This window comes from Halochromatium glycolicum, from assembly GCF_016584085.1.
In the GTDB taxonomy this organism is placed as follows: domain Bacteria; phylum Pseudomonadota; class Gammaproteobacteria; order Chromatiales; family Chromatiaceae; genus Lamprobacter; species Lamprobacter glycolicus.
Map to the genome: position 1 here is coordinate 1 of NZ_NRSJ01000020.1, position 56,777 is coordinate 56,777.

At 65.2% G+C, this 56,777-nt stretch carries 54 protein-coding genes and 1 pseudogene (1 of these 55 running past the window's edge); 36 read left to right on the plus strand and 19 right to left on the minus strand.

The window, feature by feature from the left end:
• Positions 1-226, minus strand: a 226-nt coding sequence (locus tag CKO40_RS23960) for a hypothetical protein (RefSeq protein ID WP_207173593.1), incomplete at its 3' end; no start/stop codon positions are given.
• 108 nt (positions 227-334) lie between these two features.
• On the opposite strand from CKO40_RS23960, the gene CKO40_RS11870 reads away from it, so the two are divergent.
• Positions 335-796, plus strand: coding sequence for a host attachment protein (locus CKO40_RS11870; protein WP_200346430.1), 462 nt, complete (start codon positions 335-337; stop codon positions 794-796).
• Positions 797-848: 52 nt separating this feature from the next.
• Here CKO40_RS11870 and CKO40_RS11875 read toward each other — a convergent pair whose 3' ends face one another.
• Both CKO40_RS11875 and CKO40_RS11880 read right to left on the minus strand, forming a co-directional pair.
• Positions 849-1,010 carry an entericidin A/B family lipoprotein gene (locus CKO40_RS11875; protein ID WP_200346431.1) on the minus strand — a complete coding sequence of 54 codons (162 nt, stop codon included), beginning with the start codon at positions 1,008-1,010 and terminating at the stop codon, positions 849-851.
• Positions 1,011-1,062: 52 nt separating this feature from the next.
• Positions 1,063-1,593: a DUF4112 domain-containing protein gene (locus tag CKO40_RS11880; protein WP_242476999.1), complete on the minus strand. Its 531-nt coding sequence runs from the start codon at positions 1,591-1,593 to the stop codon at positions 1,063-1,065.
• 506 nt (positions 1,594-2,099) lie between these two features.
• Here CKO40_RS11880 and CKO40_RS11885 point away from each other — a divergent pair.
• The 4 genes from CKO40_RS11885 (at position 2,100) to CKO40_RS11900 (ending at position 4,592) form a co-directional block, all read left to right on the plus strand.
• Entirely contained in the window at positions 2,100-2,594 is a 495-nt protein-coding gene (locus tag CKO40_RS11885) for a hypothetical protein (RefSeq protein ID WP_200346432.1), read from the plus strand.
• A gap of 852 nt (positions 2,595-3,446) precedes the next feature.
• Positions 3,447-3,728 (plus strand): type II toxin-antitoxin system RelE/ParE family toxin, encoded by a 282-nt coding sequence (locus CKO40_RS11890; protein WP_200346433.1) that lies wholly within the window; start codon positions 3,447-3,449, stop codon positions 3,726-3,728.
• Between the two features lie 106 nt (positions 3,729-3,834).
• On the plus strand, positions 3,835-4,119 hold the full coding sequence (locus CKO40_RS11895; protein ID WP_420827378.1) for a HigA family addiction module antitoxin: 285 nt from the start codon (positions 3,835-3,837) through the stop codon (positions 4,117-4,119).
• Positions 4,120-4,211: 92 nt separating this feature from the next.
• Positions 4,212-4,592 (plus strand): hypothetical protein, encoded by a 381-nt coding sequence (locus CKO40_RS11900; protein ID WP_200346435.1) that lies wholly within the window; start codon positions 4,212-4,214, stop codon positions 4,590-4,592.
• Positions 4,593-4,818: 226 nt separating this feature from the next.
• On the opposite strand, the gene CKO40_RS11905 is transcribed toward CKO40_RS11900, so the two are convergent.
• From CKO40_RS11905 to CKO40_RS11915, 3 genes are read right to left on the minus strand one after another with little or no spacing between them, the layout of a single operon-like run.
• Complete coding sequence (locus CKO40_RS11905; protein WP_200346436.1) at positions 4,819-6,084, minus strand: glycosyltransferase; 1,266 nt, start codon at positions 6,082-6,084, stop codon at positions 4,819-4,821.
• Positions 6,066-7,766 carry an amylo-alpha-1,6-glucosidase gene (locus CKO40_RS11910; protein WP_200346437.1) on the minus strand — a complete coding sequence of 567 codons (1,701 nt, stop codon included), beginning with the start codon at positions 7,764-7,766 and terminating at the stop codon, positions 6,066-6,068. Before CKO40_RS11910 ends, CKO40_RS11905 begins: the two co-directional genes overlap by 19 nt.
• A gap of 57 nt (positions 7,767-7,823) precedes the next feature.
• Complete coding sequence (locus CKO40_RS11915) at positions 7,824-8,132, minus strand: EF-hand domain-containing protein (RefSeq protein WP_200346438.1); 309 nt, start codon at positions 8,130-8,132, stop codon at positions 7,824-7,826.
• Between the two features lie 501 nt (positions 8,133-8,633).
• Here CKO40_RS11915 and CKO40_RS11920 point away from each other — a divergent pair.
• Together CKO40_RS11920 and CKO40_RS11925 are read left to right on the plus strand one after the other, a co-directional pair.
• Positions 8,634-9,260: a BON domain-containing protein gene (locus CKO40_RS11920; RefSeq protein WP_200346439.1), complete on the plus strand. Its 627-nt coding sequence runs from the start codon at positions 8,634-8,636 to the stop codon at positions 9,258-9,260.
• 180 nt (positions 9,261-9,440) lie between these two features.
• Positions 9,441-10,472: a sodium:calcium antiporter gene (locus tag CKO40_RS11925; protein ID WP_338074167.1), complete on the plus strand. Its 1,032-nt coding sequence runs from the start codon at positions 9,441-9,443 to the stop codon at positions 10,470-10,472.
• A gap of 327 nt (positions 10,473-10,799) precedes the next feature.
• Here CKO40_RS11925 and CKO40_RS11930 read toward each other — a convergent pair whose 3' ends face one another.
• The 8 genes from CKO40_RS11930 to CKO40_RS11965 form a co-directional block, all read right to left on the minus strand.
• Positions 10,800-11,093: a hypothetical protein gene (locus CKO40_RS11930; RefSeq protein WP_200346441.1), complete on the minus strand. Its 294-nt coding sequence runs from the start codon at positions 11,091-11,093 to the stop codon at positions 10,800-10,802.
• Positions 11,094-11,265: 172 nt separating this feature from the next.
• Positions 11,266-11,964: a hypothetical protein gene (locus tag CKO40_RS11935; protein WP_200346442.1), complete on the minus strand. Its 699-nt coding sequence runs from the start codon at positions 11,962-11,964 to the stop codon at positions 11,266-11,268.
• Between the two features lie 193 nt (positions 11,965-12,157).
• Positions 12,158-13,510 carry a vWA domain-containing protein gene (locus CKO40_RS11940; RefSeq protein WP_200346443.1) on the minus strand — a complete coding sequence of 451 codons (1,353 nt, stop codon included), beginning with the start codon at positions 13,508-13,510 and terminating at the stop codon, positions 12,158-12,160.
• 492 nt (positions 13,511-14,002) lie between these two features.
• The gene (locus CKO40_RS11945; protein ID WP_200346444.1) at positions 14,003-15,364 is read right to left on the minus strand and encodes an MgtC/SapB family protein; all 1,362 of its coding nucleotides are present in this window, start codon (positions 15,362-15,364) and stop codon (positions 14,003-14,005) included.
• Positions 15,365-15,368: 4 nt separating this feature from the next.
• On the minus strand, positions 15,369-16,238 hold the full coding sequence (locus tag CKO40_RS11950) for a DUF2189 domain-containing protein (RefSeq protein ID WP_200346445.1): 870 nt from the start codon (positions 16,236-16,238) through the stop codon (positions 15,369-15,371).
• Between the two features lie 89 nt (positions 16,239-16,327).
• The gene (locus CKO40_RS11955) at positions 16,328-16,774 is read right to left on the minus strand and encodes an EF-hand domain-containing protein (protein ID WP_200346446.1); all 447 of its coding nucleotides are present in this window, start codon (positions 16,772-16,774) and stop codon (positions 16,328-16,330) included.
• Positions 16,775-16,934: 160 nt separating this feature from the next.
• Positions 16,935-18,440 (minus strand): BCCT family transporter, encoded by a 1,506-nt coding sequence (locus CKO40_RS11960; protein WP_200346499.1) that lies wholly within the window; start codon positions 18,438-18,440, stop codon positions 16,935-16,937.
• A 156-nt stretch (positions 18,441-18,596) separates the two neighbouring features.
• Positions 18,597-19,208 (minus strand): fasciclin domain-containing protein, encoded by a 612-nt coding sequence (locus CKO40_RS11965; protein ID WP_200346447.1) that lies wholly within the window; start codon positions 19,206-19,208, stop codon positions 18,597-18,599.
• Between the two features lie 906 nt (positions 19,209-20,114).
• Here CKO40_RS11965 and CKO40_RS11970 point away from each other — a divergent pair.
• From CKO40_RS11970 to brxL, 26 genes and pseudogenes are all read left to right on the plus strand, one after another.
• A complete protein-coding gene (locus CKO40_RS11970) occupies positions 20,115-21,506 on the plus strand; it encodes an MBL fold metallo-hydrolase (RefSeq protein ID WP_200346448.1) in 1,392 nt (463 codons plus the stop codon).
• A 237-nt stretch (positions 21,507-21,743) separates the two neighbouring features.
• Positions 21,744-21,962, plus strand: a complete 219-nt coding sequence (locus CKO40_RS11975; protein ID WP_200346449.1) for a hypothetical protein — start codon at positions 21,744-21,746, stop codon at positions 21,960-21,962.
• 12 nt (positions 21,963-21,974) lie between these two features.
• Positions 21,975-22,754, plus strand: a complete 780-nt coding sequence (locus tag CKO40_RS11980) for a hypothetical protein (RefSeq protein WP_200346450.1) — start codon at positions 21,975-21,977, stop codon at positions 22,752-22,754.
• Positions 22,755-22,974: 220 nt separating this feature from the next.
• Positions 22,975-23,331: a TusE/DsrC/DsvC family sulfur relay protein gene (locus tag CKO40_RS11985; RefSeq protein ID WP_200346451.1), complete on the plus strand. Its 357-nt coding sequence runs from the start codon at positions 22,975-22,977 to the stop codon at positions 23,329-23,331.
• 30 nt (positions 23,332-23,361) lie between these two features.
• Positions 23,362-23,679, plus strand: coding sequence for a hypothetical protein (locus CKO40_RS11990; RefSeq protein ID WP_200346452.1), 318 nt, complete (start codon positions 23,362-23,364; stop codon positions 23,677-23,679).
• 388 nt (positions 23,680-24,067) lie between these two features.
• Positions 24,068-24,217: a hypothetical protein gene (locus CKO40_RS11995; RefSeq protein WP_200346453.1), complete on the plus strand. Its 150-nt coding sequence runs from the start codon at positions 24,068-24,070 to the stop codon at positions 24,215-24,217.
• Positions 24,218-24,262: 45 nt separating this feature from the next.
• The gene (locus CKO40_RS12000) at positions 24,263-25,444 is read left to right on the plus strand and encodes an ATP-binding protein (RefSeq protein ID WP_200346454.1); all 1,182 of its coding nucleotides are present in this window, start codon (positions 24,263-24,265) and stop codon (positions 25,442-25,444) included.
• 71 nt (positions 25,445-25,515) lie between these two features.
• Positions 25,516-25,740, plus strand: a complete 225-nt coding sequence (locus CKO40_RS12005) for an antitoxin MazE family protein (protein WP_200346455.1) — start codon at positions 25,516-25,518, stop codon at positions 25,738-25,740.
• Positions 25,737-26,063: a type II toxin-antitoxin system PemK/MazF family toxin gene (locus CKO40_RS12010; protein ID WP_200346456.1), complete on the plus strand. Its 327-nt coding sequence runs from the start codon at positions 25,737-25,739 to the stop codon at positions 26,061-26,063. The genes CKO40_RS12005 and CKO40_RS12010 overlap by 4 nt, the downstream gene beginning before the upstream one ends.
• 5 nt (positions 26,064-26,068) lie before the next feature.
• Positions 26,069-26,338 (plus strand): type II toxin-antitoxin system VapB family antitoxin, encoded by a 270-nt coding sequence (locus tag CKO40_RS12015; protein ID WP_200346457.1) that lies wholly within the window; start codon positions 26,069-26,071, stop codon positions 26,336-26,338.
• Positions 26,339-26,586: 248 nt separating this feature from the next.
• Entirely contained in the window at positions 26,587-27,381 is a 795-nt protein-coding gene (locus tag CKO40_RS12020) for a hypothetical protein (protein ID WP_200346458.1), read from the plus strand.
• The gene (locus CKO40_RS12025; protein ID WP_200346459.1) at positions 27,368-27,916 is read left to right on the plus strand and encodes a BREX protein BrxB domain-containing protein; all 549 of its coding nucleotides are present in this window, start codon (positions 27,368-27,370) and stop codon (positions 27,914-27,916) included. Before CKO40_RS12020 ends, CKO40_RS12025 begins: the two co-directional genes overlap by 14 nt.
• Before the next feature lie 14 nt (positions 27,917-27,930).
• Positions 27,931-31,389, plus strand: a complete 3,459-nt coding sequence (gene brxC / locus CKO40_RS12030) for a BREX system P-loop protein BrxC (RefSeq protein WP_200346460.1) — start codon at positions 27,931-27,933, stop codon at positions 31,387-31,389.
• 72 nt (positions 31,390-31,461) lie between these two features.
• Positions 31,462-31,758: a FitA-like ribbon-helix-helix domain-containing protein gene (locus CKO40_RS12035; RefSeq protein ID WP_200346461.1), complete on the plus strand. Its 297-nt coding sequence runs from the start codon at positions 31,462-31,464 to the stop codon at positions 31,756-31,758.
• An 80-nt stretch (positions 31,759-31,838) separates the two neighbouring features.
• Complete coding sequence (locus CKO40_RS12040; protein WP_200346462.1) at positions 31,839-35,195, plus strand: N-6 DNA methylase; 3,357 nt, start codon at positions 31,839-31,841, stop codon at positions 35,193-35,195.
• Complete coding sequence (locus tag CKO40_RS12045; protein WP_200346463.1) at positions 35,195-36,931, plus strand: ATP-dependent nuclease; 1,737 nt, start codon at positions 35,195-35,197, stop codon at positions 36,929-36,931. Before CKO40_RS12040 ends, CKO40_RS12045 begins: the two co-directional genes overlap by 1 nt.
• Positions 36,928-38,835: an ATP-dependent helicase gene (locus CKO40_RS12050; RefSeq protein ID WP_200346464.1), complete on the plus strand. Its 1,908-nt coding sequence runs from the start codon at positions 36,928-36,930 to the stop codon at positions 38,833-38,835. Before CKO40_RS12045 ends, CKO40_RS12050 begins: the two co-directional genes overlap by 4 nt.
• Positions 38,832-40,139 (plus strand): ATP-binding protein, encoded by a 1,308-nt coding sequence (locus CKO40_RS12055; RefSeq protein ID WP_200346465.1) that lies wholly within the window; start codon positions 38,832-38,834, stop codon positions 40,137-40,139. Before CKO40_RS12050 ends, CKO40_RS12055 begins: the two co-directional genes overlap by 4 nt.
• 80 nt (positions 40,140-40,219) lie before the next feature.
• Positions 40,220-40,843, plus strand: coding sequence for an IS607 family transposase (locus CKO40_RS12060; RefSeq protein ID WP_200346466.1), 624 nt, complete (start codon positions 40,220-40,222; stop codon positions 40,841-40,843).
• Positions 40,840-42,027 carry an RNA-guided endonuclease InsQ/TnpB family protein gene (locus CKO40_RS12065; RefSeq protein ID WP_200346467.1) on the plus strand — a complete coding sequence of 396 codons (1,188 nt, stop codon included), beginning with the start codon at positions 40,840-40,842 and terminating at the stop codon, positions 42,025-42,027. Before CKO40_RS12060 ends, CKO40_RS12065 begins: the two co-directional genes overlap by 4 nt.
• A 46-nt stretch (positions 42,028-42,073) precedes the next feature.
• Positions 42,074-42,181: pseudogene (locus CKO40_RS12070) on the plus strand (type II toxin-antitoxin system RelE/ParE family toxin); the annotation flags it as partial.
• Between the two features lie 12 nt (positions 42,182-42,193).
• Positions 42,194-42,502 carry a HigA family addiction module antitoxin gene (locus tag CKO40_RS12075; RefSeq protein WP_200346468.1) on the plus strand — a complete coding sequence of 103 codons (309 nt, stop codon included), beginning with the start codon at positions 42,194-42,196 and terminating at the stop codon, positions 42,500-42,502.
• Between the two features lie 162 nt (positions 42,503-42,664).
• The gene (locus CKO40_RS12080; protein WP_200346469.1) at positions 42,665-42,919 is read left to right on the plus strand and encodes a type II toxin-antitoxin system Phd/YefM family antitoxin; all 255 of its coding nucleotides are present in this window, start codon (positions 42,665-42,667) and stop codon (positions 42,917-42,919) included.
• Positions 42,912-43,172, plus strand: coding sequence for a Txe/YoeB family addiction module toxin (locus tag CKO40_RS12085; RefSeq protein ID WP_200346470.1), 261 nt, complete (start codon positions 42,912-42,914; stop codon positions 43,170-43,172). The genes CKO40_RS12080 and CKO40_RS12085 overlap by 8 nt, the downstream gene beginning before the upstream one ends.
• A gap of 20 nt (positions 43,173-43,192) precedes the next feature.
• Entirely contained in the window at positions 43,193-45,529 is a 2,337-nt protein-coding gene (pglZ, locus tag CKO40_RS12090) for a BREX-1 system phosphatase PglZ type B (protein WP_200346471.1), read from the plus strand.
• 3 nt (positions 45,530-45,532) lie between these two features.
• Positions 45,533-47,620, plus strand: coding sequence for a protease Lon-related BREX system protein BrxL (brxL, locus tag CKO40_RS12095; RefSeq protein WP_200346472.1), 2,088 nt, complete (start codon positions 45,533-45,535; stop codon positions 47,618-47,620).
• A 53-nt stretch (positions 47,621-47,673) separates the two neighbouring features.
• Here the strand turns inward: brxL and CKO40_RS12100 are convergent, their stop codons facing one another.
• Genes CKO40_RS12100 through CKO40_RS12110 form a run of 3 tightly spaced genes read right to left on the minus strand, consistent with a single transcriptional unit; the run spans position 47,674 to position 51,027 of the window.
• Positions 47,674-49,746: a copper-translocating P-type ATPase gene (locus tag CKO40_RS12100; protein ID WP_200346473.1), complete on the minus strand. Its 2,073-nt coding sequence runs from the start codon at positions 49,744-49,746 to the stop codon at positions 47,674-47,676.
• A gap of 49 nt (positions 49,747-49,795) precedes the next feature.
• Positions 49,796-50,602 (minus strand): family 1 encapsulin nanocompartment shell protein, encoded by an 807-nt coding sequence (locus CKO40_RS12105; protein WP_200346474.1) that lies wholly within the window; start codon positions 50,600-50,602, stop codon positions 49,796-49,798.
• On the minus strand, positions 50,602-51,027 hold the full coding sequence (locus CKO40_RS12110) for an encapsulin-associated ferritin-like protein (protein WP_200346475.1): 426 nt from the start codon (positions 51,025-51,027) through the stop codon (positions 50,602-50,604). The genes CKO40_RS12105 and CKO40_RS12110 overlap by 1 nt, the downstream gene beginning before the upstream one ends.
• A 589-nt stretch (positions 51,028-51,616) precedes the next feature.
• On the opposite strand from CKO40_RS12110, the gene CKO40_RS12115 reads away from it, so the two are divergent.
• The gene (locus CKO40_RS12115) at positions 51,617-52,186 is read left to right on the plus strand and encodes a hypothetical protein (RefSeq protein ID WP_242477000.1); all 570 of its coding nucleotides are present in this window, start codon (positions 51,617-51,619) and stop codon (positions 52,184-52,186) included.
• Between the two features lie 178 nt (positions 52,187-52,364).
• Here the strand turns inward: CKO40_RS12115 and CKO40_RS12120 are convergent, their stop codons facing one another.
• Positions 52,365-52,859, minus strand: coding sequence for a DUF308 domain-containing protein (locus tag CKO40_RS12120; protein WP_200346477.1), 495 nt, complete (start codon positions 52,857-52,859; stop codon positions 52,365-52,367).
• 255 nt (positions 52,860-53,114) lie between these two features.
• The gene (gene ftsH / locus CKO40_RS12125) at positions 53,115-55,214 is read right to left on the minus strand and encodes an ATP-dependent zinc metalloprotease FtsH (RefSeq protein WP_200346478.1); all 2,100 of its coding nucleotides are present in this window, start codon (positions 55,212-55,214) and stop codon (positions 53,115-53,117) included.
• 444 nt (positions 55,215-55,658) lie between these two features.
• Between ftsH and CKO40_RS12130 the strand changes: the two genes are divergently transcribed.
• Both CKO40_RS12130 and CKO40_RS12135 read left to right on the plus strand, forming a co-directional pair.
• Positions 55,659-56,465, plus strand: coding sequence for a PRC-barrel domain-containing protein (locus CKO40_RS12130; protein ID WP_200346479.1), 807 nt, complete (start codon positions 55,659-55,661; stop codon positions 56,463-56,465).
• 74 nt (positions 56,466-56,539) lie between these two features.
• Positions 56,540-56,777, plus strand: partial view of a cytochrome c3 family protein gene (locus CKO40_RS12135; protein ID WP_200346480.1) — the beginning only. 437 nt of this gene lie beyond the right edge of the window; 238 of the gene's 675 nt are visible here — the first part of the coding sequence; it begins with the start codon at positions 56,540-56,542; its stop codon lies beyond the right edge, outside the window.

A 56,777-nucleotide genomic window follows, 5' to 3' on the forward strand; every position in this document is an offset into this window, starting at 1 on the left:
TGAGGGGAGAACAAGCCAGCTTCATCAAAGCGTTGCTCTGCAGCGAGGCGTCCATGCGTCCAGAGATCTTCAATGCCGGTCTCCGTGTCTTGTCAGCTGCCATCTCCGAGGATGGCGGGAATTGCTGGATGTGATCCTGATTCCGCAGACGCACGCGCAGCGCCGAGAGCAGCGGGTCACCCTGCTCCTCGCTCAGGCGCTCCTGTGGTCCCAGTCGTGAAGGCATGTCTGAGCACGGTCGATCATCTACGAGCCTCGACGGCTACGTCGCTTGGTGTTGGCCTGCTTTCTGCTTCAGGTACGGACTCATGCTTGACGTGACAGGAGGCTCCTGATGCCGCATTCAAAACTCTGGTTGGTCGTTGCCGATGAGGCGCGTGCAGCGCTCTATACCGCGGACAGCCCAGCCGGGCCGCTGACCGAGCAACGCGACTTCATCGATGCTGAGAACCGGCTGCTGGAGCAGGATCTGGTCACCGATGCGCCGGGACGCGCGTTCGACTCAGGCGGGGAGGGGCGCCACGCGCTCGAGCCGAGCACCGATCCGGGCGAGGTCGAGGCCCAGCGCTTCGCAAAATGGCTGGCCGAGACCCTGGATCAAGCGAGGAAGGAGAACCGCTTCGAGATGCTTGGACTGGTAGCGCCGCCGGCCTTCCTCGGCCTGCTGCGCAAGAGCCTGCCGGACGAGACCGCCCGTAGCGTCGTGCTCGAGGTGGACAAGGACCTGACCCGCTACGACGCCGAGGGCGTGCGGGGGCATTTGCCCCAGCGACTGTTCGAAATGCCCCTGCGCTGAGGCATCTGATAAGGCTCGTCACGGCGAGCCTTACCGGCTCAGCAGAACCGCATCAGTAGGATTTCTCTTCTTCAGCAGTCTCTTCCAGGCTGTCGCCTGCGGTCTCGAGGTCCTCGCCGAAGCCGGCGACGGTATTGCAGCCGCTGAGTGCCAGCGCGATAGCCAGCCAGACCAAGAGCGTTGCGATGGCAAGGACGGGGGTCGGTCGATTCATTCTGCGTCTCCATTGTCGATAGCGGTGGGTGGGGAAGGATTTGAGCCGGCCGTTACAGCACCGAAGCCAAGAGGCCCAACAGCCAAAGTGCCAGCGCGATCAGTGCGGCGATGACGAGCCCCATCAGGGCGATCATCACAGCGACGACCAGACTGCTCCGCCCTCGAGCTCGCCCCGGATCATCGAGATGGCTCTCCAGCAGCTGAACGTTGCGACGGTTCGCCTTCCAGATGAAATCAAATAGGTCGCCGACCACCGGGATCACGCCAACGGCGGTCTCGATCAGCACGTTGATGCTCATGTGCAGCAGGACGACCAGGGGAACGCCGAGCCGGCGGGCCTCGAGGACGATATAGGACGAAAGCGCAGCGCCCACGAGATCGCCTATGCCGGGGATCAGTCCGATCGCGCCGTCCCAGCCCACGCGATAACCGCCGGGCAGCGCGATGGCTGAATCCAGGCTGTGCGAGAGGCGGCGAAGCCTTCGCCGCGCCGCGGCCTTTTCGACCGGGGCGACCGACCCGTGGCGGGCGTCGTCGTTGAGAGGCATCGCATCGGACGCGTCATTGGTGCGCTGTTGCATCGGTGGCCTTCGTGATCCGGGGCTGTGATCGGATACCCGCACAATCGTGACGGTGCTGGAGCAGCGCCTGTCTAGAGCAAGAGCTGGAGCAAGAGCCTCTCTGAGAAGCTGATCTGCGGGCGATACGTTGCTGGTGATACGAGCAGATCACGTGCCAACACGAGCATCTCTGCTCCGGCTGCGCCGCAGGAGCCGACGAAACCGCCTGTCGGCGGACGATCGCTGCAAATCAGCCAGTCTCGGCTCAAAAGCCCCAAGGCCACTGAGGTCAGTGCATGCCGCAGTCGGGTCAGGCCAGGGAATCCGCCCCTAAAAAGCGCGTTGCGCCGTGCCAAGGCATGGTTGTTGCTATCCCCTCACTCGAGACGCTGGCCACCGTTGGAGCCAGAGCCCGTTTGCGATTCGGGGCGGTCTCAGGCTCGCAGGCGGCCATCGGGTCGCGAGTCCGGTCAGCGATATCCGACATCCTTTTCGAGCAGCCACTTCATCAACAGAGGAGCTAGAGCATGACCAAACGAAGCATGACCAAACAATTCCGACGCATTGCAGTACTCGCCATCGTCATGTCCTTCGGCGGTGCCGGCCTCGCGCAGGCTGCGGAGGCTACGATGACCGAGAAAGAGGACCCGAGCGACCAAGGGACCTATCTCGGCACACCTTGGGTGAGCGGTGGCGTCGGCGAGTCGGCTCGCGAGGAGCTGATGGAGGAATACGATGACTACAACCTGAAGCTCGAGTTCGCCGTCGCCGACGGCAATTACCTCGCCGATGTCGCGGTGAACATCACCACGCCTGATGGGACGCCGGTTCTGCGGGCCTTCTCGACTGGCCCTTGGCTGATGACCAAGCTGCCGGCGGGGCGCTACGAGGTCTCAGTGAATGGTTTCGAGAAGACCTTTGTCCAGCAGGTCGACGTACCCTCCGCGGGAATGGAGACCGTGATCTTCAACGGCTGGACGAAGGCCGGGGTAGCGGAGGCGACGCCTGGACCGAGCTACTGACAGCATCTGGACCGAGGTACTGACAGTGCCTGGTCCGAGGTACTGACAGTGCCTGGTCCGAGCGACCGAGAGGGGCTTCTACAGCTCTCCGTCAGCCGCCGAGCAGCCTGACTAGGCGAGCCTGACTAGTGCAAGACAGCGGAAATCCCGAGACCGATGGTCGCTGCCGCCAATGGTCGTGGGGTAGGAGCCCGCTTGCGGGCGATTTTCGCAGCCGTGAGCGCGGCCTGGTGTTGTCGGTCACCTTATTCCACGAGAATTCCTCAGAGTAATCTGCGCTGACCCTACCGGATTCGTGCACCGCTTTTGCGGCTGCCTGCCGTCCAGCTGGTCTTGGGTCGGTTCAGGCGACCCTAACGGCAGCAACCGGCCTGAACAGACATTGGCAGGTGAACTCGCCCGTGGTTGTTGTTGCGCCAAGGCGACAGACATTGAAGTCGCCATTACTTGCCTGGCTCTATCCCCTCCGATCCCCGAGTTCCGATCTGCAATGACGGGAGGACGCTGATTGCTGCCGGTGGTGGCCGGACCCATGAGAGGCCGGTCTTGTCGCTATGCGGTCACTGGCTGCGGTGGCAAGGATCCGGCAAAGAGTCCGGAAAGCGGACACCGTCCTGCGCTGCAACCCAGACGCCTTCGGGCTGCTTGCCAACATCGATCGCCAACGCATGCCGAGGGGATGATGCCACGTCGGTTTCTGACGCTATCCTGGCAAGAGCTTCCGCAGGCGGACGTTAACCGGACTCCGAACAGCGTTTCTGACCCGGCAGCCTCCGGAAACGCCGATGGCATAGGCGCAAGCAGTGTTGCAAACTCCTTTACGCCACACGTAACACGTACTATCCTCCGCTCGTGATCAAGAGCTTCGCCGACAAGGCCACCGCAGCCGTTTTCTCGGGTCGCCGCGTGCGGAGTCTTCCGCCGGACATCCATCGCCGCGCCTACGCCAAGCTCCAAGCCTTGGATGCGGCGGACAACCTCGATTTCCTGCGCGTGCCGCCCTCCAACCGCCTGGAACAGCTTCGCGGCGACCGCGAGGGCCAGTGGAGCATTCGCATCAACGACCAATGGCGCATCTGTTTCCGCTGGGAAGATCGCGATGCATACGACGTTGAGGTAACCGACTACCACTGAGGTCGTTGTACCCCTAAACATGAAGCGCAATGAAAGACCCATGACTATCCAACGACAGCACCTCGACCAGATCGACTTCTCCGACGTAGCCGAGGGCGCCGACCTGATGCCACCGGTCACCCCCGGCGAGATCCTGCGCACGGACTTCATGGAGCCCCTCGGCCTGTCGGCGAATGCCCTGGCCAAGGCGTTGCACGTTCCACCGAACCGGATCACCGCCATCCTGAATGGTACTCGCTCAATCACCGCCGACACCGCGCTGCGGCTAGCTAGGTACTTCAAGACCACCCCCCAGTCCTGGCTGAACCTGCAGAAGAACTACGAGCTAGAGGTCGCGAAGCGAACGGTGGGCCGAGCCATCGAGACCGAGGTTGAGCCCTATGCAGCCTAGACGCACGGAATCGGCGGATAGCGGCACCGCGCTTTGTCCTCGTCTGCCACGGCAGACTTGTCCCGCTCCTCTCGATAGTTGCTTCTGACTCTATGCCACTCCCAGGCGGCGACGCGGACAAGGCCGGCAACCGCTACGAGCTGCGGTGGACCGTCCGTCAGTTCATCCGGCTGCTGACCGACGATGCCGTTTGGATAGAACTGGAGCCAGTTGGAGAAGAGGGCGAGCGAATCGAGTTTCGCCTGTGTCGTTCCGACGGTGAAATCGAGGCGCACCAAGTCAAGCGCCAGCAGGCCGGCAAGGCGCACTGGACGATCGCCGATCCGCGGCGAGAGGCCGAATGGCAGGAAAAGGGTCTCGGCATTTCTGACGCGATGCACTCAACCGCGTCCAGAGACAGAAACGTCATTTTTCCGCAGCAGGCGCGGTCAAAATTGCACATCTCAAACTGGACGCAGTGTAGACGCGCCTGACTGGCCGCCGTCGTTGCCTTGCCAGCGGCGGCGGCCGTTTGCGTTGACTCGGCCTTGACTCGATCGGCCCGCGGCAAGGGCGTTGCGCTGCAGCCGCGTCCACCGCGCTGCAGCCGGACCGTATCAGGCCCTTTGCGCTCCGTCCCGGAGCAGGGATCAGTGCGGCGCCACTCCCCTCGCACTCACTCGTCATTGCTATCACCCGCGCTCGGTTCCGGAGCAGGGATCAGTGCTGCGCCAGGCCGGATGGGTGCGCCGATCCGGCCTCTTGTTGGCTGATAGCCTGATCCATCGCGCGTTGATAGAGCCTGAACAGGCGCTGGAAGGTGGCGTCCCAGCCATAGCCCGCCTCGAGCACGTGCTGCCGTGCGGCCGCGCCGAGCGTTTCGCGCTCTGAGGTGACGGCGACGATATTGGCGGCCATCGCCTCGGCATCGCCGACCGGCCCGAGCCGACCGCGATCCGGCGCCACCCGCTCGCGCAGTGCGCCGGAATCGACACCGACTACCGGCAGCCCCGAGGCCTGGGCCTCGACCACTGCCAGGCCAAAGGTCTCGTAAGGGCCGGCCGTCACATAGACATCGGCCGAGGCCATGACCCGAGCATAGGCCGCGCGGTCACGCTCGTAGTGCAGCACACGCAGCCGCGGCAGCCGCTTGGCCCGCGCTTCGAGCTGTTCGCGCAATGGCCCGTCGCCCATCAGGATCAGGTGAAAGACCGGCTGATCCGGCAGTCGCTCGAAGGCGTCGACGAGCAAGCTGACCGCCTTCTCGCTATCGAGCCGTCCGCAAAAGAGAAGCAAGACGTCCTCATCGCCAATCCCCTGCTGCCGCCGCCAATCGATGCTGCGCCGCTCGGGCGAGAACTGGGACAGGTCGACGCCGAGCGGGACGACCTCGGTGCCGCTGACCCCGTATTCGGCGATGCGCGCGGCCTGCGCCGCCGTCGCCGCGAGCGTCAGGTCGCAGCGGCGGAAGATCTGCCCGAAGGTCGCCTCGGCGCCGTCCTCGACGACCTCGCTGACGCGGTGCCCCCAGCCAGCGAGGGTCTCGCTGATCTCCTCGACCCCGTCGACGAGAAAACGCCGCAAGGGTGCGCCGACATAGGCGTGGGCGATATCGGTGTGGAAATAGGCCGAGACCAGGCAGCGTGCGGCATGCTGTCGGCAGTCGTCGCGGTAGCGGAAGGCAGCCCAGGGCTCGACGAAGAAGCTCCCGAGCTCGACGACGTCCGGGGCGCTGTGCTCGAGCGCGTGGCGGACCTTCGCCGGCCGCCAGAAGAACCGATACGGCTCGCAGCCGGGGATCATCGGGCTGTGCAGCTCGATCGTGTGTAGCCTTCCGGTTTGCGACGCGCGGTCCTGCTCGCCGGGGATGATCAGCACATGCTCGTCGTCGCTGTGCTCGCTGATCCAGCGGCGCTTCTGGTCGATGTAGGTGCGGATGCCGCCGCTGGTCTCGGTATAGGCGAGGGTTAGGTCGCAGTAGCGCATGGCTGGGCCTTCTCGAGTGATGGGTCGATCAGGACGCGCTCGGCGAATCCCGTGTGGAAATGGGCGCTCTTTCCCTGCTGCCTGAGCGAGCCCTCGAAGCGATCGTCATCCAGCATTCGCAGCTGGATGTGCAGCCGGTCCGTGGGCAGGCGGCCGGTCGAGTCTCCGGTGGCGGGAGTGCAAGCCACTGGCAGGTCGAGGTCGAGCTGCATCCCGAGGCCGGCCGGAGGCAGCCGCGGACAGAGACGCCATTGCGCCGGTTTCGGTCCCGGCTCGAGCCCGATGAGCACCTCGAGCAACAGATTGTTGACCAGTCCGGTCCAGCCGACGAAATCGCGCTGCGGTCCACGGCCGAGGGTCAGCGCTTTCCACCAGTTGCCGTTCTTGCGGCGCAGCGCTTGGGTATCCAGGCTATCGGGGTCATAGAACTCGTAGATGCGCTGCTCGCGCTCGAACACGCCATAGACCGCCTGGCAGAGCCGAAAGGCGAGCTCGCCCGCCTCGCGCTGCAGATCGTAGCGCAGCAGTCCCTGGACCGCGGCATAGGCGGTGTTGAGCCAGACCGGGCCGCGCCACATGTCCTTCTCGAAGCTCGGCTCGTCACGCGCGACCGAGGGCAGCGGGACGAGGGTCCCGAAGCGCTCGGGATCGGTCAGCTGCCGCGCCAGCCGGGTCGCCTGTGCCTGCTCCGGAACCCCGGCCCATAACGGCATCAATGACGCGATCGTGGCGACCCGGATCGGGGTGCCTGCGCCGTCGCGGTCCAGATAGAGACCGGACTGCTCATCCCAGAGCAACTCGTTGATCCGTTGGCGCAGGCATGCCGCCTCGGCTCGAAAGACCTCGGCATCCGACTCGCGGTCGAGGCGCTGTGCCATCTGCGCGAGGGCCTCGAGCTGCAGTACGACATAGCTACTGAGATCAGTTGCGCCGATGGCGCGGGTGTCGCGCAGCGCGCTCTCGTCGGTATTGCTGAAGCGCGGTGCGTTCTCGACCCCGGACTCGTAGGGGTGCTCCCAGAAGTAGAGCCCATCGGCGCGCCGGCGGTGTGAGTCGAGCCAGGCCTGATACCGCCGCAACGGCTCGTAGATCTCCGCGAGTAGCGCGCTGCGCTGCTCCTCTGGCAGCGCGTTGACGACCGGGAGGGCAGCCCAGGCGATCAGCGGCGGTTGGGTATAGCGTGACTGATGGAACTCGGTGACTACGTGCTGGAGCCGGTCGCCGTCGCGCAGATCGATGACGGCCCTCAGTACCTCAGCGGCGACATTGGCATCCCACCAGCGCCAGACCTGCGCGATGAACGCCGAATCCCAGAGGTAGACACCGCGAAAGGCCGGGCCGGGGATCGCGTGCCGGGTCGGTGAGAGCAGGTCCGCCTGCTGCAGGTTGGCGAACAGCAGCGCATAGACCTCGGCGAAGCCGCGCCCGAAGGCGATCGCCTCTGGATGCCCAGCGATCCGAAGGTGCGGCGGCGCTGTCGTCACACCCTTGCGGCGCAGCACCTCGGCTGGCAGCTCGATCGGGAGCAGCCCCGAGCGTCCGGCCGAGATCCGCGACCAGATCAACAGGTGCCAGAGATAATGCAGCCCGCGCGTGCCGCGGCCGGCGTAGGCGCCGACGCGGCCGGTGGTCGATCGGGCCTGCCGTAGCAGACGCCGCAGCGGCGCTCTTAGAGCCTCCATTCGTTTCGTCGCTTATCGTTCTGCGTCCTAGACCTGCCTGCTGAACGGCTTCGCTTCCTACACACCTTTGCCGCCAGCACGCTGCGCCGGCGTTGTCATCCCGGCCTGAAACTCGTCCGGACTGAGGGTGCCGTTGCCATCGCGGTCAAGCCCGTCGAGGCGGTTCTCGAGACGCGGCAGCGCAGCCGCCTCACCGTTTGCCAGGGCGCCATCGCCGTTCTGGTCCAGCGCCTCATAACAGGCCATGGTCGCGGATGCGCCGGGCACCTCGCCCTGCTCGAACCGGCAGTCGTCCGGGACGGCGGTTCCGGCATGGGACAGGGTGCCAGTCAGGGCGGTTGCAGCAATCAGTATGCTTCGGGACATGTTGCGGTCTCCATTTGTGGTCAGCGAGCCTGTCGGTCCGTCGGCGATCCCAGCCAGTGGGGAACAGAACGCGCTGGGCCGACGAACGGTTCTCGCGAAACCGTCTAGGACGCAGGTTATATACCAAACCGGGCATTGCATCAGACGGAGGTGCCCGATCTCTTGGCTGGGCGAGCCACCGGCTCGCCGAGCGTGCTCGGATAACCAAGGATGCCAGCGTAACGAGATTGATGGGATTGGTGTTCGATGCTGTCCCAGAGCCTGGCGGAGCGGTGCTTTTGCCAGAACGGCGGGTTATTTGACCCACTCAAATCGGGCTCCGGCGTTGGGATGCCGGCGCGCGCACAGCGCCCATGCCCGATGCTGCGACCAGTGCTACGCCTTTTGATGTGCCCCTTATCTATCCTGGCGCATTGTTTGCTCGATGGTCTTATCAGCTGAGGCGGTGTCCAGCCGCAGCAGCTGTTGTATTCACGAAGACCAACGCTGGGAGGTTTCCCAATGAGACGGCCAATACCGTGGGTCCTGGGCGCTTCGCTCGCCGCTGCGACACCTGTCACAGCGCTGGCGGGCGAGGCAGCCCAGACAGCGGCGGAGACCAATGCCCCAGCGCGCGCCGCAGCAAGCGCGGGCTCGGCAGCGCAGGCGGCGCTCTCTGGAGTCGAAGAGGATCGCCGCCTCGCGCAGCGCATCGGACGTCGTCTGGCCTGGGACGTGAAGCTCGCGCCCTATGACCTCGAGGTTCAGGTCAATAACGGGATCGTGAACCTCTCGGGGTCGGTCTCGACGATGGCCGAGAGCCATCGGGCGCGGCGCATCGCGAACGACACCGCCGGCGTTGGCGGCGTCGTCAATGCGCTCTATATCGACCCGGCCTTAGCCCCGTTCGACGAGGGCCACGCGCCGGCGCCACCGGATGATCAGACGCTCGAGGAGCGCCTGCAGGTCGCTCTGGCCCATGACGCCGATCTCGCCGATGAGACCATTCAGGTCGAGGTCGACGATGGCATCGTCCGCCTCGACGGTACCATAAGTGACGCTGCATTCGAGATGCGGGCGAAGCGTGTTGCCAAGTCGCTCTACGGCGTCGAGCGGGTCAAGAGCAATCTCGAGGTCTCTGCGCCCTGATGCGATCACTGCCAGCACCACCGCGTCGGCTTCAGCGTCGTCGCGCATCGGGCGCCGTCGCGCGTCGGTGCAATCGCGTTTCAGCCTGCGACGCTGTCGAATCGTCGCCGCCAACCCGAATGGGCTTGGGCGGCGATGCGGCAGCGCATCGCGCCTGCGGCCGTCCCAGACGAGGAGCCAGTGAGCCCTGAACAGCTGCCACTGTCGCTGACGCTGCTGCTGTTCGGTGTCGGCACACTGGTCATCGCTGTGGCCGGCTCGCGGCTGACCTGGATCGCCGATCGGCTGTCGGACCTGACCGGCCTCGGCGAAGCGGTATTCGGTGCGGTCCTGCTCGGCGCGACGACCTCACTGCCGGGCGCGGTCGCGTCGATCACTACGGCGCTCGCCGGCCGGGCCGACCTTGCGGTCGGCAACGCGGTCGGCGGCATTGCGGCGCAGACCGCCTTCCTGGTCATCGCCGACAGCGTCTACCGGCACGCGAACCTCGAGCATGCGGCGGCCTCGGTCACCAACCTGATCAACGGCGCGCTGCTCTGCGCGCTGCTGGCGCTGCCGCTGCTGGCCGCAACCGGTCCGGCGATCGCGCTCTGGGGCGTGCATCCGGCCTCGGTGGTCGTGCTGGTGGTCTATGTGTTCGGGCTGAAGCTCGCGTCGGCGACCAAGGAGGCCCCGGGATGGATGCCGGTGCGGACCGCCCAGACGCGGGAGGATGCACCGGACGAGGCCCCGACCAGTGCCCGCGGCGCCTGGCGGATCTGGTTGACGTTCCTGGGCCTGGCGGCAACCGTCGGCGTCGCCGGCTGGGCGGTCGGCCTCTCCGGGATCGCGCTGGTGCGCCACACCGGCCTGTCCGAGACCCTGATCGGCAGCCTGTTCACTGCAGTGGCCACCTCGTTGCCGGAGCTCGTGACCGCGGTCGCCGCAGTGCGCCAAGGGGCCTTGACCCTGGCCGTCGGCGGCATCATCGGCGGCAATACCTTCGACGTGCTCTTCCTGGTGTTCGCCGATGTCGCCTATCGCGACGGCTCGATCTATCACGCGATCAGCGACCAGCCCCTGTTCACGATCAGCCTCACCATCCTGCTCACTGCGTTCCTCCTGTTGGGTCTGATTCGGCGCGAGCGCCGTGGTGTCGCGAACATCGGCTTCGAGAGCGCTGCCGTGCTGTTGTTCTACCTGGCCGGGATGACGACGCTGGTCTTCTGGTGAACCTTGCTTCCGGTTGCTCTACCAATCTATGCCGTCCGCCGGAAACCAACATGACGCGGTATTTTGACCCCGCCGAACCCGGAGACGAACCCGGGGATAAACCCGGAGATGAGGCCGACGCCGACGCCGAAACCGAAGACGTGCAGGCTCGCCCCTCGGCGATGGTGCCGCCATGACACCGCCGCATGGGATAGGGCACCTTGGCCTTCACCGGAAGCGGCAGCGGTCAGCGCTGGACGGCTCCCATCGGCCCCATGGTCTCCAGCAGGAACTGATAATGGTCGCGCCTGATGAACTGTTCGTCCTTGGGCCGGCCGCGCGGATACATCAGCGGCAGCAGGGCGCGGGGATGCTCGGCGTTGCCCTCCTCGGCGGACTTGTTGAGGGCGCCGGCCCTGTCGGGATCGACCCGCAGGCCTTCAAGAGCGTCTCGCGCACGACCTCGCGGCCTTCGTCGAAGACCAGGTTGAACGTGAAGAGCTGCTCTTCCGTCCAGCTCTTTTCCGGACACAGCGAACCGTCCGCCCCGCGCAAGAAATCCGGTAAATCGCTCGCCTCTAGCGTTGGCATGTCGTCGGCAAGCTCTTCATGCAGATCGGGGCTGGCGCTGAACTCACCCATATCGCTCAGGCTGACGTCCTGGACCGGAAAATTCTGCGCACACCTGCGCCGCCTGGGGCCGCCTGGGGCCGCGTGGCCGGGCAGGTGTCGGGCTCGGCCGTGCGCACGGCCGACGAGATCGTGCCCAACACCGTCAGAGCAAGCCCGAGGCTTGCTGCGCGGCCGGTCTCCCTCATGGCGCGCCGAAGCCGTGCATCATGCCCTTTAGGTCCATCGGCTTGGCCGGCAGCACAAAATCGCCGTCCGGCCCGGCGTCGCTCCGGACCTCGACCACGGTGAAGCGGTCGCCGAAGGTCAGCGGCGCCAGACTGCGGCGGTCTAGTTCGACCATCAAGGGGTTGGGCTCCTCCCCGGCGACGGCCTGCGAAAAGCGCATCTTGACAGCCTGGTGCTCCAGCAAGCGCGGATCATCGGTCAGCACGGCGGTGCTGGTGTGGGCCGTGCCCTGATTGTCCACCCATTGGATCGCATAGACCTCGCCTTCGATGCCGGCGATCGAGCGGGTCTCGCCAGTGGGCTCCATGCCGTCGATCTCGGTCGGGAACGCGGGCCCCGCCTTGGGCGCCGAGGCGTTCGCCCCGGCGGCGCCAGGCATGCCGGCCAGATCGCTGATCGGGATGACCATGACCTGCCCGCCGGCGGCGGTGATCGAATAGACGCTGTCATCCTTCAACAGCATAAAGGCGTCCATGCCCTCGATATCGACGCGCAGGGCGTCGCCCTGCCAGCGATCGGTTATGGACATGCGGCCCATCTGGCCGGCGTCGGCCTCATAGTGGACGGTGCCATCGGCCAAGGCCAGCAACGGTGCGCCCCCCATGATGGCGGCCAGCAGGGCCGATGAGGCGGCATGGGTCGAGAAACGAAGCATCGGGACCTCCCGGGATCGAGAACAAGAACGTCGGCGCGTGAACGCCAGATCAGTCGGCCGCTTCCTGAAAGCCCTCGAGGTCTATCGCGCGCTCCGCCGACACCGGCCTTAACGCCGGTGCCGGCGAGGCCGCCCAAGGGGCCGAAGAAGGGCGAGCCGCTGTTCATCAACGACATTGGCACCCGTAATCGCCCTATTCGGCCGCTGACGTGGTCTGCGCCAGCTCGATGCGATCGAACATCACTAGTGTCTGCTCCGGACCGCGCGTGCCCGCGAACAGCGCCGGGGCGCCCTGGCTGCGCAGCACGGTCACGGGCTCGGTCTCGATGCTGTCCGGCCCATCCGGCTGCAGGGTCCAGCCCGGGGTTTCCAGCCGGCCGATATAGTCCCGCCCGCGTTTGACAAGCGTCAGGCGTGCCCCCTTGTTCTCGAAGTCGTCGAGGATCTGGGCCAGATCATAGCCGCGCACATCGCCGGCGATCTCGACCTCTTCGACGGTTGTGCTGCCGCCGGTCACCACGCGCAGCCGTAGCCACATGTCGTCGTTCGAATTGCCCTGCCGCGCGATCTCCACCGCGATGTAGTTCTCGGCGTCCTGGTAGCGGCCGACCTGGACCACTGCGCGGCGACCGCCGAGCGTCTGGACCTCGCCCATGCGAGCGGTGAAGTCGGCCGCGATCGCGAAGTCGCCGTCGGGCAACTCGGCACCGACCCAGCGGAAGACGTTGGCGGCCTCATCGCTGCCCATCGCCCCCGGTTCGACCGTCATCGTCAGCAGCTCGCCCTTCTCGAGCAGGAATGCGGATGGCTCCGGCCTCACGACCTGCCAGCCCGAGCCTAGCGTATCGCGCTCAAAGTCATCGACCTGGGCCGGGCTCATCTCGGGCTCGGTCTCCTCGCGCGCGACCTGTAGTGCGTTCGCGAGGCTGTCCGCATCGGACGCTGCAATGAAGCGTCCACCGGTCTCGCTCGCAAGGCAGGCGAGCTCGCCGCTCTCATCGTCGACATCGAAGCCGATCACATGGGCGGTGAAGGCGGCGCCACTTCGCTCTAGGGTTGCACCCAGCGCGCACAGGTCGGCCTGGCAGGTCTCACGCCCATCGGTGACGACGATGACTGTCGCCGGGCGGTCATCGGCAGCAAGGGTTTGCGCGGCGCGTTCGACGGCGGCGCCGATCGGTGTCTTGCCGCGCGGCGTCACGGCTTCGGTCATCGCGTTGAAGGCGGCCCGATCCACGGCCGCGGGCTTGGCGAGTACCTCAATGTCCGAGCAGTCGCCCTCGCGACGGTGCCCGTACGCCATCAGGCCAAGCTCCCGCCCGGCCGGCCAGTCGGCGAGCATGCGATCGATCGCATCGCGTGCGATCTCGATCTTGGCAACGCCGTCGATCTGGCCCCACATGCTTCCGGACCCGTCCAGGATCAGGATCGATTGAGGTCCCGAGTCGCTGGCCGCAGCGCTCGGAGACAGCAGCGGTGCCGCGGCGACGAGCAGCGCTGCCAAAACAGCATGATGAAAATGGAATTGCGATATCCAAGTGGTCATAACGGCCTCCGTGATCGGCCACCTTGAGTAACCGAGCTGGCTCGAGATTGATTGAAAGGCGCGCGTTTCCCATCGTGCTCGCTAGCCAAGTAACCCGAGCAAGAGCCCGATGTAAGGACGGTTGCGCCTCATCTCGGTCTCGCACTCTAACAGCGACCGGGTCTTGGTCGCTCATGCCCAGCCACGGCCTGCGATAGGCGGCGAAAGCACCGGCAACAAGATCAGCGCAGAGCGGAGGTGGCGGCAGATATACCCAAAGCACGTCAATGCTCGGCAGGGCAGGGCAGGGCAGGGCAGAGCGGAGGGTCGGGTGACGGCGAGCGGGGGTGTCGACGGCATGGAAGCCGTCGTCAAGCCGCCAGGGAGGGATTCACGGCGTCCCCCCATCACTGCCCCCATCACTGCCCCAGCGCCGTGACGCGACCCGGAGCGGTCGAGGAAAACCGAAAATCGGTTTGCGATGGGTATAACGGGCTCGAGGCCCGAGACTACTTATTGATCGTCATCCACCGCTGGTACCGCGGTCGGCACCTCAAGCCAGTCGAGCCAAAGCGCCGACCAATGCTGCCAGTCGATATCCGATAGGCCCATCACGAAACCGGCTGAGAGGGCGGTGAGGAGCGGCAGACCGACACGCCAAGCCAGCCTCGGGCCGGCGATCAGCCCGCAGAGCGAGGTCTTGAACAGGGCATTGGTCGCGAGCGCGAGCAGGATCGCGCTCACCGCGGTGTGCTCCCCGAGCCTGGTCAGGTCCATGCGTGCGATCGAGAGCGTGATCGCGTTCAGATCGGCGATGCCGGAGATCGCAGCGACGCCAAGCAGCCCGACGCTGCCGAACAGATCGGCGCTGACCCGTGCGATCAGCATCACGACCGCCAGCAGCAGCCCGAAGCGCAGTGCCTGCCCCAACGCGAGCGGATTGCTGACCTGCAGCGCGTTGGCGTCGAGCGGCGCGCCGCGGCGCACCCAAAACAACGCGGTTGGCAGCAGGGTCAGCAGCGTCATGCCGGTCAGCGGCGGGGTCAGTGCCAGCGCGAGCTCGGGCTCCAGCAACGCGACGATGATCAGCACCCGCGGAAACAGGGTCGTATTGGCGATCAGGATGCCGGCGGTGAGCAGGTTGGCGCGCCCGCGCTGCGCGCGCCCGATGCGCGCCAGCTGCAGCGTCAGCGCGGTCGAGGAGGCGAGGCCGGCGAGGAGCCCGGTCAGGGCGATCCCGGCATTGGCCCCCAGCATCCTGACCGCGAAATAGCCGACGTACGAGATCGCGGCGATCAGCACGACCAACCACCAGAGCTCATAGGGGTTCAGCGCCTCGGCCGGCCCATAGCCTCGGTCCGGCAGCACCGGCAGCAGCACCACCGTGATCAGCAGCAGCTTGAGCGTTGCCTGTAGCTCCGCCTGATCGATGCGCGCCAGCCAGCGATGCAATTGTGGCTTGAAACCGAGCAGCAGGGTCGAGACGACCGCAGCCGATGCCGCCTCGGCTTGGTGACCGAGCGCCGACAGCGCGGCCAGGGCGAACGCGAGCAGCTCGGCGACCAGGGTTGTGCTGCCGGTCTCGCCGGTTTCGCGGACATGGAAGAGGAAACTGCCGAGCGCGATCGCGGCGAGCGCCACGAACATCAGGCCGAGGACGAGCGGTGAGAGCGTCTGCGCGATCACGCCGCCGGCGCCGCCGAGCAGCCCGATCAGGCCGAAGGTGCGGACCCCGGCCGGTTTCTTGGTTTCGCCGGGCTGCTGCGCACCATGGCCGTGCCAGCCGCGCTCGAGCCCGAACAGCAGGCCGATCGCGAGCGCGACCGCGAGATCGAGCAGGATGCGCTGCTCATCGCCCGCGATCAGGCCCGCCATGCCTTCATCGTTCAGACGTCTGCCCTTCCGGGATCAGGGTCTCCCGGTAGGCATGCCAGCTGGCATAGCCCAGGATGGGGGTGACGATGATCAGGCCGACGAAGTAGGTCAGGATGCCGACCGTCGTCAGCGCTGCGATCAACAGCGCCCAAAGGCTCATCGGCCGCCAGTTCTCGCCGACGGCCCGCCAGCTCGCGAAGGCCGCGTTGAAGGCATCGACCCGCTGATCGACCAACATCGGTAGCGAGAGCGCGGTGAGCCGGAACACCAGCACCGCCATCACCAGCGCCACGCCGCCGTACACCAGCGCGAACGGCCAGCTCTGACCGAATAGCACCGGCAGCGGCCGCACCTCGGCGTAGGTCGGCATCAGCTCGTGGAAGACCCCGCCGAAGAGCAGGTTCGAGAGCATGATCCAGTTGATGAAGACCAGCAGCAGGAACAGGCCCATGAGCGAGAGGCTCGAGGTATTGACCGCGAGGATGCGTCGAACGGTGTCGGCTGGCTCCTTCGCGCCCTGCTGTTCCCGTTGCCTATCCGGGTGCTCATCCGAGTGCTCATCCGGGTGCCGATCCGGGTGCTTCTCCCGGCGCTTCGCCATCGCCATCAGCCCGACCGAGAGGATCGGGCCGATGGTCAGGAAGCCACCAAAGATGAACGGCACGAAGAAGAAGCGATTGATGGCGACCGTCAGCGAGACCAGCAGAAACGCCAGCGCTGCGACGGCGGCTCCGTAGAGCAGGCCGGTGATCGGTGCGGCCATCAGGTCATCGAAGCCGCTGCGCAGCCAAGAGATCGGCCGATTCGACGGCAGGTGCGGGATCGCGAAGTTGCGTCGCGGGATCTGGCTGGTGGATAGGACATAGGTGTTCATCTGGATGCCTCCGGTGGTCTTGTGCAGGGGCTCGCGAGCTGCGGGCGGGCGTTCAAGGCCCGTGGTGCAAGGCCCCTGGTGATGAGCCTCTAGCGATTGGCCTCCTCGGCGGTCTCCGGCGGCTGCTCCACGATCAGGTTCATCTCGGAGCGGTCGATGACGCCGTCGTTATTGGTATCGAGCCGGCGCCAGTCGTCGCCGATCCGCGGGCTGGCATGGGCCTCGTTCGGTGTTAACACACCGTCTTGATCCAGATCGAGATCGCTGAACGGTCGGATCGGGTCTGCCACATCATCGAGTGGAGCGACCCCGGTGAGGGGGGATTCCTGCTGGGGCATAGCACCCGTCGACGGTTGATTCGACGGTCGTTTCTCGCCGCCTGGCAGTGTGTGCGCGCCGCGGCCCTCGGTGAGGATGGCGTCATCCTCGGCCGCAGGGTCTGCGTCGCCAGCGCCGACGAGCAGCAGCGCCGCGAAGATGAGCGCGATGGCGACGAGAGAAAGTACCAGTGGTTTAACTGCCTTATAGGACGTCATGCGATGCCTCCTCTTGGTCTGCTGTTGGGCGGTTCGCCCAACTCGATCTCATCGGTGCAAAGGCTATGCCGGAGCGGGGGTCTGCGCTCGCTTGCGCCGGGGATCGGGCAGTGACTGGTTCCGCCGTGCGGCGGGTTCAGTGGTGCAATACCAGGCGCGCTCAATCGCGCAAGGCCTTGCGTGATGGGATACCGGCGACCTGCTCATCGGCCCGGAGTGCCTTCAGCAGGCCCCAGCTCGCGATCAGCAGGAAGGCGGTCATCGGTAGCCCGGAGGTCAGTGATGCCGTGCGCAGCGCCTGCAGCCCTCCTGAGAGGAGCAATGTTGCCGCGACCGTGCCCTCGGCGACGGCCCAGAAGATCCGTTGCGCCTTGGGCGGATGCGGATGGCCGCCGGAGGTGACCATATCGTCGACCAGCGAGCCGGAATCGGACGAGGTAACGAAGAACACCACCACCATCAGGGTCGCCAGCACCGAGGTCAGCGCCTGCCAAGGGAGCTGGTCGAGCATCGCGTAGAGGCCGGCACTGGCGTTGTCCTGCACCACGGCCTCGATGCCGCTCTCAGCGAAGATGACGCTGTGCAGCGCGGTTCCGCCGAACACGGTCAGCCACAGGAAGGTGAGTAGGACCGGCACCAATAGCACCGCCAGGATGAATTCTCCGACCGTTCGGCCGCGCGAGATGCGGGCGACGAAGACACCGACGAACGGCGACCAAGAGATCCACCAGCTCCAGTAGAACAGCGTCCAATCGAACTGCCATTCGCTTCCGGGCCTGAGGTCCAGCCAGAGGCTCTGGCTGACGAAATGCTGCAGATAGGCGCCCGTGGACGAGATGAAGAGCTTGATCAGATAGACCGTCGGGCCAGCCAGGAACACGAACAGCATCAGCACCCCGGCGAGTCCGATATTGAACCGCGAGAGCAGACGGATGCCGCGATGCACGCCGGTGACGACCGAGACCGTCGCGACGGCGGTGATCACCGCGATGATCACCACCTGCACCATCTCGGCCTGAGGCAGGCCCGAGAGACGGGTCAAGCCGGCGTTGATCTGGATCGCGCCCAGGCCGAGCGAGGTCGCAACGCCGAACAGGGTGCCGACCGTGGCCAGGATATCGACCGCATGGCCGATCGGCCCATGGATGCGCTTGCCGATCAGCGGATACAGCAACGAACGCGGCGCCAGCGGCAGCTCATGGCGGAAATGGAAATAGGCGATCGAGAGCCCGAAGACGATGTAGACGGCCCAGGGGTGCAGGCCCCAATGGAAGAAGCTCAGTCTTAGGGCCTCACGGACCGGGCCGCCCTCGGCGGCGGCGGAAAACGGTGGATCGCTCCAGTGCATCACCGGTTCGGCCACGCCCCAGAAGACCAGGCCCGTGCCCATGCCGGCGCTGAACATCATCGCGAACCAGGACAGATAACCGAGCTCGGGCTCGCTGTCCTCGCCGCCGAGGCGGATATTCCGATAAGGACTGACCAACAGCCAGAGCACGAACAGCAGCAGACTGGTGGCGCCCAGGACATAGAACCAGCCGAAGTGGGTCAGGATTGCGGACTGGATCGCACCGAAGACCTGCTGTGCAGCATCCGGCCAGCCCACGCCGAGTGCGACGAAGCCGATGACGACAGCGGCCGAGCCGAGGAAGACGGTCGGCTGCATCGTCGACAACAGGCTCGACAGGCGCGGCTGAACGGCTGCCAGGATGGGGGAGAGTCTAGACACGTTGGGAACACTCGGGTCGAGCGGACCGGCTGTGGGACGCGCTGGGGCGCTGAGGGAGCTGCGAGGGGCGCCGGAGCGCCCCCCGGTCATCGCTTACAGGATTACACGGTCGATCACGTGCACGATGCCGTTGCCGGCGACCAGATTGCTCTGGACGATCTCAGCACCGCCGACGCTCAGCTGCGCACCGGGGGCACTGAGCTGCAGTGCCTTGCCGGACAGGCTCTCGGTCTGGTCGGCTTGCAGCAGGTCCGTGATACCGAGCCGGGCCCGCACGACGTGATTGCTGACCAGGTCGATCAGTGCTTGCTGATCCTGCATGAGCGCCTGGCGCTTCTCTTCGGGCAACGCATCGAAGGCCGAATTGGTCGGCACGAAGAGCGTGAAGGGACCGTCTTCCTTCAGGACCTCGAGCATGCCGGCCTGCTCGACGGCCTGCTCGAAGTCGCTGAACAGCGCGGCGTCCTGAGTGATGTCGAGAACCGTGCTGTCGGCGGCCGAGCCGACCGTCTTCGGCGGGTCGTAAGAGGCGAACGGACCCGGGGCCTCATAGTTCCGGTCACCGGCCTCGGCGCGCGCCAAGGTCTCCTCGTCCGCGTACTTGCTGCCGAAGGTCAACGCGGTGAGCGGGCCAAGGCCGATCACGAGCGCAAAGATGATCGTCCAACGTTGCTGGGTCAGGAAGGTGGGTTGCTGATCAGTCATCGCCTGAATCCTCTTGCTTGATGGTTGGATGAGTGCCAAACCGGCGCGCCCGAGAGCTGGGGTAGCTCGCCTGGGAGCTGGGACCGCCCAGCTGGAAGCGCCGGACACATCGCTCTGGGTGGGAGTGGCCAGACTCATGCAGCGACCATGCCAGGGTGCTCCAGAACGCTCTCACGGGTGCCGGGTGCAGGGTGCCGGGTGCTGGGTGCTGGGTGCTGGGTGCTGGGTGCCGGGTGCAGAGTGCTCCGGAACGCCCTCCAGGATGCTCCAGCTCGCTCTATGGCGTCTTGGGGATGCCTCGATCTGTTTCTCGTGCAAGACAGTGGAAATCCCGAGACCGATTGTCGCTGCCCGCAAGGGTCGTGCGGCAGGAGCCCGCTTGCGGGCGATCTTCGCCGTCGCGAGCGCGGCCTGGTCGCCCGCAAGCGGGCTCCTACAGCGGTGAGGGCCAGATGGCAGGGACAGGGTCTCGGGTCTGTCTGACGCGAGGCACCAGGGGCAGCACTCGGGGGATTTGGCCCGGTCGCTGGTTCATAGAAACCGCTTGGGCGGTCTGTTTGCCCAGTGCGCTGTTGCCCCATGTGCTTCGCCCAGTGCGCTGTTGCCCAATGTGCCTCTCCGAGGCGGGTTGGCGCCGATGCAGCGGGGCCTTGAGCGCCTGCGGATCGGCGGCGCCGCCCGGGTTGCATCTAGACTCGGGTGGTCTGCTCTGGACTGGATCTGGGAGGGGGTGGGAACGAACTGGGACCGAATGGCGACCGAGCTGGACACCGACTTGGAGACCAAGCTGGACACCGACCTGGAGACCGAGCTGGAGACCGAGCTGCTCACCGAATTGGGGGGGCGGGCGCGGCGTTTGCACGAGAGAACGACCATTTCAATATGCCACTCCAGCGGAGGGCTTCGATGTTCTTCAAACAGTTTTACCTCCCGAGTCTCGGCCACGCCTCCTACCTGGTGGGCTCGGAAGAATCGGGAGAGGCCCTGGTGCTCGATGTGCGCCGGGATGTCGAGACCTACTTCGCTGAGGCGCGAGAGCAGGGGATGCGTATCCGCTATGCCTGCGATACCCATCAGCACAACGACTACCTGAGCGGGATCTGCGAGCTGCCCGAGCGCGGCGACGTGCAGCTGCTGGCCGGCGCGCGTGCCGAGGTCGGCTACCCGGTTCGCGCGATGGACGACGGCGAGACCCTCGAGATGGGCGAGGTGCGCTTCGAGCTGATGCACACCCCAGGGCATACGCCGGAGCACATCAGCCTGCTGGTCACCGATCGCTCCCGCGGCGACGAGCCGGCGATCCTGTTCTCGGGCGGGGCGCTCCTGGTCGGCGATCTGGCGCGGCCGGACCTGTTGGGCGGGGAAGAGGAAACGCGGCGCGGCGCCGAATCCTTCTGCGCGACCCTGCAGCACAAGATCCTGCCGTTGCCGGACTTCGTCGAGGTCTTCCCGACCCATGTGGCCGGCTCGCTCTGCGGCGGCAACATCGGCAGTCGGCTGTCGACGACCATCGGCTACGAGCGCCGCATGAACCAGCTCCTGAGCAGCCTCTCGTCCAGCGACGAGTTCGTGCGCCAGTGCATGGACCTGACCGACCTGCCCGCGGTGCCGCCGTACTGGCCACGGATGCGCCAGCTCAACACCGAGGGGCCGCCGCGGCTCGGCGTGCTCGCCGATCCGCCGCCGCTCGGCATCGAGGAGTTTGAATCGGCGCGTGAGCAGGGTGCGCTCGTCGTCGACTGCCGGCCCCCCGAGGCGTTCTCGGCCCACATCCCGGGCGCGATCAATGTCGGCATCGGCAACAGCTTCGCGACCTGGGCCGGCAGCGTGCTGCCGCCCGAGCGTGACCTGGTCCTGGTGCTCGACCGCGCCGAGGACCTCTGGGAGGTCTGCTGGCAGCTGTTGCGGATCGGCTATCCGCTGCCGCGCGGCTGGCTCGGCGGCGGCATGCTGGCCTGGCGCACGGCCGGCAAGCCGATCGACGTGCTGCCGCAGTGGACCGTGCGCGAGCTCCGGCAGGCGCTCGACAAGGACCGCGATCTGCTCGTGCTCGATGTGCGTCAGCCAGCGGAGTGGAGCGCCGGGCACATCCCGGAGGCCCGCCACATCACCGGCGCCGAGATCGCCGCGCGTGTCGACGAGCTGCCCAAGGACCGGCCGATCGCCTCGATCTGCGGCAGTGGCTATCGTTCATCGGTCGCGGCCAGCGTACTCAAGGCGCAGGGTCATCGGGAGGTCTACAACGTGCTCGGCGGCATGACCGGCTGGGAGGCCGAGGGCTTCAAGACCACGCCCTGACGAGAAGCTGTGTCAAGCCCGCGAAGCTTGATAGCCATTCCGCCTGATCGCCGGACAGAAAGCGCCAGAACAGTCAGCACCGATGGGCTCAGCTTGTCCGGAAACCAGGGCGAGTGACTAGAGAAGCCCGAACAGAATGACCTCTGCGGCTTGAAAATTCAGCAGTTTGTCTAGGCTGGGCGGGCATTGTGACAGGGCATCTTGGCAGTCAGATTATTGCAAGCGAGGGTTTTGATGGTGACCGACGAAGACAAAGCAGATCAGGGAGGCGAATGGCCGACGCCGCTGCGCTGCGAGCAGTGTCAGCGCGAGGTCCCGCCCGATGAGGCGCTGCATCCCGAAGGTCAGGACTACACGCTGGCCTTCTGCTCCCCCGCGTGCCATGCACTCTGGCGTGAAGAACAGGCCGAGCCCCTGATCTCGCGCCATCGGCAGCGCAGCGGGCGCGAAGACTGATCGGAGACCGATATGAACCAAAGCTTTCTCTCAGTGAATACGCTCCTCGGGTGGAGGTTGCGCACCCGTGACGGCATGACGGCGGGTCTGCGCGATGTCTTGCTCGATACCGACAACTGGACGCTGAGCCTGCTATCGGCCGAGGCCGAGGGTTGGGCGCCGGAGCGCGAGCTGCTGCTCGCCCCGCGGATGGTGACCGGTTACGACGAGGCCCGCGCCGAGCTCGATCTGGACGCCGATGCCGAAACCCTGCGATCGAGCCCGACGCTGGCGACCGAGGACGGGATCGCCGGATTCGGTGACGAAGAGGCGCTGCCACCGGCTTGGGACGCGCATTGGCGGGCCGAGATCGATCCTGAAGACGGCGTCGATCCGCCTCCAGCGCCGACCGAGGAGCTGGATACCGAGGTTCCAGCGGACCTCGGCATCGAGACCGATCTGTCAGCGGACGATCTACTGCGCGCCGAAACCCTGATGGGCTGGACTGCCGAGACCGCTGACGGTGTGAACTTGACCATCAACGATCTCGTCGTCGACGACCGTGACTGGGCCTTGGCCTACCTCGACGTCGGGATCGGCGATCCGAGCGCCGTCGCTGAAGGTTCTGGCGGCTCTGGTCGCGGCAGCGAACAGCCGTGCCTGGTTTCGCGTCAGTGGATCGACTGGCTCAACCACAGCGGGGAGACCCTGCATCTTGCGGTCTGGGCGCAGGAGCTGCGCACAGCGCCGGCGGTGCCGAGTCCGGTGGCCTCCGATGCGCGCTCGCAAGTGCGCGTCTACGAGCCGGCCTGATCCGCAACAGCCCGATCCCCGGCAGTCTGATCCCCAACAGCCTGATCCCGCTCGAGATCGCCTTCGGCGAGCCCGGGGTTCAGCGAACGGCGCGCGGCGACCGCGAGCGAGCCGGCATGGCCAAGGAGGGAGCCGGCATGGCCAAGGAGGGGTCCGCTACGGCTGGCCCGGAGACGGCTGATCGTCGAGTGTCAATCTTTCCCATCGCAGGAGGTGTCCGATGAGCGATCCGAACAACATTGATGCCCTACTGGATCAGGACGGCTTTCTCGCTGACCCGGCGCAGTGGAACCCAGAGGTGGCCAAACAGCTTGCCTGGCGTGTCGATATCGGTGAGCTCGACGACGCCCATTGGCGGATCATCGATCGGCTGCGTGCGCATTTCAATCAGGCCGGGACCTTGCCGGTGCAGCGTACGCTCTGCCGCGAGCTCGAGCTGGAGTCGGACTGCCTGCTGGCCTGGTTCGGAGGGCCGGTCGAGGCCTGGACCGTCGCCGGCTTACCCAATCCCGGCGAAGAGGCGAAGGTCTACATGGCCGACATGGAAGCGCGCGCCAAGACCGGCTATGGGGAATGATCTCGATAGTGCCGCAGCAGGAGGTTGATCATGGCTCATAAGACGCGCAAGCACTGGGGTCAGATGCCTTGGTGGCAAAAGGCGGCGGTCTGCTGCTCCCAGCCGACACTCTTCTACAGTCTGATGTTCGCCTTCGTCGGGCTGCTGTTCCTGCTCGGGGCCTTCTATCTGGACCCCGACATGTGGACTGTCGGCCTGATCCTGATCCTGATCTCAGCGGTCATGGTGATCACCTACCTGGTGCTCGCCTATCGCGCATTCGGGCGCGAAGGTCGCCGGGACGAGTCGCCCGCGGTCGACTATGTGAACAAGGGCGACGCGGCCAACGCTGAGCGCGGCCAAGGCTGAGGCCGTTAAGGAAGGCGGCTCTCATGGCTGGCCACAAGCGCCGTTCTGCGTCGCCTGCTCTTCCAACTTGCCGGCATTGCTGGCGCCCGGGGCCTGGCCTGCGGCTGGCGGACCAATCCGCACACAGCCTGAGATCACGCCAGTGAACGTCGCGTTCGCCCTGTTCCTGCTCCGGCGCCGGCGCCGGCAACAACGTGCGTCTCGCCCTGCTCGGCATCGTCTTCAGGTCCGCCGGCCTTCCCGACCGGCAATGCCCTGCTGGCCGAGCTTTACAGCCAGCGCGACACCCTGATTCAGAGCCTCCAGGACTGGCAAGCCACCGGCGAGCAGATCAGCCAGTGTTGGCTGAACTGGACCCAGCTGCAAACGCTGCTTCGAGCAAGCGCGCATGGACGCCGCCCGGCTGCTGGAGCCCAAGGTGCAGCGCGTCGACCTCCCGCGCCGCACCCTCACCGACGAGGCCGAGCTCGCCGACTGGCTCGCCGAGGCCGAGGTGCGCATCCGCGCCAAGCTCGCGGATAGGCCGGTGATGGTCTAGCAGGTTATTGTTGCAATCTTTCCACGCGATGGATAATTTGCGCCGATGCTCTCTCGACTTGTCACCGATGAGGTTGCCGCGGCACTGAGCCGTCAGGCAGCGGTCGCGCTGATCGGGCCGCGCCAGGTCGGCAAGACGACGCTCGCGCTGGCAATCGGCGAGGCAAGCAACGCGCTCTATCTGGACCTGGAAGACCCAGACGACCGCTCCCGCTTGTCGAGTCCGACACTGTTTCTCGACAACGTCGAGGACCGACTGGTGATCCTGGACGAGATCCACCGCATGCCCGAGCTGTTTCAGGGCCTGCGCGGCATCATCGACAAGGGGCGCCGTAAGGGCAAAGGCAAGGGGCGGTTCCTCATCCTCGGCTCGGCTTCGCTCGACCTGCTGCGACAGTCGGGCGAGACACTGGCGGGACGCATCGCCTATATCCATCTCGATCCGTTCTCCGCGCTGGAGATCGAGGATACGCGCGCGGCGCGCGAGCGCCTCTGGCTGCGCGGGGGCTTCCCAGACAGCTACCTGGCCGCGAGCGACGGCGAGAGCCTGGCGCTGCGCAGGGACTTCATTCGCACCTATCTCGAGCGCGACGTGCCGATGTTCGGGCCGCGCATTCCCGCGACCACCCTGGAGCGACTCTGGACCATGCTCGCCCATCGCCAGGGAACACTGCTGAACGCCTCCGAGCTGGCGCGGGCGCTGGAGGTGAGCACCCAGTCCGTCACGCGCTATATCGATCTGCTTTGCGATCTCTTGCTGGTCAGGCGACTGCGACCCTTTCATGCCAACATCGGCAAGCGCCTGGTGAAATCGCCGAAGGTCTATGTCCGCGACAGCGGGCTGGTGCATGCGCTGCTCGGGCTCGAAACTCTGGAGCAGCTCGCCGGACATCCGGTCGTCGGCTACAGCTGGGAGGGCTATGTGCTGGAAAACCTGCTCTCGGTCTTGCCCTGGCGCTCATCCGCTTTCTTCTATCGAACCAGCCGCGGCGCCGAGATCGATCTGTTGCTGGAGCACAATGACGGGACGCGCTGGGCCATCGAGGTGAAACGGAGCCTCGCGGCCAAGGTTGAGCGCGGTTTTCATCAGGCCTGTGAAGACATCAAGCCACAGCGAGCCTTTCTGGTGCATGCCGGCGAGGATCAGTATCCGGTCTCAGCGCAGTTGGAGGCCATCAGCCTCAGAGGCCTGATGGAGGCGCTTCGTGCGATGGCGCCCGCCACCTGAAGCGCGGCGTTGCATGTAACGCATCGACCCTCTAAGCTGTTTCATGTAACGCAAACACGACGGAGGGAGCGATGGCATCCACAGAGGTCAACGCACGCGTCCAAAGGCACCGCGAGGCGCTGCGCCGGGCGGGGCTGCGTCCGGTACAGATTTGGGTGCCTGATACGCGCCGGGCAGGCTTCGCGGAGGAATGTCGCCGACAGTCTCGCCTTGCGGCCCAAGCGGATGCCGCAGATAGCGACATGCAGCATTGGCTGGACGAAGCCCTCACCGATCTGGAGGGCTGGACCGCATGACGCGCGGCGACCTGGTGACCATCGCCCTGTCCGGTGACTTCGGCAAGCCGCGTCCGGCGTTGGTGATCCAGGCCGATCAATTCCAGGAGCATGCCACCCGGACGGTACTGCCGGTGACCAGCACACTGGTCGCGGCGCCGCTGTTTCGCATCACGCTCGAGCCCAGCGCGGATAATGGCCTGAAGCAGCCCTCTCAGGTCATGGTCGATAAAGCGATGACGGTGAAACGCGACAAGATCGGCCCCGTCTTCGGGCGCATCGATCTCGACAAGCTGGTCGAGATCGAGCGCGCCCTCGCCGTGTTCTTGGGCATTGCGAAGTAACAGACATGCGCGTGACAGTCGATATCGATGACGACCTGCTGCAGCGTGCCCAAGCACTCAGCGGCATCAAAGAACCAACGGCCTTGGTGCATGAGGCACTCAAGGCGCTGCTTGAGCGAGAGACTGCGCGCCAATTGGCACAGCTTGGCGGCTCCGAGCCCCAGATCGACGAAGCGCTCGACTGGCTCCGTCGTGCAGTCTGGTCCCTGCCCGTCCTCGACACTCGCAGCGACGATGAGATACTGGGCTACAACAGGTTTGGCCACTTTGACTGATCCAACGGCCAGATTGAACGCCCAATCAAAGCACCAAGGAGCCACCCCCATGGACCCCCTCGCCAAACCCCCGCGCCGCCGACACCTTCGACGACTGGCCCGAGCACCTCGGCGAGCTGAAGCCGACGGCCCCCTGCTGCGGTTCCGGGCATTTTCTGGTCGCCGCCTTCCAGACGCGCCGGCGCTGTGCCGATCATAGTCGCGAAACCGTAGCGCCTCCTGGCGATCCGCAACGGAGATGTGCAACAGTGTTCGCGACTGAACAGACCGAGGCGCTGCTCCGGTTCGGCTTCAAGTTCGGTCGAGGCGGTGTCCACGCGGCACGGACGATGATGCTCCCGGAGCTGCAGCGCCTACTGGACGCGCTACCCGAGGATGCCGAACAGGCCGACTACCGGGCCGCGGTGGTTGACACCAACCTGCTCGACAAGCCGTCACTGAAGGCCCGCAAGCTCGGCTTTGAGCATTTGTGCGGCCTCTATGCCCTCGATCCCAACGTCTGTCTGTTCCGGGTCCTGCGGCGCTTGTGGCACAGCGATGCGCCGAGTCAGCCGGTGCTGGCGCTGTCGATGGCGCTGGCGCGGGATGCGTTGCTTCGACTCAGCGCCCCGCTCATCCTCGAGGCCCGGCCCGGCGTCCGCGTATCCCGGGACCAGATGGCTGAACGGTTCGCCACCTGGGGCGAGGGCCGCTTCAGCGCCACCTCGGTCGAGGCCATCGCTCAGCGCGTGAACGGCACCTGGACCCGGGCCGGCTATCTGACCGGGCGCGTCAAGAAGGTCCGCACACAGCCCGAGATCACGCCGGTGAACGTCGCGTTCGCCCTGTTCCTGGCCTATCTTGAGGGGCGTCTCGCCCAGCGCCTCTTGACCAGCGACTGGGTGCGTGTGCTCGATCTTCCCGAGGAACGGCTGATCGAGCTGACCCAGGCGGCGGCGCTGTGCGGGCTGCTGGTGTTCCGCCGCACCGGCGCCGTGATGGAGGTCCGCTTCCCGAACTATCTGACCGAGCAGGAACGGGAGTGGCTCAATGAGCAGGCTTGACCGTCTCGTCGAACGCTACGCCGATCACATCGCCACCCCGTGGCCGGCCGGACTATCGGGCATCGAGCGCGTGATCTTCGTCGTCTACCCGCCCGCCGATGAATTGCGCTTACGCATCTACATCGACGAGTTCGAGCTACGCACCCGCGACGCCGGCCATGGCTGGAGGCTGCTCGACCTGACCGGAGCCTTCCCGCAGTGGATGGCCGCCCACCGCTACCGCGAGAAGTATTTTCGCCGTCCCACGCTGCTCGCGGGGTACCCCGAAGGCCGCCTGGCCGAGTTCACGGCGCACCTCGTCAAGCAGACCCGCGCGCAGGTCGCCGCGGCGCCGGCCGACGAGGTGGTCGCCCTTGCCGGGGTCGGCACCCTGTTCGGGGTCTCCAGCGTCTCCGAGGTCGTGAACGGCGCCGCGTCTGCCATCAATGGGCGCCTCGTCGTCTTCTTTCCCGGTGAGAAGGACGGCAACATCTACCGCTTGCTCGATGCCCGCGATGGCTGGGACTACATGGCGCATGCGATCACCGCGGACTGAATAAGGAGTTGACCATGAAGAATCGGGCGATCTATAGCAAGGATCCTCTGGCCAACCGACTGATCAACAACGGCGTGGCCGAGGTCTCGGAAGACCGCTCCAAGGCCGCATTGGCGATCCTCCGCTACGAGCTGGACACCTTCGTCTGCGACGGCGAATACGAAAAGGGCCTGCAGAAGATCCTCGAAACCTACCTCGGCAACCTCGGCAGCGCCCCCGAACAGCCCGGCGTCTGGATCAGCGGCTTCTACGGCAGCGGTAAGTCGCATCTGGCCAAGATGCTTCGCGCCCTCTGGGTCGATCTCCCGTTCGACGACGGCGCCACGGCCCGCAGCGTTGCCCGGCTCCCGACCGAGATCAAGGACCATCTCCGGGAGCTGAACACCCAATCGAAACGCTACGGCGGCCTGCACGCCGCCTCCGGCAAGCTCGGCTCCGGTGCCGGCAACAACGTGCGTCTCGCCCTGCTCGGGATCGTCTTTAGGTCCGCCGGCCTGCCCGAGAAGTACAACCAGGCGCGCCTGATGATGTGGCTGCGGCGTGAAGGCATCCTCGACAGGGTCGAAGACGCCCTGGCGAGCAAGGGCACCAGCCTGGAGCAGGAGCTCCCGGATCTGTTCGTCTCCGACGACCTCCATTCGGCCCTGCTCGCCGCCAAGCCCGAGCTGGCCCCGGACGCCATGAGCGTGGGCGACCGCCTGATCGCCCAGTATCCGGAGGTACAGGATGTCTCGAACGACGAGATGATCCGCGCTGTCAAGGATGCGCTCACGAATGATAACGGCTTCCCGCTGACCCTCATCGTGCTCGATGAAGTCCAGCAGTTCATCGGCAACAGCGGCGACCGCGCCTACAGCATCCAGGAGGTGGTCGAGTCCTGCAGCAAGCACTTCGGCGGGCGCCTGCTGTTCGTCGGCACCGGGCAGACCGCCATGTCCGGCACCCCGTCACTGCAGAAGATCAAGGGCCGCTTCACGGTGCCGGTGCAGCTCTCCGACACGGACGTCGAGGCCGTCATCCGCAAGATCATCCTGCAGAAAACGCAGGGCGCGATCCCCGCGATCCAGACGACCCTGACCGACAACCTCGGCGAGATCTCCCGCCACCTGCGCGGCACCAAGCTGGAGCACACCACGCAGGACGAGCCCATCATGGTCGCGGACTACCCGCTGCTGCCGGTGCGCCGCCGATTCTGGGAGAAGGTCCTGCACAAGCTCGACGAGTCCGGCACCATCTCCCAGCTCCGCAACCAGCTCCGCATCGTCCACGAGGCCGCCTGCGCCACCGCCGAGCAGCCCCTCGGCCAGGTGGTCTCCGGCGACTTCATCTACGACCAGCTCAGCACGGACCTGCTGCAGACCGGGCTGCTCTCACGAGAGGTCTACGACCGCATCGGCAAGCTCGCCGCCGGCGACGCCGACGCGCAGCTCAAGGCCAGTCTGCTCAAGCTCATCTACCTGATCGGCAAGCTGCCCACCGACCCGATGGCGGACATCGGTCTGCGTGCCACCGAGGACAGCCTGGCGGACCTGCTGGTCACCGAGCTGGCGGGCGGCTCCAGTGCCCTGCGCAAGCGCATCCCCGGCCTGCTGGATGAGCTGCACAACACCGACGGGCTGGTGATGGCCATCGCCACCGCCTCGGGCACCGAATACCGCCTGCAGACCGCCGAGAGCAGCGCCTGGCACGACGAATATCGCAAGCAGGTCTCCGAGCTGTCGTCGAATACCCAGCGCCTCGAGATGGAGCGTATCGATCTCTTCAAGACCGCCTACCGGGAGGCGCTCAAGGGCGTGCACCTGACCCAAGGGCAGACCAAGGAGGTGCGGACCCTCACCCCCTGCTACGACGACAGCCTGCCGGCGGACGCCGACAAGCAGATCGTCGCCTGGTTCCGCGACGGCTGGAGCAGCTCCGAGACCGAGATCAAAGGCGATGCGCGCAACGCCGGCCCCACCAGCCCGACCATCTTCGTCTTCCTGCCGGCCCAGAGCCGCAACGAGCTGCGCGCGGCCATCATCGAGCACAAGGCCGCCCGGCTCACGTTGGACACCCGCGGCGTGCCGGCGACGCCCGAGGGCCAGGATGCCCGCTCCGCCATGGAGACCCGCCGCAACGACGCGGACCGCCGTATTGCCCAGATCGTCAAGACCGTCGTCGGCGGCGCGCAGGTCTATCAAGGCGGCGGCTCGGTCGTGGATGGCACCGACCTGAGCGACAAACTGCAGGCCGCTGGCGCTGCGTCCGTCGTGCGCCTCTACGGCGACTTCGACACCGCCGACCAGGTGGGCTGGGACAAGGTCATCGAGCGCTCGCGCAAAGGCGAGACCCAGCCCCTGCAGCCCATCAAGCACAGCGCCGACACGGACCAGCACCCGGTCTGCGCCGCCATCCTCAAGCACCTGGGTGCCGGCAAGAAGGGCAGCGACGTGCGCGAGCACTTCAAGGCACCGCCGCACGGCTGGCCCCAGGATGCCATCGACGGTGCCCTCTATGCCCTGCTCGCCAGCGGCCACGTGCTGGCGCTGAACAACCTCGGCAAAGCGGTGGACGCTAAGGGCCTGGAGCGCAAACAGATCACCCAGAGCAGCTTCAAGCCCGAGACCGTCACCATCAGCCCGGTGCAGAAGATCCAGATCCGCAAGGTCTTCCAGGCCGCCGGTGTCGGCTGCCAGCCGGGCCAGGAGGTCGACAAGGCGCCGGCGCTGCTGCGTACCCTGCGAGACCTGGCCAGCAAAGCCGGCGGCGAGGCGCCGAAACCGGCGCTGCCGGACCAAAAGCGGCTCGACGACCTGGGGGCGCTCGCCGGCAACGCCCTGCTCGCTGAGCTATACAGCCAGCGCGATACCCTGATCCAGCACAGCAAGGACTGGACAGCCACCGGCGAACAGATCGCCAAACGCTGGCCGACCTGGACCCTCGTGCACGACCTCTTGAACCACGCCAAGGACCTGGGTCCATCCGAGGAGCTGCAGGCCGAGGCCAGGGAGATCGAGCAACAGCGGGCACTGCTCGCCGACCACGACCCGGCTCAGGCCCTGCTCGACAACACGGTGGACCTGCTGCGCAGCAGTCTCAACCACCACGTCGAGGCGTATCGGAAGACCTACGACGCGGAGATGGCGGCACTGGATCACGACAGCGATTGGCAGCAGCTTTCACCCGATCAGCGCACCGCGATTCTGGTCAAGCACGGCCTCGACCAGACCGTTTCGGTGGATGCCGCCACCGCCGAGAGCATCCTCGAGGAGCTGGAGCACTGCTCGCTCTCCCAGTGGGCCGACCGCACCCGGGCGCTCAAGAGCCGGTTCGAGCAGGTGCGCCTCGAAGTCGCCAAGCTATTGGAGCCCAAGGTGCAGCGCGTGGATCTCCCCCGCCGCACGCTGCGGGACGAGGCGGAGCTGGCCGCCTGGCTCAAGGAGGCCGAGGAGCGCATCCGGGGCAAGCTCAGCGACGGGCCGGTGATGATCTGACCGATAGGATTGACGGTAATTGACCTACCGCCGGATGATTGACAGTAAAACACCTGCATTCTGGTTGCCATCATGCCGGCCGTGACTGTCAAGAACCTTCCGGACGATCTCTACCAGCGCCTCAAGACCAACGCCCAGGCGCATCATCGCAGCATCAACGGCGAGCTGATCGCGACCCTCGAGCGGGCACTGTGCGTGCAACGGACCGATCCCGAGCAGCAGCTCGCCCAGATCCGCGCCTTGCGCCGCGAGCTGGACCTGCCGCCCCTCGACCTCGACGCGATCCGCGCCGCGATCGAGTCTGGTCGGCCAGCATCTCGGCACCCCTCTGTTCACGGCCGACAGCGGTCTACGCAAGGCATTTCCTGACACCGCGCAGGGGCTCCCGACTGGAGCCTGACGCGCGCCCGCGCAAGCCCAGCTCGATCCATCACCAAGGAGCTTTCCTCATGGACCCCCTCGCCAAACCGCTGCGCAGGCAACTGGAAGAGGCCGTCGTCGACGCCCGGGACACGGCGGAAGAGGCCGCCCGCGCCGCGCTGATGCACCTCGGTGTCGGCGACGCGGACGCGCCCAAGCATCTGACCGACGCCGAGCGCGCCCTGCGCCGCCGCCTGCGCGCCCACGGCCGCCAGCTCGGGGATCAGCGCCGTCCCGACGCGCATCAGGCTATCGACAAGCTGGTGCAGGAGACCGCCTACGAGCACTGGCACCGCATGCTCTTTGCCCGCTTCCTGGCCGAGAACGGCCTGTTGATGCACCCCGACGGCGTCGCGCTGACCCTGGACGAGTGCAACGAGCTGGCCCGGGACGAGGGCGCCGCGGACGGCTGGGAGCTGGCCGGGCGCTATGCCTCCCGCATGCTGCCGCAGATCTTCCGCCCGGACAGTCCGGTGCTGGCGCTGAAGCTCGCCCCTGAGCACCAGCGCGCCCTGGAGCATCGGCTGGCCGGTCTGCACCCGGACACCTTCCAGGCCGCCGACAGCCTCGGCTGGGTCTACCAGTTCTGGCAGACCAAGCGCAAAGACGCCGTCAACCGCTCCGAGGTCAAGATCGGCGCCGACGAGCTGCCCGCCGTCACCCAGCTCTTCACCGAGCCCTACATGGTCGCCTTCTTGCTCGACAACAGCCTCGGCGCCTGGTGGGCCGCCCGGCGGCTGAACGCGGACGACCTGCGCAGCGCCGAGAGCGAGGAGGCGCTGCGCCGCAAGGCCGCGATCCCCGGCGTGCCGCTGGAGTATCTGCGCTTCGTGAAGGAAGAGGACGACGCCTGGACGCCCGCCGCCGGCACCTTCGACGCCTGGCCCGAGCATCTCGGCGAGCTGAAGGTCATGGACCCCTGCTGCGGCTCCGGGCACTTCCTCGTGGCCGCGTTGCAGATGCTGGTGCCGATGCGCAAGGCGCTCGAAGGGCTCGACGCCCGCACCGCCGTCGATGCGGTACTGCGCGATAACCTGCACGGCCTGGAGCTGGACCAGCGGTGCGTCGAGATCGCCGCCTTCGCGCTGGCCCTGACCGCCTGGCGCTGGCCCGATGCTGGCGGTTATCGGCCACTGCCGGCGCTGAATCTCGCCTGCTCCGGGCTCGGCATCCACGCCCCGAAGGCCGACTGGCTGCGGCTCGCCGAGGGTGACGTCGACCTGGAGCACGCACTGGAGCGGCTGTACGACCTGTTCAAGGACGCACCGACTCTCGGCAGCCTGATCGATCCTCGGCGGGCGTTGGGGGACGACCTTCTACAGTTGAGCTGGGTTCGGGTCGAGCCGCTCTTGGAGCGGGCGCTGGGGTCGGAGGATGCGCAGCAGCAGGAGCTAGGAGTGCTTGCGGCTGGGTTGGCGCAGGCGGCTCGATTGCTCGCGGACCGCTACCACTGTGTTGTCACTAACGTGCCGTATTTGACGCGGCAGAGGCAATCCAAGAAATTGATGGACTATTTCGATGGTCGTTTCGCGAAGAGCAAGAACGAGCTTGGGTATGTGTTTCTCTCCAGGTTTCTAGACCAGCTTCCGGAGAGGTGCCCTGTAGCGGCGGTGATGCCGCAGAATGTACTGTACATGGCGCGCTATAAGAGCTTCAGGGTTTGCCTGCTTGAAAGCGCAACGTGGGAACTCGTTGCAAGGCTGGGGACGGGCGCATTCGAAGCTATATCCGGCGAGGTGGTGAACGTCGGCTTGTTCATAATGACCGCATCAACTCCAATCTCGGAGCAAATGATAACATGCATCGATGTGCCGCGTGATTCGGATGCGCACGAAAAGGCGCGCCACCTCAGCGATGGTAGCGCTACCATTCTCAAACAGAATGCTATGTGTCTTAACCCGGATTCCGTTTTCGGTAGTACTTCTGTAATCGAGAAAGGAGCTCTTCTGGCTGAACACGCTGAATGCTATCAGGGACTCCGCACCGGAGACGCGAACCGATTCGTTGCAAACTGGTGGGAAATTCCATTCGGTTCAGGTGAATGGGATTTCTTTCAGACGTCAAGCACCGACGATGCTGGTTCGATCTCAGGTTACACAGGAGCCATATTCTGGCAGGGCGGGGCAGGGCAGTTGCACGAGTATGCAGCAGCTACTCGGTATCGGCTGCATGATATGCATGAAAGCGGGAATCGCGCTTGGGGTAGATGTGGGATTGCAGTGGGTCAAATGACTTTAAGAGCAACAGTGTATCTTGGCGCGAAATTTGATAACCCCGTTGCAGTAGTCGTTCCAAAAGAAACAAGGGACCTCGATGCTATTTGGGCCTTCCTTTCTTCGGAGCAGTACAGAGAAAGCGTAAAAGAAGTTAACAGAGGTTTGTATATCACGAATGCGGCGCTGCTGAAGGTTTCGTTTGATCGTGATTATTGGGTCGATGCGGTCAGGGCAAATGAAGGACTCAGCTTTCCGCGCACATTCTCACCCGATCCTTTTCAGTGGATTTTCCACGGACATCCTTATCGATCGCGGCACCCGCTGCACGTTGCCGTAGGACGGTTAATTGGTTTCCGCTGGCCGGCCGAGAAAGATTGCGTGATGGCACTCTCGGACGAATCCCGCGCCCTGGTCGCCGAGACCCGCAAGCTCGACCCCTTCAGCGACGACGACGGCATCTGCTGCCTGCCCGCCATCCGCGGCGAGCCCGCGGCCCACGAGCGCCTGCTGGGCCTGCTGGAGGCGGCCTACGGTGACGACTGGACCGCCGGCACCCTGGGCAAGCTTCTGGCCGAGTCGGGCGCCCAGGGCAAGGGCCTGGACGTCTGGCTGCGCGACGCCTTCTTCCAGCAGCACTGCAAGCTGTTCCATCACCGCCCCTTCATCTGGCACATCTGGGACGGGCTCAAGGACGGCTTCGCGGCCCTGGTCAACTACCACAGGCTCGACCGCGCCAACCTGGAGCGGCTGATCTATACCTACCTGGGCGACTGGATTCGGATGCAGGAGCGCGCCGCCGCCGACGGCCAGCAGGGCGCCGACGAGCGCCTGGCCGCCGCCAAGGCCCTCAAGACCAAGCTGGAAGCCATCCTGGAAGGTGAGGCCCCGCTCGACATCTTCGTGCGCTGGAAGCCCGTCGAGCAGCAGCCCATCGGCTGGGAGCCGGACCTCAACGACGGCGTACGCCTCAACATCCGCCCCTTCATGCTCGCCGGCGACGTGGGCAAGAAGGGCGCCGGTGTGCTGCGCGCCAAGCCCAACATCCACTGGAAGAAGGACCGCGGCAAGGACGTCGAAAGCGCCCCCTGGTACCCCGTCTTCCAGGGTGAGCGCATCAACGACCACCACCTGACCCTGGCCGAGAAGCGCGCGGCGCGAGGGGGTGCGTGATGCTGCTGACCAATTTGAAGATCGAAAACTACCGCGGCATCAAGACGCTGGAGCTTGCGCTCGGGTCCACGACGGTGCTGGTCGGCGAGAACAATTGCGGCAAGACCAGCGTCCTGCACGCGCTACGCGCATGCTTACACACACTACGGTCCGGCGGTCGCGCGGCGCCGTTCGACGAGTTCGACCTTCACTTCGACAGTCGTGCTGCGGACCCGACGACGGCACCGTTGATCGTCATCACGCTCACGTTCGAGGAGGAAACGCCTGGCGAGTGGTCAGAGGAGATCGAACAACGCCTTGGAGGGGACGCTGGGGTTATCGCCCTTGTGCCGCCCGATGACCGCAGCCGGATTCAGCTGCGTGTCAGCGCCGAGTACTCGAATGTCACTCAGGAGATCGACACCACATTCGAGTTTCTCGACGCTGCCGGAAACCCGTTGCCAGCGAAGAACCGAGCCCGCCTGAGCAACCTTCAACAGTTGCGCCCTCTGTTCTACCTCTCGGCACTGCGTGATGCCGGGAGGGAGTTCTCGCGTACCTCCCAGTTCTGGTCCCCCTTCGTCAAGAACTCCCAGATCGACGATACGACGAAGGCGACCATCGAAGCGAAGCTGGAGGATATCAACGCACAGATTATCGAGGCTCACGGAACCTTCAAAGGTGTTCGGGACCACCTCGGCAAGGTGCAGCAGTTGGTCGCACTTGGCGTCGGCGCCGAGGACGTCGTCAGCGTGGATGCTATACCCGCACGGGTCTTCGATATGCTGAACCGCACTCAGGTCAACATCGCTTCCGCTACGGGCGCGCGGCTGCCAATTGGGCGGCATGGAGAGGGAACACAGAGTCTCGCCGTGTTGATGCTTTTTGACGCGTTTCTGAAATCCGAGTTGGCCAGGAAGCAGCGGGTTCTGGAATCGAAGCCCATTGTCGCGCTGGAAGAGCCCGAAGCCCACTTGCATCCGAATGCCGTCCGCGCACTTTGGAAGGTAATCCAAGACATTGACGGGCAAGTACTGGTCGCGACACATTCGGGCGATTTGCTGTCCGAAGTGGATATCTACTCCATCCGACGGTTGTACAAAAGGGACGGAGCGGTCAAGGTTGGCGCGATACCATCGGACCTTCTCAATGCGCGGCAGCTTCAGAAGTTCGACTACTTTGTTAGACGGACGCGTGGCGAGCTTTTCTTTGCTAGGGTGTGGATCTTGGTTGAAGGAGAAACCGACGTAATTCTTCTCAGCGGCGCAGCCCGAGTGCTTAGAATCGAGCTCGAACAGGCCGCTATCCGAATTGTCGACTATGCACAGAGCGACCTCTCGCTTTTCATCGCCGCGGCGGATTCCCTTGGTATCGAATGGCACGTCTTCTCAGACGGTGACTCGGCTGGAGCGAAAAACATTAAAAAGGCTCGTGATGTGTTGGGGTCACGGCCGGAAGCATCGCACTTGACGTTGCTTCCGGATGGCGACCCTATAGAACCATACCTATGTCGAAATGGTTTCATCGACGTCTATGAGGATCACGCGAGCGACCAGAACCGACCGCGATACATCACAGTTGGTGAGAGCGATGAGGCGTACGCTGGTCAACTATGTCGATGTCTGCCGAACAATGGTAAGCCCGCTGCGGCCCACGCCGTCGTTGCAGAGATGATTTCCCGCGGCGCCGGCTCCGTCCCTCGGGAGATCGCCGAGTGCTTGTCAAAGGCCATCGCGCTTGCAGGGGATAAAGCATGAGTATTCTTGAACACTTGAACCCGAACCAGCTCGCGGCGGCGCAATGGAATACGGGGCCGCTTCTTGTCTTGGCGGGACCTGGCTCCGGGAAGACAGCGACGCTTACCGCGCGGGTTGGCCGGCTGGTCGAGCAGGGACGCGACGAGTCCTTCCGCATACTCTGCCTCACCTTCACAAGGAAGGCGGCAGCCGAAATGCGGGAGCGCCTGCTGAAACTGGTGCCGGAAGCGCGAGATAGAGTGCTTCTGACAACTTTCCACTCGTTCGCGACCGACATCCTGCGGCAGCACGGTAGCCATTTCGGTTTGAGTCCGGATTTCGCAATACTCGAGGAGGGCGAGCGTGTCGACATCCTCAAGTCGGTGCTTGACGAAAAAGCTGACGAACTCACCAAGGTGGTATCGGCTGAAAAGGCCCTGAAGGCCATCGACTTTCTGCTGAGAAACGTCACACCCGACGCGGACGTCCCGACATTGGTCAAGGACGCTGAGGCGGGAAGGCAGCTTCAAACCCTCTTTGTGCGCTACAAGGACGTTTTGAAAGAGCAAAACTGCCTCGACTACGGGTCCATCCTCTATTTTTGCGAGGAGTTGCTTCGCGTGCGGCCACGCGTCAGCAAACAGCTACGGACGGTCTACCGATACGTGTGCGTGGACGAGTTCCAGGACACGAACCTCGTGCAGTATCGATTGCTTCGGGTTCTCGTGCCAGACGCGGACGCCAACCTCTTTATCGTTGGGGACGACGACCAGATCATTTATCAGTGGAACGGGGCGAGCCCGGCGCGGGTGAGGCAGCTAGAACAGGATTATGCGTTGACGACCATCCAACTGCCGGAGAACTACAGATGCCCGCCGCAGGTGGTGGAATTGGCGAATGCGCTGATCGTCCACAACAGCGACCGTTCGCAGCATAAGAGGCCTTTGCTTTCCATGAAGGCAGGGTCCGGCGCAAACGCCGTCGAGCTTCTTGGGTTCGAAGACGACTGGAAGGAAGCGGAAGGTATTGCGGAACACGTGGCGACACGGCTGAGCGATGGCGCAGAAGCTTCGGACATTGCCGTCTTGGCGCGTTCTACCAGGCTCTTGGAGCGGGTGCAGGACGCGTTTGGCGCGCTGTCGGTGCCTAACCACATACAGCGGCGAAAGTCCCGGTTCGAGAGTCCACCGATGCGGTTTGTGACATCGGCCTTGAAACTAGCCCTGGTACGTTCGGACGACGAGCTGGCCTCAACGGTCACAAAGGCGCTGTCGGATTGTGTCGACCAGGACGTCAGTGGCGAGGATCTCGCGAGGTTCGCGGCGGGACTGAACGGGGACCAATTGGAAGCGCTCGGTGCTCTGGTCGCTGAAGGTGCGGCAGTACCCGGGGGGCTGACGCAAGCGGTCCATGCGCTGGTCAGCGGTCGATACGCCGAGTTTGCAGCCATTGCGTTGGATCACTTCGACACGGTCGAGCGTACAGCCGAGGAGGGCGGGAAAGAGCAGTATGCAGAGTACGCAACGGAACGCAAAGTATGGGACAGCATCGTGCGCGAGATCGGGGGTGAGGAGGAAGCTTATGCACTTCCACTCGGGCAATTTCTTCAAGAGCTTGCGCTGGCCAATAAGACCCCGGAGGCGCCTTCAGGCTCGGTACGGTGTCTTACGATTCACGGCTCAAAGGGATTGGAATTTCCGCATGTCTACCTGATCGGCATGGCGGAGGATCAGTTGCCGTCGTTTCAGAGCAAGAAATCCGGGGATGATAGCCGAGAGATGCAGGAAGAACGCCGGAACTGCTTCGTCGCGATAACCCGCACTCTCGAAACGCTGACGATGAGCTTTGGCAAGAGGTACAACGGATGGTCAAAGGAGCCGTCACGCTTCTTGTTCGAGATGGGAATGATTGAGTTCCGTGAATGATTGGCGGAACTCAAAGCCTTTACGATGATGAAGCCGACCTGCTGTCGGAGATCGCCGCGGGCGAGGACACGTTCCTTGATTGTATGGAGGTCGTGTGTAAGGGAGATCAGGTGCGCTTCGCGAGCGATGAGGGCAGAGCCGACGAGGTCATCGCCGAGGCCTTCGTCTCCATGGCGAACACCGAAGGCGGACTGGTGGTCTTTGGCGTCAGCGAAGATGGCAAGGTCCTCGGCATCAACGCCGACAAGCGCGACAAGCTCGAGCAGTTCGTGGTCCAGTGCGCCCTCGATCACTGCGTACCGCCCATCGAGCCCCACCTGGATTGGCTGCTGCTGCCCGACGCCAACGGCGAGCGCCGGCTGTGTCTGCGGGTCTATGTTCCGCGGGCGCGCTACTACGTGCATCAGACCAGCGACGGGCGCTTCCTGAGGCGTGTCGGCAGCCATCGCACACCGATTCCGGCCGAGCAACTGGGGCGGCTGCTCGCGAGCCGACAGCTCATGTTGCCGTTCGAGGAGCGGCCCGTCCTCGGCGCGGGCCTGGACGCGCTCGATAGCACCCGGTTCGAGACCTACTACCGACGCCGCTTTCATGAGCCCATCGCGGACCCGGCGCTGAGCTACGAGCGCTTGCTGGGCAACCTGAAGCTGGCCGTGCAGGGTGACGACGGCGATTGGCACCCGACCAATGTGGGCGTGCTGCTGTTCTCCGCCCGACCAGACCTACACGTGTCCGGCGCCTACGTGGACCTGGCCGTCTACGACCATGCCGATGCCGACGGCAACACGCTGGACGCGAAACGGGTCACGGGCACCGTGGTGGAGCAGATCGAGTGGGTGCTGACCTATCTGCGCAACAGTCCATTGCTCAACACGGTCTCCGTCAAGGACGGCCTGGGGAGAGTGGATCGGCCCGCGTACAGCGACTTCGCGGTGCAGGAGTCGGTGGTCAATGCGCTGGCCCATCGCGACTACGCGATCGCGGGCGCGCAGGTCATCGTCACCGTCTTCCCGGACCGCATCGAGATCCGCAACCCCGGCGGTCTGCACAACACGCTGACTGAGGACAACCTCTACGCGGGCTGTCAGCCGGTGCGGCGCAATCAGATCCTTTGCGGCTTTCTGCGCGACTACGAGAGCCCGGCTACCGGACGCCGCTATATGGAGGCGCGCGGTGAAGGGTTCTTGACGCTGGTTCGTACCAGCATGGCGCTGTCCGGCCGCCGCCCGGAGCTGGTCAACATGGGCGGTGCAGTGAAGCTGACGCTGTTCTCCTCCCATGCCGGCAGCGCGCCTGCTACGTAGTCAGACCATCTTGGCCTGACGGGTTCAGGGTGTTAACAGCTAGCCTGAAACCCCGCCAAAGCTACGCTATTCTTTTCAATATGGATAGATACGTTAGCATAGGTGATGCCGCCAAGGCGTTGGGCGTGTCCATTACGACCCTGCGCCGCTGGGAAGCATCTGGCAAGCTGGTACCGGAGCACACAGCGGGCGGTCATCGCCGTTACGACCTGGCGAAACTTCGACCCGAGATGTTTCGGGGCGAAGAAGACGCTGCGCGACGTACCGTGGCCTACGCCCGTGTTTCTAGTCACGACCAGAAGGATGATCTGGAACGCCAGAAGCAGGTTCTGGAACGCTACTGCGCGCAGCAGGGATGGACATTTGAGGTCATTTCCGATCTTGGGTCGGGGATGAACTACCACAAGAAAGGTTTGAAGAAGCTGCTTGATGCCGTTATTGACGGTCAGGTTGGGCGACTGGTCCTTACCCACAAGGATCGGCTCTTGCGCTTCGGCGCAGAATTGGTGTTTGCCATTTGCGAGGCGAAAGATGTGGAGGTCTTGATCCTCAACCAGGGCAAGGACACCACGTTCGAGGAGGATTTGGCAAAGGATGTACTAGAGATTATCACCGTGTTCAGCGCTCGGCTTTACGGCAGTCGTTCGCGCAAGAATCAGAAGTTGATCGATGGCGTGAAAAAAGCCGTGGAGGACGCGACATGATCATCGCCCACAAGATTGCGCTTGCGCCCAACAATAAACAGGCGACCCATTTCGCCAAGGCCGCTGGCACAGCACGCTTCGCCTATAACTGGGCTTTGGCCGAGTGGCAGCGCCAGTATCAAGCATGGAAGGAGGATAACAGCCTGCCCAGGCCGTCGCAGGACGCTTTGCGCCGACAACTGAATGCCATCAAGCGCGAGCAGTTCCCTTGGATGCTGGAGGTCACCAAGTGCGCCCCGCAAATGGCGATCATGCAGTTGGGCGAAGCCTTCAAGAACTTCTTTGCCGGACGCGCCAAGTATCCGACCTTTCGCAAGAAGGGCGTGCGTGACCGTTTCAGCCTCACCAATGATCAGTTTCGCGTCGAAGGCTCCCGCATCCGCATCCCCAATCTCGGCTGGGTACGGATGCGGGAGTCGTTGCGCTTTACGGGCAAGATTCTATCGGCCACGGTCTCTCGTGTGGCCGATCGTTGGTTTGTCAGTATCACCGTGGACACCCAAGACGATTCGCACCTTCCCAAAGCCGAAAACCAAGGCGCGGTGGGTGTGGATTTGGGTGTCTCGGCACTGGCAACGCTCTCGACGGGAGAAACCATCCCCGGCCCCAAGGCGCATACGGCCCTGCTCAAGCGGCTCAAGCGATTGAGCCGCAGCCTGAGCCGCAAGCAGAAAGGCTCGGCCAACTGGCGCAAAACCAACGCGAAGCTGGCAAGGCTTCATGCCCGTATTGCCAATATCCGGGCCAATACCTTGCACAAACTGACCTCCGATGTGACACGACGGTTTCATACCATCGGCATCGAGGATCTGAACGTGCGCGGCATGATGAGCAATCGGCATCTGGCCCGCTCTATTGCTGACATGGGCTTCTTCGAGTTCCGGCGGCAGTTGGACTACAAGGCAGCGCAACGGGGCGGGTTGGTGGTTGTGGCCGATCGTTGGTATCCGAGCAGCAAGACATGCTCGGCCTGCGGCTCGGTGCAGAAAGAAATGCCGCTATCCATGCGGCAATGGACGTGCCCGGATTGCAGAACAACCCACGACCGGGATCTAAATGCGGCCAGAAATCTGGCCACATACGCCGTGAGTTCCACGGTGTCAGCCTGTGGAGAGGAAGGCGCTGGCCGTTGCTTGCAAAAGCACGGTGAAACCGGCCTCGGTGAAGCAGGAAATCAGCACTGAACCTGTTTAGGTATATCCAGATAGGTTTGGGTAGGTCTGATAGAACGGTGATCGCGCCGGACAGTGGAGCGTTCGGATCAATGCCCAGTGGCGGCTGTGCTTCCGCTTTCTGGACGGCGACGCCCTGGATGTCGAGATCGTCGACTACCACTGAGAGGTGAAACAGATGACTCGGGAGCTGGCGCCGGTTTCCCCCGGCGAGATGCTGATGGAGGAGTTCCTGAAGCCCTTGGAGCTATCACAATATGCACTGGCGCGGGCGGTGCATGTGCCTCCGCGGCGGATCAACGAGATCGTGCATGGCAAGCGGGCGGTGACGGCGGATACCGATCTGCGTCTGTGTCGCTTCTTCGGTCTATCGGAGGGCTGGTGGTTGCGCCTGCAGGCCGACTATGACATTGCCCTGGCCAAGGACAGCATGGCCGAGGTGCTCAGCGCGATTGAACCCTTGCCGCGTGACCGCGAGGCCGCATGAGCTCAGTGGCGGTTTGGTTTTGATGTGCTTGGCCGGGTAGCGGGCAGCAACGGCCACCCAGCCAGAGCCTTCCCGATGAGCGCCGCTCACAGGATCGTGATTGACTGAGACCAGATCGCGCAGCATACTTGTACGATATATCGAACAAGTCGGACGGACGCTATGCAAACCATCACCTTTTCCGATGCTCGCAATCAACTGAAGCAAGTGCTCGATCGCGTGGCGGCCGATGCGGACTACACGGTCATCACCCGGCGTGACGCTGCAGACGCGGTGGTGATGTCGCTCGATAGCTTCAACAGCCTGATGGAGACGGTCTACCTGCTCCGCTCTCCGGCCAACGCCGAGCATCTCGCTCGCTCCATTGCCCAATACCGGCAGGGACAGACCGCCGAGCAGCCATTGCAGCATGATTAGAACACTGGCCTGGACCCAAGAGCCCTGGGCAGACTACGTTTACTGGCAAACCCAAGATCGCAAGACCCTGAAACGGATCAACGCGCTGATCGCCGATACACTGCGGACGCCGTTCGAAGGTATCGGCAAACCGGAGCCCCTGCGGGAGAACCTGAGCGGCTTCTGGTCGCGTCGCATCGACCAGGCGAATCGTCTGGTCTACGCCGTCGATGCCGAACAGGTGACCATTCTTTCCTGCCGTTATCACGACTGACTTGGTGGTCGCCCTTGCTCGTGACCGAGACCGTTCTCGACCGCGTGCTCGACTCCCTGCGGAGCGCCGCGAACATCAGCCGCGTCGATCAGGTGCGCCCGGCGGCGGTGCTCTGGACCGATCATGAGCGCCAGTGGCAGGCGCTGGCCGAACGCCTGCGCGAGATGCTCCCGGAGCTGTTGGTCCTCGGCGATCATGACCCGGAAGCGCGTCGCGGGCCGGCGATCTGGATCAAGTGCATGCTGGCGCGGACGCTGGACGAGGCCGAGTGGCCCGCCGGCGCTGTGCCGATCATCTATCTCCCTGGCGTCTCTCGTGCTGATCTGCGCGCCATCGAGTCCTGCCCGCGGGAGCTGCAGCCGCTGGCGGAGCTGCAGTACCGGGGTGTGTTCTGGAGCCAGCTCAACGGCAAGGATTGGACGGTCAACGCCTTCCTGTCCAGCAGCCGCGGCGGACTCAACCTGGACCTGTCCGCCGACCAGGCGACGCGGCACGCGCTGCACCGGGCGCTCGACGTGCTGCTCGACACCCCGGTCGAGAAGCTGAAGGGTCGACGGCTGGAGGCGACGGATTTCGATGCCTTGCTGAGTGCCGACCCGGTGCGCGATCTGCTGACCTGGTTGAACGACCCCGAGGCCACGACCTCGGACTGGCAAGGCGCGCGCTGGGATGCGTTTCGCAGCCGCTGCAAGGCGGACTTCAAGCTCGATCCCGACGCCGACGGCGTGCTGGTGGCGGCTGAGCGAATCTGCGCGGGGCGTCCGGAGTGGGCGGCGGTCTGGGAGCGTTACCGAGTGGGCTGGCGTGCGTTCCCAAAGGTGAGGGCGCGACTGAAGCGGGCGTCGCTGCCGGCCCATCGGGATCTGTTCACGGACTTCAGCCGCTACCCCCAGAGCAACGACGAGGCGGAGGACAGGCTTCGGTCCGGGCTGACTGCACTGGCGGGTCTCGAACCGGGCGCGGCCGCATCCAAGCTCAAGGCGCTCGAACAAGCGCACGGGACGCGCCGCCAGTGGCTGTGGGCGGAGATGGGCCAGGCGCCGCTCGCGCGGGCCCTGGAGCCGCTGTCGCGGTTGGTGACGCTGATCGATCAACCGTTCGGCGGGCAGCATCTGGAGGACATGGCGGGCGCCTACCGCGATGCCTTCTGGCAGGTCGATGCCGCAGCGCGTGCGGCCCTTGCGGCCGTGCGAGCCAAGGCGGATACCGAGGCCGTCACCACCGCGCTCGCGGCCATCTACGTCCCCTGGCTGGATGCGACGAACCGCCGTTTTCAGGCGCTGGTGCGCGAGGGTGGCTACCCCGGCTCCACGGTGGTGCAGGAACCGAGCGGGACCTACCAGGCCGGTGGCGAGTGCTGGCTGTTCGTCGACGGGCTGCGCTTCGATGTGGCCCAGGACCTGGGTTTGGCGCTGAAGGCGGACGGACTGGAGGCGGCCATCGCGTCCGACTGGGCGCCGGTGCCGTCGGTGACCGCCTCCGGCAAGGTCGCCTGCTCGCCGGTCGCCCATCTCGCCCAGGGCCGTAGCTCGGACCAGGACTTCGTGCCGAGCCACGGCACGCTCGACAAGCCGCTGAACACGGCCCTGCTGAGGAAGGTACTCAAGGACGCCGGCTGGCAGGTGCTCGCCGGCAGCGACGCGGGCGATCCGTCCGGCCGCGCCTGGACCGAGATGGGCGACCTGGACCATTACGGACACGAGCACGGGCTGCGCCTCGCGCGGGAGGTGCCGGTGATCCTGGAGGCCGTCGTCGAGCAGATCCGATTCCTGGTGGATGCGGGCTGGAAGACGATCCGCATCGTCACCGACCATGGCTGGCTGCTGGTGCCAGGCGGCATGCCGAAGACGGAGCTGGCCAAGTTCCTCACCGCCACGCGCTGGGGCCGTTGTGCCGCGCTCGCGGACACCGCGAAGCCGACCGAGCTGACCCTGACCTGGAGCTGGTGCGCCAACGTTCGCATCGCGATGGCGCCGGGGATCAGCAGCTTCATCGCCGGCCAGGAGTACGGGCACGGCGGCCTGAGCCTGCAGGAGAGCCTCGTCCCGGTGGTCGAGGTGACCCGGCAGGCAGGCGTCTCGGATGCGGTGTCGGTGACCGTGAAGGGGATCAAATGGACCGGGCTGCGCTGCCGCGTCACGGTCGAGGGCGCACCGGCAGGCTACAGGGCCGATCTGCGACAGAAGGCGAACGATCCGAGCACCAGCAAGGCTGGCGGCGGCAAGCCCCTGAAGGATGGGAAGGCGTCGCTGGTGGTGGAGGACGACGACCTTGAAGGTGAGGCGATCTCGCTGGTGGTGCTCGATGCTGCCGGCCAGGCGGTTGCCAAGGTCGCAACGGAGATCGGCGGAGCTTAGACGATGCAACTCGACGAACTGGACCAGAAGGCCGCCGAGCACTTCGAGGGCTACGTGGTCCGCAAGGACCTGGTGCGCCAGTTCAGCCGCCAGTTCCCGGTGCCGACCTACGTGGTGGAGTTCCTGCTCGGGCGCTACTGCGCGACCATCGACGAGGACGAGATCAACGAGGGCCTGGAGATCGTCCAGCGCCAGCTCGCCTCACGCACGGTCAACGCCGGCGAGGAGGAGCTGTTCAAGGCGCGTGCCCGCGAGGAAGGGACGGTCAAGCTGATCGACCTGGTCAGTGCGCGGCTGGATACCCGCACCGATTCTTATCTGGCCAACCTGCCGAGCCTGCAGCTCAAGGATGTGCGCATCGGCCCGGAGATGGTGCGCGAGCATGAGCGATTGCTCACCGGCGGCTTCTACGCCGAGGTCACGCTGAGCTACGACTCCGCCATCGCCCAGGAGGCCCACGGACGGCCGTTCGGTGTCGACGCGCTGCGAGCGATCCAGCTCTCCAGGCGCGACGTGCTGGACGTGCTGGCCCAGGCGCGGGAGGGGCTGAGCAGCACCGAGTGGAAGGCGTTCCTGCTGCGCAGCGTCGGGCTGGAGCCGGATCAGTTCGGCGAGCGGGCCAGGGACGCGCTGCTGCTGCGCATGGTCCCGTTCGTCGAGCGCAACTACAACCTGGTGGAGCTGGGGCCGCGCGGCACCGGCAAGAGCCACCTGTTCCAGCAGGTCTCGCCCTATGCCCACCTGATCTCGGGCGGCAAGGCGACGATGGCCAAGATGTTCGTCAACAACGCGACCGGCCAGCGCGGGCTGGTCTGCCAGTACGACGTGGTCTGTTTCGACGAGGTCTCGGGCGTGTCCTTCGACCAGAAGGACGGCGTCAACATCATGAAGGGCTACATGGAGTCGGGCGAGTTCAGCCGCGGCAAGGAGAACATCCGCGCCGATGGCTCCATCGTGCTGGTCGGCAACTTCGACGTCGATGTCGAGCACCAGCAGCGCATCGGACATCTGTTCGGGCCGCTGCCGCCGGAGATGCGCAATGACACCGCGTTCATGGACCGCATCCACGCCTTTCTGCCGGGCTGGGATGTCCCGAAGATGCAGCCGAGGCTGTTCACCGACCACTTCGGACTGGTGAGCGACTTCCTGTCCGAGTGCTTCAGCCGCTTGCGCATGGAGAGCCGGCTGCCGCAGCTCCAGGGTCGTGTCCACCTCGGCGGGGCGCTCAGCGGGCGCGACATCAACGCGACCAACAAGACCGCGAGCGGGTTGTTGAAGCTGCTCTACCCGTCGGCCGAGACGGAGGTCTCCGACGAGGACATCGCGTGGGCGATCAGGCTGGCCCTCGAGGTTCGCCGCCGTGTGAAGGAGCAGCAGAAGCGCATCGGCTCGGCGGAGTTCCGCAACACCCATTTCAGCTATCTGATCGGTGAGGAGGGAGTCGAGACGTTCGTCGCGACGCCGGAGCTCTCGAGCGAGAACAGCATCGGCGCCGACCCGCTCGAGCCGGGCCAGGTCTGGACCCTTAGCCCCGGCGGGATGGGAAAGCGCCCCGGTGGGATGGGAGAGCGCCCCGGCGGGATGGACGAGCACCCCGGTCTGTATCGGATCGAGGTCAACGAGGGCCCCGGTAGTGGGCTGCGCATCCTGAACAACCCAACGCCGCCGCCGTTCCAGGAGTCGGTGCGCTACGCGCAGCAGAACCTCTATGCCCGTGCCGCACAGCTCGTCGGCGACCGCGACCCGCGCGCACATGAGTTCTCGGTCCAGCTCCGCAGCTTTGACGCCGCGAAGACCGGCAGCCAGGTCGGCGTCGCGGCACTGCTTGCCCTCTGTAGCAGCCTGCTCAGGAAGCCCCTGCGCGGCGGGCTGGTCGTCATCGGCGAGATCAACCTGGGCGGCTCCATCGAGCCCATCTACAACGCCGTCACCCTGGTCGAGATGGCCATCGAGAAGGGGGCGCAGGCGGTGCTGATGCCGGTGTCGAGCCGCCGCCAGCTCTTCGACCTCTCGGACGACATGGCGACCAAGGTCGATACGCAGTTCTATCAGGATGCGCGGGATGCCTTGCTGAAGGCGCTAGCCGCATGACCGCCTTCGGCTCGATGCCGTTGGCCGCGGCGATGGCCAGCAGATAGCCGTCGTCAGCGCCCGAGCAGCTTGGCGTTGATCGCGACGATCACGGTCGAGAGCGACATCAATGCGGCGCCGACTGCAGGGCTGAGCAGGATGCCCGCGCCGTAGGCGACGCCGCCTGCGAGCGGGATGGCGACGGCGTTGTAGCCGGTGGCCCAGAACAGGTTCTGGACCATCTTGCCGTAGGTGGCCCGCGAGAGCGCGATCACGTCGGCGACGCTGCGGGGGTCGGATTCGACGAGCACGATATCGGCCGATTCGACCGCGACATCGGTGCCGGCGCCGATGGCGATCCCGAGATCGGACTGCACCAGGGCCGGGGCGTCGTTGACGCCATCGCCGACCATCGCGACGATACGCCCGCCGCGCTGCACCGCTTCGATGCGCTTGGCCTTCTCGTCCGGCACTACCTCGGCGAAGTAGTCATCGAGGCCGAGCGCGTCAGCGACCGACTTGGCCACGGCCTCGGCATCGCCCGTGAGCATCAGGCAGTCGATCCCCATCCCTTTGAGACGGGCGATCGCCTCACGCGATTCATCCCGAACCAGGTCCGCCAGTGCGATGGCGCCGAGCGGACGCTCGCCGTCCAGCAGATAGACCAGGGTCTTGCCGCCCTCGCGCAGTTCGGCCAGGGCGTCATCGTCTACCGTGATCGCCTGCTCCTGGAGATAACCGGGGCTGACCGCGCGGATCAGGCGACCCTCGATCTGGGCTTGGGCGCCGCGGCCGGCGAGGTTCTCGAACTCGGCAGCCTCGGGCACCTGGAGCTGCTTGTTCTTGGCCGCCTCGACGATCCCCTGGGCGATCGGGTGTTCCGAGCGCGCCTCGAGGCCGGCGGCCAGACGCAGGAGCTCGTCCTCATCCAGCTCCCCGAGGCTGACGATCCCGCGGACGCCGAAGCGCCCGGCGGTCAGCGTGCCGGTCTTGTCGAAGACGACGGCCTCAAGCTTGCGCGCGCGCTCGAAACCGGCGCGGTCGCGGATCAGCAGGCCGCGGCCGGCGGCGAGGCTGGTGCTGACCGCGACCACCAGCGGCACCGCAAGGCCGAGCGCGTGCGGGCAGGTGACGACCATCACGGTGACCATCCGCTCCAACGCAAAGTCGAAGGCGTAGCCGACGACGAGCCAGCTGGCCAGCGTGATCACACCGGCCGAGAGGGCAATGTAGGTCAGCCAGGCGGCGGCACGATCGGCGAGGTCCTGGGTTCGCGAGCGCGATGCCTGCGCCTGGCGCACCGTCTCGATCACCTGCGACAGGTAGGTATCGGCACCGGTCTTCCGGACCTCGAGCGTGATGCTGCCCTCGCCGTTGACGGCACCGCCGACGGCCTCATCGCCCTCGCCCTTCTCGACCGGCCGGGACTCGCCGGTGAGCATCGACTCGTTCAGGCTGGTCTTGCCCTCGACGATGGCGCCGTCGACCGGCACCTTCTCGCCCGGACGGACCCGCACGCGATCGCCGCTGCGCAGCGCGCTGATCGGCACCTCCTCGGTCTCACCGCTGGCGTCGAGACGCAGCGCCCGGTCCGGCATCATCTGGACCAGGCTCTCGAGCGCGCTCGAGGCCCCCATGATCGACTTCATCTCGACCCAGTGGCCGAGCAGCATCACGTCGACCAGGGTGGCGAGCTCCCAGAAGAAGACCTTGCCTTCGAGCCCGAGCACGACCGCCGCCGAATAGCCATAGGCGACGGTGATCGCCAGCGCGATCAGGGTCATCATGCCGGGTGCGCCGGCGCGCAGCTCGGACAGCAGCCCGGTCAGGAACGGCCAGCCTCCATAGAGGAAGACAGCGGTGGAGAGGGCGAGCAGCGCATACTCGTCGCCCGCAAAGCCGAGCACCTCGGTCAGCCCCAGGAACGACTGGATCAGCGGCGAGAGCAGCAGGATCGGCACCGTCAGCAGGACCGAGACCCAGAACCGCCGGCGAAAGTCGGCGATCATGGCCCCGTGTTCATGATGCCCCTGGTGCCCATCGTGCCCATCGTCGTGCGCGTGCTCTTCGCCACCGGATCGGTCGTGATCCTGCTGAGCCCGCTCCTGCTGCTCGTCCTTGTGTTGCCCGTGCTCATGCCTGCTCATCGGGTGCTCTCTCGGGGATTGCCGTGAAACAGCGGCCGCGAGCGCGCGATTAGCCGTTGTGTTCCAGGGTGCAGATCGCGCCGGGATCATCGAGCAGGAAGACCAGGCTTTCCGAGAGGAACAGCCTCAGGTGGATACCATCGCTCGATGCAAAACCCACGCGCAGGTCTTGGCCGATCTTGAGTTCGCCGACGCGCGGGTCGACCAGCACGGCCCCCTCGATCCCAGCCTTGAAGACGCCGGCCTCGCAGAGCCGCCGCAGATGATCGACCTGGAGCATGTCGCCGCATTGATAGCGGCGAAAGAGGGCGTTGTAGCGCGCTGGCGAGAGCACCAGGGCGTAGGGGCCGCTGAAGCCATTCGCATCCAGCTTATTGACCGCGTTCAGCACGTCATCGAGCGCCTGCTCGACCTGGTTCCAATCGCCAGCAGGCGAGGTTGCGCGGCCCTCGGCGGTCAGCAGGCCTTCCAGGCCGAGTTCGGGCACACCGTTATAGATGACCTGCTCCTCGCGCCGGGCGACGGCCTCGGCCGCATCCTCGGCGGCACGCAGGTCGAGCGGTAGCCCGAGCCCGAGATGGCCCTCGACGCGCCGGCGGCTCAGGCTGAACGAGCGCTGCAGCAATGGGACCGGCAGGGCACGGCTGCCGATGGTCGCCGCGAGCTCGTCGCCGCTGTCCTCAGCGGTGGTCTCGGGACCGACCTCGAGGCTGGTCAGCCCCAGGCCATAGGGCCCGTCGAGGTCGAGGAAGCGGCGGCCGGTCAGCACCTCGCTTGCGGCCTCGAGTGCGCTGGCGTCGATGCGGTCCCAAACGGACTCCGGCAGACCTGCAGCGTCGCGATTCAAATAGCTCATCATTCTACCTCCGGGTCCTGTTGCTTCAGGCTGCCAAGTGTGAGCCCCTTTGGCTCTGGAGCCGTCGCTGCGGCAGGCTGGGCGGCTGCCGCCTCGGGGCTGCTCTCGCCGTTGCCGCTGGTGGCCGCTTCCTCGGCTTCGGTAATGGGGACCTCGGTAAAGAGATAGGTGCGCAGATGCTCATCGAAGGAGGCATCGCGGCGGCGCAGCCATTCCAGCACCATCGCGCCGTGTTCGATCTCTTCGCGCATGTTGTGCAAGAGCACCTCGCGCAGCTCGCCGTCGCGACAGGCCTCAGCACGCTGGCGATACCAGTCCACTGCTTCGAGCTCCTCTTGGAGCGACACCAGCGCACGATGCACATCACGCGTCAGGGCGCTGAGCTCGGCCGCTTCTTCATGGAGGCCTTGGGAGGAATCAGCCATCGGGATTCGGCTCCTTGGTTAGTGATCAAATTTCAGGCTTGCACGCCATTCGCTGCCGCTGCTGATCAGCGGCTCCCGCGTTATGGCGCTCCTCAGGGGTTGCAAAGGCAATGCCCGGGTCCCTCCGGCCCTCGGCAAGCGCTGCTGCGGTGGTTGTAATGGCCGCAAACGGTCAGGCTTGGTTGTTTTCAACTGGGTGCCGGGTCATTTCAACCAGCTGCGGCCGGCACGGATTGGTTCTCATACGAGGCAAATAGAGATGGCAACAGCACAGCGTATCCTCTATGCTCTGCTGCTTACCGGATGTTTACCCTGTCGTAAGAATCGATCCGAAAACCGATGGCCCTATTCTGGGCCTGGAATTTACGGCTTAGAGTGGATCGCCGACGTCTCTCGCGGGGCGTTCCTGCTAATGGAGGGGCAAGACCCCGTTAGCTCATGCGTTCGATGCAAGACCGCATCGACAAGCTCATCGTCATGACTGGTGAGGCATGTGTCCCCAGTCCTATCGGACCGACACACAATGCCCGACTCGCCGGGTAATGGGGATTCCATGCAAAACACGCCTTTTGATGATGCTCTACGGCAGTTGCGGTTACTGCAGCGAGAGTTCGACGCTGAGCTGGACCGTATCCTCGCCGAGGGGCAGAGGCGCTTTCGCTATACCGTTCAGCGTGGTCGCGTGGTCTTCGAGCAGGGGATGCGCAGCCTGCACCTGCAGCAGCGGACCGGGCTCTGGCGTTATCTCAGGAGCACGCCGCTCGCCTTCATCCTCACGGCGCCCGTGATCTATGGCCTGGCGGTGCCGATGGTGCTCCTCGATCTGGCGCTGATGGGATTTCAGCAGATCTGTTTCCGTGTCTACGGCATCCCGCTCGTGCGTCGTCGCGATTACCTGGTGATCGATCGACATCGGCTCAGCTATTTGAATCAGATCGAGAAGCTCAATTGCGTCTACTGCGCATACGCGAACCAGTTGCTCGAGTACGCGCGCGAGATCGCGAGCCGAACCGAGCAGTTTTGGTGTCCGATCAAGCATGCTCGCCGCAGCCCTGATGCACACCAGCGGACACCCTATTTCGTCGACTACGGCGATGCAGAGGCTTATACGAATGAGCTCGAGTCGTTGCGGGATAGCTTGAAGACGGAAGGCGATTAAAGCGTCTCCGGGCATCGGTTATCAAGCCAATCCAGGACTCGCCGCGCTGACTCCAGGGCGGCCAAGCTGCATGCTGATCGAGCGAAAGCGAAGAGGCCATTGACCGAATGGCGTTGACCGTGCCATTCGGTCTTGGAGGAGGCGATGATCAAGACGCCAGTCGGAGCTCAGATCGGCATCAGAGCACCAAATCCGCCTCGCGCCACTGCTGGAGACCGGAAGCGATCAGGGCGATACCCAGGATCAGGCCGATCAGGATCGCCGAGCCAAACGCACCCATCACGATGAGCAGCGCGCCGAGCAGGATGCTCCCCCATAGGCCGATCTTGCGCATCAGCGGGGGGTTGACGACTCCCGCGTCGCGCAGTGCCGTCAAGCCGGTGATACCGTTCAATATCAGGCCCGCGCCGAGCAACACCGCCGCTAGCCAGAGGGCGAGCTCGGGCCAGATCAGGATCACGAGCCCGACGATCATCTGCGCCGAGGGACCCAGGACGCTTGCCGGGACCCCTTGCTTGCGGACGTTCAAGACGAAGAGCAAGGAGACGATGCCACTGGCCAGTATGACGGCGCCAAGCGCGAGCACCGCCAATGTGCCGAAGAAGTAGGGAAGGGCGATTGCCGCGACCCCAAGCAGGATGGAAAGGACAGCGAACAATCTGGTTGAGCTCAAGGTGTCACTCCTCATCGATATTGCACGTTCGTTTAAGGCGATTGCCGGAAAGGCTCGTACCGAATTGCGCAGGATTTTCGTTTGCCTTCGAGGAGCCTCGCCGGGAGCATAGCCGGGCTATGTGACCGGCGGCGCGACGAAGAAGGCGAGCGAAAAGACCAGCAAGGCGGTATGAGCTTTGACAGAAATCGCCTAAGCACCGGTTCTCGGCGCCCGTCAATCGGCGAGCGGTCAAGGCGCCGGCCAGCCCGGTTTTCACCCCGCCGGATTCAGGACCTCGTCGATCTGCTCGCGGCTCAGGGTCTCGCGCTCGAGCAGGCGCTTGGCCAAGCGCTCGAGCCGGTCCCGATTGTCCTGCATGAGCCGCCGGCAGTCTTCCTCGATCGATTCGAGCAGGGTCTTGGTCTCGGTGTCGATCCGCTCGGCGGTCGCATCGCTGAACTTGCGCGCCTCTCCCATCGCCAGCGCTGGTGCGCCTTGATCCTCAGGGTACTTGAGCGAGACCGGCCCGATCGCCGCGCTCATGCCCCAGCGGCTGACCATGCGCCGGGCCAGCTCGGTCGCCTGGTCGAGATCGGCCTCGGCGCCGGTGGTGACCTCCTCGAAGATGACCTGCTCGGCGATGCGCCCGCCCAGCATCACCGCGATGCGATCGCGCAGGTAGCGCTCGCGATAGGTGTGGCGCTGCTCGGGCGGGACCTGCTCGGTCGCGCCCAACGCACGGCCGCGCGGGATGATGGTGACCTTGTCGAGCTGATCGGCGTTCGGCAGCAGCCAGGCCAGGAGCGCATGGCCGGATTCGTGATAGGCGACCAGCTCGCGCTCGGCGTCGCCGATGCCCTGCTCGCGCTCGGCACCGAGCACGATCTTGTCCCGCGCGGTCGAGAACAGCGCCATGTCGACGGCGTCCTGCTTGGCGCGGCCGGCGAGCAGCGCGGCCTCGTTGACGAGGTTCTCGAGATCGGCGCCGGAGAAGCCGACGGTGCGCTCGGCGACCCGGCGGAGATCGACATCCTCGCCGAGGGCGATCTTGGCGGCATGGACCTTCAGGATCGCCTCGCGGGCGTCGCGGTCGGGCAGCTCCAGATAGACCTTGCGGTCGAACCGTCCGGGGCGCAGCAGGGCGTTATCGAGGACCTCGGGACGATTGGTCGCGCCGAGTACCACCACGTCCTCGTGCGGCGAGAAGCCGTCCATCTCGTTGAGGATCTGGTTGAGCGTCTGCTCGCGCTCATCGTTGCCGCCGCCTCCGCTCGCGATGCCGCCGCCGCGGGCGCGTCCGATGGCGTCGATCTCGTCGATGAACAGCACACAGGGGCTCTGCTTCTTCGCATCATTGAAGAGGTCGCGCACGCGCGAGGCGCCGACGCCGACGAACATCTCGACGAACTCCGAGCCGCTGATGCTGAAGAAGGGCACCCCGGCCTCGCCGGCCACGGCGCGCGCGAGCAGCGTCTTACCGGTGCCCGGGGGGCCGACCAGCAGCACACCCTTGGGTAGCTTGGCGCCGAGGGCGCGGAAGCGCTGCGGGTCCGAGAGATGATCGATGATCTCTTGCAGGTCGGCCTTGGCGTTCTCGAGCCCGGCGACCTCGTCGAGACTGGTCTCGACCTCCTCGGCCTGGACCCGCTTGGCCTTGGACTTGCCGATGCCGAACAGGCCGCCGCCCTGGCCGTCGTCGCCGCCGCCCATCATGCGCCGCTGCATCCGGTTGCTGAGATACAAGAAGAGCCCCAGGATCAACAGCCAGGGCAGCAGCGTGATCAGCATGCGGCCGAAGAAGCCGGTCTCGGTGGGCTCGGCCCGGATCTCGACCTGATGCTGCTCGAGCAGATCCAGAAGCTCGGGGTCCTGAACCTGCGGCAGGGTGCTGGTGAACGCGTCCCCGAGCGCCTGGTCTGTGCCGCCGTCGGTCCCGGATGCGCTGCTGGCGTTCCCTGCCGCATCGCCGCCGCCTTCAGCGTTGGCCGCGCCGTCATCGGCGGTCTCGCCGGCGGTCCCAGCCTCTTTCTGATCCTGTGCGTCGTCGTCGCCTGCGGACGCGTCTTCTTTGGAAGCGGCGTCTTTGGGCGCGGTGAAGCGGCCGCTCAGCTGCTCACCCTTGAAGGTGACCTGGGCGACGCGGCCGTCGCGCACGGCCTGCTTCAGCTCGGTATAGGAGAGTTCCTCGGGCCCCGGCGAGCGGAGCAGACTCAGGGCGGTCGAGAGCGCGAAGATCGCGATCAGCGCATAGATCGCATTCTTCCAAGGCGGGCCGCTGCCGGCTCCGGGCGGGCTCTCGGTGGCCGGGCGCAGCGCCTCGAGGCGCTTGCTGAGTCGGCGTTTCTGCCCGGGCTTTCGTTCGACACTGGACATTGGGTCTCCTGGGGGATCGGGTTGTAGTCGGCTGACGCCAGACGACGATTCGATCGTGTACGCAGGATTCGGGCCGCCCGTGCGAAGGGATCGCTTCCGCCTGCTCAGCCGGTCAGTATCGCGGAATCTGCCGAGGGCAGTGGTGCAAATGCCGCGCGCCTGGGGGCTATGACCCAGTCCGGCGAGCGCGCTCCGGGCCACTGCGCCCATCGGCACAGCCATTCGTGTGCAACGATCAGGGCGCCGCCTATCTCGGCGACCGAAATCCTCAGGGCCGTCCTGTTGCGCGAGCGAGGCCGAGGTCTGCGGCGATTCTGGGCTGCCCTCTGGCCGCCTGCGGGCCGCCCTGGGACTGACCTGGTCCGATTTCTGCTCTCCGTTCGCAAGGCAGCGGTGCGGCGGCCTTTGGCAGCGCTGCGCCGATATCAACTAGCGGAGGACCCCATGCTCAGAAGCCTTGCCGAACCCGAGGGCTACCGGCTCGAAGCGCTCGATGGCGACATCGGCCATTGCCACGACTTCCTCTTCGACGACGAGCTCTGGACGTTGCGCTACATGGTGGCCGATACCGGCGGCTGGTTGTCCGGGCGCAAGGTGCTGCTCTCGCCGGTGCAGCTTAAGGCGCCGGATTGGGAGCGCAAGCGGATGCCCGTCGATTTGACCAAGGCCCAGATCGAGCAAAGCCCGCCGTTGGATGTCGACGCGCCCGTCTCACGCCGCTACGAGCAGCTCTACAACGAGGTCCATGCGCTGCCGAGCTATTGGCTTGGCAGCGGGCTCTGGGGCGACTTTCCGATCCCGGCGAGCCTGACGAGCACGCAAGACGTGCGCATCGAGCCGGAGCCGACGACGAGCGGCGCGACCCTCGACGAGACCGGGCTCGCGGCGGGTGACGACATCCATCTGCGCTCGGTCCGCGAGGTCACCGGTTACAGCGTCGTCGGTGCAAGCACCGAGGACGAAGGCGCCGGTGTCGAGAAGGTCGGCCGAGTCGTCGACCTGATCGTCAATGACGACAGCTGGGCGCTGCGAGCATTCGTCGTCGACACCTCCCGGCTCCCGCTCTCGAAGAAGGTTCTGCTGCCGGTCGACGCGGTTGCCGAGATCGATTGGGTAGAACGCCAGGTGGTCGCCGATGTCCCGGCCGACCGCATCGAGGAGGCGCCGCCGTTCGATCCGAACGAGCCGATCAATGAGCGGCTCGAGACCGTGCTGTACGACGTCTACGGGCGCCCGCAGCCAGGGGGCTGAGCCCCCCGCTGAACCCCTACAGTCAACCGCACTGATAGCTGTACAGACCCACGAATCGAGTTGAGGAGCGATCCATGAACAAGCGTTGGCTTCGACGCCTGATCCTATTTTTGATTGTCATCGCGGTTGTGGTGCCGGCGGTGATGGCGGCCGGCTGGGTCGGCACCGAGACCATGATCGAGGAGACCTCGGACGCCGAATTCTGCACCAGTTGCCACACGATGGACCCCTTTGCGACCTCACATGCGCAGGATGTCCATGGCGGCAACAATCCCGGCGGCGTCGTCGCGCATTGCACCGACTGTCACTTAC

Coding starts and splice junctions, on each gene's coding strand:
- CKO40_RS11870 (WP_200346430.1), top strand. CDS start 335: ATGCCGCATTCAAAACTCTGGTTGGTCGTTGCCGATGAGGCGCGTGCA.
- CKO40_RS11875 (WP_200346431.1), bottom strand. CDS start 1,010: ATGAATCGACCGACCCCCGTCCTTGCCATCGCAACGCTCTTGGTCTGG.
- CKO40_RS11880 (WP_242476999.1), bottom strand. CDS start 1,593: ATGCAACAGCGCACCAATGACGCGTCCGATGCGATGCCTCTCAACGAC.
- CKO40_RS11885 (WP_200346432.1), top strand. CDS start 2,100: ATGACCAAACGAAGCATGACCAAACAATTCCGACGCATTGCAGTACTC.
- CKO40_RS11895 (WP_420827378.1), top strand. CDS start 3,835: ATGCCACCGGTCACCCCCGGCGAGATCCTGCGCACGGACTTCATGGAG.
- CKO40_RS11900 (WP_200346435.1), top strand. CDS start 4,212: ATGCCACTCCCAGGCGGCGACGCGGACAAGGCCGGCAACCGCTACGAG.
- CKO40_RS11905 (WP_200346436.1), bottom strand. CDS start 6,084: ATGCGCTACTGCGACCTAACCCTCGCCTATACCGAGACCAGCGGCGGC.
- CKO40_RS11910 (WP_200346437.1), bottom strand. CDS start 7,766: ATGGAGGCTCTAAGAGCGCCGCTGCGGCGTCTGCTACGGCAGGCCCGA.
- CKO40_RS11915 (WP_200346438.1), bottom strand. CDS start 8,132: ATGTCCCGAAGCATACTGATTGCTGCAACCGCCCTGACTGGCACCCTG.
- CKO40_RS11920 (WP_200346439.1), top strand. CDS start 8,634: ATGAGACGGCCAATACCGTGGGTCCTGGGCGCTTCGCTCGCCGCTGCG.
- CKO40_RS11930 (WP_200346441.1), bottom strand. CDS start 11,093: ATGGGTGAGTTCAGCGCCAGCCCCGATCTGCATGAAGAGCTTGCCGAC.
- CKO40_RS11935 (WP_200346442.1), bottom strand. CDS start 11,964: ATGCTTCGTTTCTCGACCCATGCCGCCTCATCGGCCCTGCTGGCCGCC.
- CKO40_RS11940 (WP_200346443.1), bottom strand. CDS start 13,510: ATGACCACTTGGATATCGCAATTCCATTTTCATCATGCTGTTTTGGCA.
- CKO40_RS11945 (WP_200346444.1), bottom strand. CDS start 15,364: ATGGCGGGCCTGATCGCGGGCGATGAGCAGCGCATCCTGCTCGATCTC.
- CKO40_RS11950 (WP_200346445.1), bottom strand. CDS start 16,238: ATGAACACCTATGTCCTATCCACCAGCCAGATCCCGCGACGCAACTTC.
- CKO40_RS11955 (WP_200346446.1), bottom strand. CDS start 16,774: ATGACGTCCTATAAGGCAGTTAAACCACTGGTACTTTCTCTCGTCGCC.
- CKO40_RS11960 (WP_200346499.1), bottom strand. CDS start 18,440: ATGCAGCCGACCGTCTTCCTCGGCTCGGCCGCTGTCGTCATCGGCTTC.
- CKO40_RS11965 (WP_200346447.1), bottom strand. CDS start 19,208: ATGACTGATCAGCAACCCACCTTCCTGACCCAGCAACGTTGGACGATC.
- CKO40_RS11970 (WP_200346448.1), top strand. CDS start 20,115: ATGTTCTTCAAACAGTTTTACCTCCCGAGTCTCGGCCACGCCTCCTAC.
- CKO40_RS11980 (WP_200346450.1), top strand. CDS start 21,975: ATGAACCAAAGCTTTCTCTCAGTGAATACGCTCCTCGGGTGGAGGTTG.
- CKO40_RS11985 (WP_200346451.1), top strand. CDS start 22,975: ATGAGCGATCCGAACAACATTGATGCCCTACTGGATCAGGACGGCTTT.
- CKO40_RS11990 (WP_200346452.1), top strand. CDS start 23,362: ATGGCTCATAAGACGCGCAAGCACTGGGGTCAGATGCCTTGGTGGCAA.
- CKO40_RS11995 (WP_200346453.1), top strand. CDS start 24,068: ATGGACGCCGCCCGGCTGCTGGAGCCCAAGGTGCAGCGCGTCGACCTC.
- CKO40_RS12000 (WP_200346454.1), top strand. CDS start 24,263: ATGCTCTCTCGACTTGTCACCGATGAGGTTGCCGCGGCACTGAGCCGT.
- CKO40_RS12005 (WP_200346455.1), top strand. CDS start 25,516: ATGGCATCCACAGAGGTCAACGCACGCGTCCAAAGGCACCGCGAGGCG.
- CKO40_RS12010 (WP_200346456.1), top strand. CDS start 25,737: ATGACGCGCGGCGACCTGGTGACCATCGCCCTGTCCGGTGACTTCGGC.
- CKO40_RS12015 (WP_200346457.1), top strand. CDS start 26,069: ATGCGCGTGACAGTCGATATCGATGACGACCTGCTGCAGCGTGCCCAA.
- CKO40_RS12025 (WP_200346459.1), top strand. CDS start 27,368: ATGAGCAGGCTTGACCGTCTCGTCGAACGCTACGCCGATCACATCGCC.
- brxC (WP_200346460.1), top strand. CDS start 27,931: ATGAAGAATCGGGCGATCTATAGCAAGGATCCTCTGGCCAACCGACTG.
- CKO40_RS12035 (WP_200346461.1), top strand. CDS start 31,462: ATGCCGGCCGTGACTGTCAAGAACCTTCCGGACGATCTCTACCAGCGC.
- CKO40_RS12040 (WP_200346462.1), top strand. CDS start 31,839: ATGGACCCCCTCGCCAAACCGCTGCGCAGGCAACTGGAAGAGGCCGTC.
- CKO40_RS12045 (WP_200346463.1), top strand. CDS start 35,195: ATGCTGCTGACCAATTTGAAGATCGAAAACTACCGCGGCATCAAGACG.
- CKO40_RS12050 (WP_200346464.1), top strand. CDS start 36,928: ATGAGTATTCTTGAACACTTGAACCCGAACCAGCTCGCGGCGGCGCAA.
- CKO40_RS12055 (WP_200346465.1), top strand. CDS start 38,832: ATGATTGGCGGAACTCAAAGCCTTTACGATGATGAAGCCGACCTGCTG.
- CKO40_RS12060 (WP_200346466.1), top strand. CDS start 40,220: ATGGATAGATACGTTAGCATAGGTGATGCCGCCAAGGCGTTGGGCGTG.
- CKO40_RS12065 (WP_200346467.1), top strand. CDS start 40,840: ATGATCATCGCCCACAAGATTGCGCTTGCGCCCAACAATAAACAGGCG.
- CKO40_RS12075 (WP_200346468.1), top strand. CDS start 42,194: ATGACTCGGGAGCTGGCGCCGGTTTCCCCCGGCGAGATGCTGATGGAG.
- CKO40_RS12080 (WP_200346469.1), top strand. CDS start 42,665: ATGCAAACCATCACCTTTTCCGATGCTCGCAATCAACTGAAGCAAGTG.
- CKO40_RS12085 (WP_200346470.1), top strand. CDS start 42,912: ATGATTAGAACACTGGCCTGGACCCAAGAGCCCTGGGCAGACTACGTT.
- brxL (WP_200346472.1), top strand. CDS start 45,533: ATGCAACTCGACGAACTGGACCAGAAGGCCGCCGAGCACTTCGAGGGC.
- CKO40_RS12100 (WP_200346473.1), bottom strand. CDS start 49,746: ATGAGCAGGCATGAGCACGGGCAACACAAGGACGAGCAGCAGGAGCGG.
- CKO40_RS12105 (WP_200346474.1), bottom strand. CDS start 50,602: ATGAGCTATTTGAATCGCGACGCTGCAGGTCTGCCGGAGTCCGTTTGG.
- CKO40_RS12110 (WP_200346475.1), bottom strand. CDS start 51,027: ATGGCTGATTCCTCCCAAGGCCTCCATGAAGAAGCGGCCGAGCTCAGC.
- ftsH (WP_200346478.1), bottom strand. CDS start 55,214: ATGTCCAGTGTCGAACGAAAGCCCGGGCAGAAACGCCGACTCAGCAAG.
- CKO40_RS12130 (WP_200346479.1), top strand. CDS start 55,659: ATGCTCAGAAGCCTTGCCGAACCCGAGGGCTACCGGCTCGAAGCGCTC.